Below are 55731 nucleotides of genomic sequence, written 5' to 3'. Positions count from 1 at the left end.
GCATCAATTCTCGGAAACAAAACTCCCAGTTGCTGTTGCGGATTCCGCGCCAGTCGGTATTGTCCGAAATCGCACACCCACTGTGGGTACTGCGTAACAACAAGGAGAACAACAATGGGTGGTTTGGAAACGCTGTTGCCGGGTTTGATCGGTGGCGTTCTCGGCGGTAACGCTGCGGGCCCGAAGGTCGGCAACCTCGGCCAGGCTGGCAACAGTGTTGCCGGCGGCCTCGGCGGCCTGCTCACCGGTGGCGGAATCGGCGCCCTGCTGCACGGCAGTGACCCGAGCGCTCTGGTGAACATCCTCAGCTCGGGCGTGGGCGGCGGCGTCGGCGGTGGCATCATCGCTGCGATCGCCGGCCTGCTTCTGAAGAAGAAGTAAACCGACTACGACGCATCGCGCCCGCACCCCACCGAGGGTGCGGGCGCGACTCGTTTCTCAGGCCGACCAGCGCCACGCCCAGACGGTGCCCTCGTCGGGATCCTCGACGTCGCCGACGTGCCGGAACCCGAGGGACGTCAGTACCCCCGTCGACGGATTCGGGCCGGGGAGCGTGTGCGCGACGACGTGGTCGACCTGCCCGCTTTCGACGGCTCGATCGACGAGGGCCCGTGCCGCGCCGACGCCGAAGCCGAGTCCACGGAACTCGGGCGCGATCTCGTAGCCGATCTCGACCGTCCGCTGCGCCGGCGGCGCGGCGTAGCCCCCAGAGCCCAGCAGGCGCCCGCTGTGATCGTCGACGAAGAACTGCATCGACCACGGGCGCTGCGCCGCTGACGCGGTCGCCAGGAACTCCAGCGCCCCGCCGACCGCCTCGGGGAACTCCGGCCACCCGTCGGGGACGGGCGACCCGATCGATTCCGCGAAGCGCGTGCGGTCGTCGGTCAGTGCGGTCAACAGCGACTCGGTTGCCGCGACGAGGCGGACCGGTGGATGTGCTGACATGGGTATCTCCAATCGTCGGTGCTGCGGGACTGGAGATGTCGCGACCAACGAACGCAGAGCGCAGCAGAAACAACCCGCCGAGGCGGATGCCCCGGGGTGACCGGAAGGTGGTCGGCGCTCCTGAAAGTGTTGGTCGGTGGCCCGACGGTGGGCCGCGTTCGACGTTACGCCCGGCCGAACACGGACGCGAGCGAATTCTCGACCGGCCGGAACGAGACCCCGAGCTCCTCGGCGGCATCGTTGACCGGCACGGGCGGGTGCAGGAGGTAGCGGACGGCGCTGTCGCTGATCTGCTCGAGGCCGTCGGGAACCCGGTCGCGGTACCGGTCGGCCAGCTTGCCGACGCCGATCATGACCGAGTTGGGGATCGGCCAGTAGCGCACCCGTTGTCCCGACGCCTCGGTGAGCGCGGTTGCCAGCCGTGGCCCGGTGATCCGATGCCCGCCGGCGATGACGCGGCGCGGTGCGACCCCGGGCTCGACCAGCCGGGCGTGGAGATCGGCCAGATCACGGACGTCGACGAGGGTCAGCCCGGCTGTGCGCCCGACGACCCCGGCGCGCAGCAGCGTGTGCATGCCCTCGCCCGCCTCGCCGACGTACCCGTCGATCCCCGGTCCGATCACGCCCACCGGGTACGTGATGGAGATCGGCGCGCCACCGTCCTGGAGGCCGCGCACGTAGCGCTCGACCGCCGTCTTCGCGTGCCCGTACACACCGACCGATTCCTCCAGCGGCGCGCGCGGATCCCGCAGGACGGTCGACCCCGGCGGCCACAGCACGACGCAGCTCGAGACGTGCACGATCGAGGCGGCGCCGGCCGTTGTCGCGCCGCCGATGACGTTGCGCGCACCTTCCAGGTTTCGCTCGACGAGGGCCCTCTCGGCAGCCTCGTCGGCGCCCTGCAGCGCCACCTCGGCCGCCGTGTGAACCACCGCCTCGCACCCGTCCAGGGCCCGCCGCACCGTCGCCGCGTCGGTGATGTCGCCGACCACGACGTCACCGTCGATGCCGAGCGCCGTCGTGGCGCGGTGCAGTTTGTCCGGGTTGCGGACCAGGAAGCGAAGGTCGTGCCCGCGCTCGGCGAGGGCTCGCGCGGTCCAGCCGCCGACGAAACCGGTCGCCCCGGTGATCATGACGCGGATGACAGGACCTCCGGGGTCGCCTCGGCGAGGAGCTCGTCGCGGTCCTCGGGCAGCACGAAGCCCGCCGCGATCGCGGCGTCGGCCGCCTCGGCATAGGCGGCCAGATACGCCGCCGGCGAGGTGTAGCGCGCCGCCAGCACGTCGTCGGGGAGGGGTGTGGTGGTGCCGAAGAGCGCGCAGATCCGCGAGACCGGGTCGGTCACGACGCCGCTGAGCACCCGGGTCGGCACGTCGACGCACGGCGTGCGGACCCCACCGCGGACGTTGCCGACCTCGTCGAGCGCGAAGACGGGGTCCTCGTCGGGCCCCACGACCGTCAGCGGTGGTGCGGTCGGCGGCGCCGCCCCTCCGCGTGCCCACGCGTCCAGATGCCGCAGCGCCGCCCGCAGGACGCACCGTTGCTGTCCGCGGTTCACCGGGTCGGGACAGCCCAGGATCTCCTCGAAGGGGCCGATCTGGGCGAGGTCGGCGTGCGAGCAGCCGGCGACCTCCCAGGTGCGCACAGTGTCGGTGTCGGGTTGCCGTGCCAGATGGGAGCGGAAGTCGGTCAGCACGTCGGTCTCGGTCTGTACGACGAAGACCGGCTTGCCGATGTCGGGGAAGGTCGTCGGCGGGCCGTCGAAGGCGGCGGCGAGGTCGGCCGGTCCGCCCACGGGCCCGAGCGGCAGGCCCGCGATCGAGCGGCTGTGGATCAGGAAGCCGTCGAAGACGTCGTGGACGGCCGCGAAGGACACCGCGTAGGTCGTCAGCGCCATCGCCGACTGGGATTCGCCGACGGCCAGCAGCGTGCGGACGGGCAGGTCGGTGAGCGGACCATCGCGCAGCCCGCGCGCGACGGCGGCGAAGAGGTCGTAGCAGTAGGCGTCGCCGGGGTGGTGCATCCCCGCATACCGCGCGGGGTCCTTGGCCGCGAGCCCACCGGCCGCGTCGGCGATCCCGACCGCCGCTTCACCGCCCTGCACGCCGGTGTACTGCGCCGACACCCCCGCCCACGCGTGACCCGCGCGCACGACTTCCTCGGCCAGGTAGGTGTACTCCGGCGCCGCATCCGCGCCGCTGCTGACGTTGAGCCATTCGACGACGAGCGTGCCGCTGAAGGCGGCGGGGTCGGTCGGGCGCCGCACGAGTACGCGGGTGGTGAACCCGGCGCGCGGTGCCGGCCCGGCGGCGGTGAGCCCGTCGACCTCGCCGCGCGCGGAGTACTCGGTCTCGACGTAGCCGCGCGCGGCCAGGTCGGGGCCGGGCGTCGCACTCATCAGCGAGTGCCCGGCGCCTGCGGTGAGCGCGGCGAACTCCACCCTCAGTCCTTCTGCGACTTGCGCCAATTCTTGATCGCGGTGCCGAAGACGGTGTTCATCTTCGTGCCGACCGGCCATCCGGCGTAGTAGCAGAGGAAGACGGCGATCTCCTCGAGCTGCTCGGGCGTGAGCTCGCCGTTGCCGAGGGCGGCGCCCGCCTGGATCTCGGCGACGTCGGTGTGCCCGTTGCCGGCCAGCAAACCCAGCAGCAGCAGGCGACGGTCGCGGTTGGTGAGGTCGGGGAGGGTCCACACCTCGCCGAACAGCTGGTCGGCGGTGTGCGCGAAGTGCAGTCCGGGCCCGTCGGCCATCTCCCAGCCGTACACCTCGGACATCTTCTCGACGGCCTTCTTGCGGTGCGGGGTCCCCTCACCGCCGGCCGGGTTGCCTGCACTCATGCTGATGCTCCTTTGTCGTCGATGCCGAAACCCTTCGCCAGGTCGGCGCGGGCGATCGTGCCGAGCGGCAGGTCGACGCCGAGCTGCTCGCCGAGCGCGAGCGCCAGGTCGAGGTCCTTGTTGCCCAAGTTGACCACGTGGGTGAACACGCCGTACCAGAAGTCGTCGGGGTCGATCGGCGCGGTCGTGTCCCGCAGCATGATCGATCCGGCGCCGCCGGTGATGGCGTCGGTGTGCCGCACGACCTTCCCCAGCTTGGCGATGTCGATGCCGGCCGCCTCGGCCAAGCGCTGCGCCTCCGACGCTGCGTTGAACGAGATGAAGTGCAGCAGGTTGCGCGCCAGCTTCATCTTGGTGCCCGCACCGACCTCGTCGCCGGCGTGGACCAGCATGTCCCCGGCCAGCTTGAACGCCGGCTTCACCTGCTCGTAGGCCTCGCGCGGACCGCCGAACATGATCGCCAGGCGACCCTGCTCGGCGCCCGGCGCACCGCCGGAGATCGGGGCGTCCAGCAGGTGGACGCCCTTCTCGGCGCACGCCTTCGCCAGGTCGACGGCCGTCTCCGGTGCGATGGTCGAGTGCACGGTGATGACCGTGCCGGGCTTGGCGGTCGTGAGCAGATCGCCGACGACCGACCGCACCTGCTCGTCGCTGAGGACGCAGATGCCGATGACGTCGGCCTGCGCGCCGAGCGCGGCGACCGAGTCGGCCGTGGCCGCACCCTTGTCCACCAGCTTGGCGACGGCCTCGTCGGAGAGGTCGAAGACGGTCAGGCCGCCCGGCCAGGCGGCGAGCCGCCCGGCCATCGGGCCGCCGATGTTGCCCAGGCCGACGTAGCCCAGGCGCACGTCGTCGCTCATGGCCGGTAGACCTGCCCGCCGTCGACGTTGAAGATCTGGCCGGTGATCCAGTTGGCCTCGTCCGAGAGCAGGAACTTGCACATGCCGACGTGGTCCTCGGGGGTGCCGAAGCGCTTGAGCGGCAGCTGCTTGACCATGTCCTTGACCATCTCGATCGGGGTGGTCTCACGGGTGGCCTCGGTGTCGGTGGGGCCGGGGGCGATCGCGTTGACGCGGATGTTGTTGCCGCCCAGCTCGGTGGCCAGCTGGAAGGTCAGGTTGTTGATGCCCGCCTTGGCCAGGCCGTAGAAGCCGCTGTAGAGGTAGGCGGCGGTCGACGACTGGTTGACGATCGAGCCGCCCTCCTTCATGTGCGGGTACACCGCGCGGGTCACCGCGAGGGCGCCGTCGAGGTTCACCGACATGAACTTCTTGTAGTAGTCCCACGGGACGGTGATCAGGAAGTCGAGCTTCATGCCGCCGTAGATCGCGGCGTTGTTCACCAGGCCGTGGATGTTGCCGTACTTCTCGACGGTCTTGGCCGCGAGGTTCTCGGCCGACTCCGGATCGGAGACGTCGCAGTGCACGTACAGGCCGCCGATGTCCTTGGCGACCTTCTCGCCGGCCTCGTCGTTGAGGTCGGCGACGACGACGTTGGCGCCCTCGTCGGCCAAGCCGCGGGCATAGCCCTCGCCGATGCCGCCGGCGGCGCCGGTGACGATGATGGTCTTGCCGTCAAAACGCTTCGAGCTCATGGGGTGGGATTCCTATCTGTGTGGGTCGTGGTGGGCACGATCGGTGAAAATCTGGGCACGCTCGGCGAGATTCTGGGCACGCTCGGCGACTAGGCCGGCCGGGCGACGGCCTTGGACTCGAGGTACTCCTCGAAGCCCGCGACGCCCATCTCCCGGCCGATGCCGGACTGCTTGTAGCCGCCGAAGGGCACGTCGGCGGCATACCAGATGCCGCCGTTGACGCCCATCGTTCCGGTGCGCACACCGTTGACGACCTTGTTGATGCGCTCCTCGTCGGTGCCGTAGACCATGCCCGACAGGCCGTACGGGGAGTCGTTGGCGATGCGGATCGCATCCTCGTCGCCGTCGTGCGGGATGATCACGAGCACCGGCCCGAAGATCTCCTCCTGCGCCACGCGCGCGGAGTTGTCCAGGCCGGAGATCAGGGTCGGTTCGACGAAGAAGCCCTTGTCCTTGCCCTCGGGGCGGCCGCCGCCGATCTCGACCTTCCCGCCCTCTTCCCGGGCGAGCTTGATGTAGCCCTCGACGCGGTCGCGCTGGACGGCCGAGATGAGCGGCCCGCAGATGGTGCCCGGCTTGCTCGGGTCGTCGGCCTTCAACCCTGCCATCGCATCGCGGGTGGCCGTGATCGCCTCGTCGTACTTCTCGCGCGGGACCAGCAGGCGCGTGGTGATGGCGCAGCCCTGACCTGCGTGGGTGACGACGTTGAACGCGGCCATCGAGCAGGCGCCGGCCAGATCGGCGTCGTCGAGGACGATGAACGCCGACTTGCCGCCGAGCTCGAGGAAGACCTTGGTGAGCGTTCCTGCGGCCGACTCCATGACCTTCTTGCCGGTGGCGGTCGAGCCGGTGAACGAGACGATGTCCACGCGCGGGTCGGTCACCATCTTGGCGCCGATCTCGTGGTCGGAGGAGGTGATGACGTTGACGACGCCGGCCGGGAAGTCGGTCTCCTCGGCGATGACCTTGCCGACCAGTGCCGCCGCCCACGGGGTGTCGGGAGCGGGCTTGAGGACGACGGTGCACCCGGCTGCAAGCGCGGGGCCGATCTTGGCGAAGTTGATCTGGTGCGGGAAGTTCCACGGGGTGATCGCCCCGACGACCCCGGCGCCCTCGAAGCGGACCTCGCGGACGTTCGGCAGGCCCATCGGCTCGGCCTTGCCCAGGTCGCGGGTCCACTCGTAGTTCTCGGCGAGGTCGGCGAAGTAGCCGAGGTCCTTCACCGGGCCCTCGAACTGCGGGCCGGAGGTCAGGAACGCCGGGGCGCCCACCTCCTCGGTGGTCAGCGCGCGGAACTCCTCGGCGTGGCCGAGCAGGGCGTCGCGGAGCTGACGCAGGCACTTCGCGCGGAAGGCGTGGTCGCGCGACCAGTCCGTCTCGTCGAAGGCGCGCCGTGCGGCGCCGATCGCGGCGTCGAGGTCGTCGGCGCCGGCGTCGGCCGCCTGGCCGATGACCTCCTCGGTCGCGGGGTTGACGACGTCGAACGTGCCGCGCGAGCCGGGGACGAGCTTGCCGTCGATCAGCAGCTCGGAGCTGGTTTCCGGGCGCAATGCCATGGCGGGGTTCTCCCTCTGTCTGTCTTCTTGTCTGGCTGGATGTCTGGACATGTGTCTAGACGCGAGTTCAAACATAGTGTAGCGTCGCTCACATGTCCACACCACTGGCGCCGGGAGCGCAAGCGAGCGGGCCGAATCTGGCGTCGCGTACTTCGGTTTCCCAAGAGTCCACGCGGCGTCGCCTGTCGGCGCAGCAGGCGGAGACGGTCGCCAAGCTGACCGACGCGGCCGTCGAGGTGCTGCGCACAGACGGCTTCGACGGCCTCACCGTCCGGTCGGTCGCCAAGCTCGCGGGCGTGGCGCCGGCCACCGCGTACACCTACTTCAGCTCCAAGAGCCACCTGGTCGCCGAGGTGTTCTGGCGCCGCCTGGCCGAGGGCGTGCCCGAGCCCGACATGACCAAGCCGCCCGTCGAGCGCGTCACCGACCTGCTGAGATCGGTCGCGCTCATCGTCACCGGCGACGGCGACCTGGGCGGCGCGGTCACCGTCGCCCTGCTGGGCACCGACCCCGACGTCGAGCACCTGCGCCTGCGCATCGGCGGGTTCATCCGCCGTCGCCTGGCCGACGCCCTCGAGGTCGACCCGGAGAACCCGGGGCCCACGGTCGAGGCCCTGGAAATGCTCTACGCCGGCGGCCTCGTCCACGCCGGCATGGGCCACATGTCCTACGAGGACACCGCCGAACGCCTCACCGAAGCCGCGCTTCTGGTGATGAACGGCGACTCCTAGACCGCCCAGCCACAGTCCCACCACATGATTCAGCCCAAGGAGTAGCAGTGAGCACGACGATCGCGGGAATGGAACAGCGCGTTCCCTTCGACCCGTACGCCTACGACTTCCACGAAGATCCGTACCCGACGTACGCGCGGCTGCGCGCCGAGGCGCCGGTCTACTACAACGCGGCGCAGGACTTCTGGGCGCTGGCCAAGCACGAGGACGTGCGCAACGGATTCCGCAACAACGTGCAGTTGTCGAACGCCTGGGGCGTGTCGATGGACCCGGGTGCCTACAGCCCCGACGCGTCGAAGTCGATGTCCTTCCTGGCGATGGACGACCCGAAGCACATGCGCATCCGCAAGCTCGTCTCCAAGGGCTTCACCCCCCGCCGCGTGAACGAGCTGGCCGACAACATCCGCAAGCTCACCAAGGAGCACTGGGACAAGTGCCTGGAGATGGGCGAGTTCGACTACGTCACCGACTTCGCCGGCAAGCTGCCGATGGACGTCGTGTCCGAACTGCTCGACGTCCCGGTCGCCGACCGCGCCTACCTGCGCGAGCAGTCCGACCTGCTCATCCACCGCGAAGAGGGTGTGCTGGATATCCCCGAGGCGGCGGTCCACGCCTTCCTCGGGCTGCACGGCTACTACACGAACCTGCTGGCCGAGCGCCGCAAGAACCCGGGCGAGGACCTGGTGTCGGCGCTGCTCGACGCCGAGATCGTCGACGAGGAGTCCGGCGAGAACGTGAAGCTGTCCGACGAGGACATCGTCGGCTTCATGTTCCTGATGGTCGTCGCCGGTAACGAGACCACGACCAAGCTGCTCGCCAACGCCGTCTACTGGGCGCACGAGAACCGCCCGCAGCTCGACCGCGTGCTGGCCGATCCGGACATCGTGCCGCTGTGGACCGAGGAGACCCTGCGATTCGACAACTCGACGCAGATGGTGCTGCGCCGCGTGATCGAGGACGTCGAGTTCGGCGGCATCGTCATCCCCGCGCAGCAGCGCGTGCTGCTGCTCGTCGGCTCGGCCAACCGCGACACCGAGGTCTTCGGCGACGACGCCGACCAGTACATCCTCGGCCGCGACGTCGGCCAGACGCTGATGAGCTTCGGCGTCGGCACCCACTTCTGCCTCGGCGCCCACCTGGCGCGCCTGGAGTCCAACATCGGCCTCGACGAGGTCATCCGGAGTGTGAAGGACTACCAGCTCGACCTGGACAAGGCGGTCCGCGTGCACTCGGTCAACGTCCGCGGCTTCGCGAACCTCCCGATGAAGGTGCAGGCCCGCTGATGCCGAAGTTCCAACCGCACCCCGATCGTCGACCCGTCTTCGTCGCCGGCGCCTCGTCGGGCATCGGCGAGGCGACCGCCCGGTGGCTCGGCAAGGCCGGCTACCCGGTGGCCCTCGGTGCCCGGCGCGTGGAGAAGTGCAAGGAGATCGCCGAGGCGATCATCGCCGACGGCGGCGAGGCCATGGCGGTCGCGCTCGACGTCACCGACAACGACTCGGTCCTCGAGGCGGTGCGCGAGATCGAGAAGGCCTGGGGCCCGATCGAGGTCGCGATCGCCGGCGCCGGCGACCTGGGCATCGGCCGGGCGCACGAGGTGTCGGTCGACAAGTGGGCCGAGCAGATCAACATCCACCTCGTCGGCGCCTTCCGGTTGTACCGGGCCATCGTGCCGGGGATGATCGAGCGCCGCCGCGGTGACTTCGTCTTCATCGGCTCCGACGTCGCGGTCCACCCGCGGCCCTGGTCGTCGGCCTACGTCGCCGCCAAGACCGGCGTCGACGGGCTCGTCGCGACCGTGCAGATGGAGCTGGAGGGCACCGGGGTGCGCGCCAGCATCATCCGCCCCGGTCAGACCATCACCGGCATGGGCATGAACCTCGACGCCGAGGACACCACCGCGATGCTCGAGGACTGGATCTCCTTCGGCCTCGCGCGCCACGGCAACTTCCTGGCGCCGGAGAACCTCGCGCAGGCCATCGAGGCCATCGTCGCGATGCCGCCGGGGGCGCACATGCGCGTCGTCGAGGTCGAAGCCGAAGGCAAGCTGACCAATCCCGAGAAGTCTCAGCCCGAGAAGAAGTGAAAGGCACAACCATGACTACGCAGACACTGCCCCAGCGGGTCTCCGGCGGAGAAGGCGAGCACGGCCACCTCGACGACCTGACCAACGACCCGATCGGGTTGTTCTGGCGCGTGCGCAACGAATGCGGCGACGTCGGCATGTTCGAGCTGGCCGGTCGCGAGGTCGTCCTGGTGTCCGGCGCGACCGCGAACGAGGAGTTCTTCCGCGCCCCCGACGAGCTGCTCGACCAGGCCGCCGCCTACCCGTTCATGACCCCTGTCTTCGGTGAGGGCGTCGTCTTCGACACCTCGCCCGAGGAGCGCTCCAAGGCGCTGCACAACCAGGCGCTCAAGGGTGCCCACATGAAGCAGCACGCCGTCACCATCCCCAACGAGGTGGAGCGGATGATCGCCGACTGGGGCGACGAGGGCGAGATCGACCTGCTCGAGTGGTTCGGTGAACTGACGCTCTACACGTCGTCGTCGTGCCTGATCGGCAAGAAGTTCCGCGAGAGCCTGAGCAAGCGGATCTCGGAGATCTACCACGACCTCGAGCGGGGCACCGACCCGTACGCCTACGTCGACTACAACGCCGACATCGAGAGCTTCCGCCGCCGCGACGCCGCGCGCGCCGAACTCGTCGAGTTCATGGCCGAGATCCTCAAGGAGCGTGAGGCCAACCCGGAGACCGACAAGGACAACCGCGACCTGCTCGACGTGCTCGTCTCGCTGAAGAACGAGGACGGCTCGCCGATGTTCAGCGCCGACACCGTCACCGGCATGTTCATCTCGATGATGTTCGCCGGGCACCACACCACCCAGGGCACGTCGGCGTGGACGCTGCTCGAGCTGCTGCGGCACCCCGACTTCATGGCCGAGGTCGTCGCCGAGCTCGACGACATCTACGAGGACAAGGGCGAGGGCCGACCGGAGTACTCCTTCGCGGCGATGCGCCAGATCCCGCTGCTGGAGGCCGGCATCAAGGAGACGCTGCGCCTGCACCCGCCGCTGATCATCCTCATGCGCCTGGTCCGCGAGGACTTCGAGGTGGAGGGCAACCTGGTCAAGGCCGGGCAGCTGATCGCCGTCTCACCGGCGGTCAACAACCGGCTGCCCGAGGACTTCCCCGAGGCCGAGTCCTTCGACCCGTTCCGCTACATCGACCCGCGCCAGGACGACATCATCAACCGCTGGACGTGGATCCCGTTCGGTGCCGGCCGGCACCGCTGCGTGGGCGCCCAGTTCGCGATGATGCAGATCAAGGCCATCTTCTCGGTGCTGCTGCAGAACTACGAGTTCGAGCTGGCCCAGGATCCCGAGTCGTACCACAACGACCACTCGAAGATGGTCGTCCAGCTCGCCCAGCCGTGCAAGGTGCGCTACAAGCGCCGCCAGCGGGACTGATTCGTCGTCAGAGGAGGAGAGCAGATGCGAGTAGAAGTCGACCTGGATCTGTGCCAGGGGCACGGCATGTGCGAGATGGAGGCCCCCGAGGTCTTCGAGGCACACCGCGACTACGTCGAAATCCTCGACAAGGAGCCCGACGAATCGCTGCGCCCCGCCATCGAAGCGGCCGTCCGGTACTGCCCGACGCAGGCCCTGCGGATCGTCGAAGACTGACCACCTCGGTGGTTGAGTGCCGTCGAGCCGATAGGCGAGGCGGTGTATCGAAACCACGCGAGATTTCATGCCACACCCGAACCCGATAAGGAACCCCATGACCGAAGTCACCGCCGCCACCAGCTTTGGACCGTTCGACCGGGCCGAGCTCGAAGAGATGAAGACCCGCTGGCTCAAGGCCAACGTCGAGGCCGAGGAGGCCGGCGACTGGAAGCCGCTGGCCGACTACTACACCGAGGACGCCACCTACGGCTGGAACTACGGCCCTACCAAGGACTTCATGGCCGTGGGCCGCGACGAGATCCGCGACCTGGCCCTGGGGCAGGAGATGGAGGGCCTCAAGGGCTGGATCTACCCGTACCAGACCTGGGTGATCGACGATCAGACCGGCGACATGATCGGCCTGTGGAAGCAGATCTACGAGGGCAAGCGCGAGGACGGCACCAACTACGCGTTGGAGGGCATCCAGGGCAGCTGGTTCAAGTACGGCGGCAACTTCCAATTCGCCTGGCAGCGCGACTTCTTCGACTACGGCAACGTGTCGGCGCTGTTCATCGAGATGATGACCAAGAAGGCGATGAGCGACGAGATGCTCGCGCGCGTGGAGAAGTCGGCCCCGGGCAACCTGCCGGGCTGGTACGACTTCGGCACCGCGCCCGTCAAGTTCTGGTGACGCGATGACCGATACAGCCCTTATCGGTTCCTCGCCCTACGCCGACTTCTCGTCGGAGCAGCTGGCGACCCTGCTGCCCGAACTGTTGCTGTCGGGACAGTTGATCGACCGCAGCGGCATGGCGCACCTCATCTCGGCCTTCGGGCGCGACGGGATGACGCAGGTCGCCATCGAGGAGTGGATGGCCGCCAGCCCGGTCTACACCGGTCGCATGCGCGACGCGCTCGGCATCGACGGCGACGGCGTCGTCGACATGTTCAAGTGCCTGCAGCTCGACATCGGTGCGCCGCCGCAGTTCATGGACTTCCGCTACGTGGTGCACGACGAGTACCACGGCGGATTCGTCCTCAACCACTGCGGCGCGCTGATGGACGTCGAGCCGATGGGCGAGGGGTACGTCACCGCGATGTGCCACGACATCGAGGACCCGACCTTCGACGCGACGGCGATCGCGACGAACCGTCGCGCCCGGATCCGCCCGGTGCACCGTCCGCCGCGCACGCCCGCCGACCGGCACCCGCACTGCGAGTGGACGGTCACGATCGAACCCGATCGGGAAGAGCTGCCGCTGCCCGAGTTCACCATCCCGGTCCTGGAGACCGCGGCGGCGACCGTCGCGCTCAGCGAGATCGACCACTCCGCCACCGACGGCCAGGTCGACTACCGCGGCGACCTGGTCGAGGACCTGGTGTTCGGCGACTTCGCGCACACCGCGCTGGTCCGCATGGCCGAGGAGGTCGCGCTGCAGCACCATCTGCTGGCCATCGGCTTCCGACTGTCGGTCCTGCGCAAGGCGGGCGACGAGCAGGCCCGCGAGATCACCGGTAAACAGCTCATCGGCATCGCCGGCATGACCTCGGAGCGGTTGCGCGACGCCCTCGGCGTCGGAGACTCCGCCGCCGACCTGGTGACCGTCCTGAACGCCCACCCCATCCTCGGCCCGCGCCAGTACACCGGCGTCGTCGTGGCCGCACACGGCGACGGCGTGCGCATCAGCATCCCGCAGGACTCGCCGGCCATCGGCGACGAGGGCTGGATGGACCTGCTCACCCCGGAGTTCACCGCGCCACTGGACGCGATGGTCAACGGCGTCGACTCGCGGTGGACCGTGGACTCGGCGTCGGTCGTCGACGGCGAGCTCGTCGTCGACGTCGTGAAGGGCGAGTCGCGCAAGGAGCCGGGGGAGGTCGCGATCGTGCGCTTCTCGTCGGGGTCGACCTTCGAGTTCGCCGACCGCGGCAAGGCCAAGTCCATCCCGATCACGGTCCTGTAGATCATGAGCACCGGACTCGGGGGCCTGGGCGGGCGCGTCGCCATCGTCGGCGGCGCGACGCGAGGGATCGGGCTGTCGGTGGCGCACGCGCTGGCCGGAGCCGGGGCGTCGGTGGTCGTCAACGGTCGTGACCCGCACGCCGTCGAGGCAGCGGTCGACGAGATCGTCGGCGGCGGGGGAGCCGCCGTCGGTGCCGTCGGATCGGTCGCCGCCGACGGTGTCGCCGAGGCCATGGTGCAAACGGCGCTGGACCGTTTCGGTGCGCTGGACATCGCGGTCAACTGCGCGGGGATCGCCGAGCCCGCGGGGTCGACGATCCTGACGATCACGCGCGAGGAGTTCGCCCGGCAGGTCGACGCGCACCTGATGAGCGCGTTCGCGGTGACACAGGCGGCCGGGCGGGTGATGGCCGAGCAGGGGAGCGGGGCCATCGTGCTGACCGGGTCGGCGGCGTCGCACGGAATGTTCGGCGGCAGCGGGTATCCGGCCGGCAAGGGCGGGGTCAACGCCCTGACGCTGGCCGCCGCCGCCGATCTGAAGGAGGCCGGGGTGCGCGTCAACGCGGTGCTGCCCGGCGCGCGGTCGAGGCTGTCGACCGGGGATGATTACGTCCGCCACATCGAGGGGTTGCATGAGCGGGGCATCCTGGACGACGGCCTGCGCGACGCCGCGCTCGATCCCGCGCCGCCGGAGTACGTCGCGCCGCTGTACGTCTTCCTGGCGAGTGAGCGCGGGAAGGGCATCACCGGCCAGATCTTCAGCGCGGCCGGCGGGTTCATCGGTCGGTACGAGCCGGCCCAGCCGTCGTTCATCGCCTATCGCGACCACAGCGACTCGGCGCCCTACAGCCTGGACGAGTTGGCCGACCTATTGGCCGGATGACCAATTTCGTCCGATATGGCTACCACCGAGGGAACATTGCCGCCCGCGGGTGTCCATGCGGCCGAAGTTGGCGCATATCCTGGGGCGCATGACTAACGAATCCGTTGCCCGGGCACTCCTGGACGCGCAGGTCGCGTGGGCGGTCAACCGCCTGACCGGCGACGAGCTGCCCGAGTTGGCCGAGAAGGCCGTCGACGATGTGCTGGCCGTCGCAGAGAACGCCACGACCGGTGCGCTCGTCGACCCCGAAGAGGTCAAATCGATCGCGCGCATGATCGCCAAGAAGGTGCCGGCGAGCACCGCCGCGTCGACCCTGGTCGAGCAGGGGGCCGAGGTGGTGATGTCGAACCCGGCCGGCACGTACACCCTGCGGGAGGTCGTGGACAAGGAGAACGTCGAGCGCATCACCGACGAGGTCCTCGGCCTGACGCCCTTCGTCGAGAAGGCCCTCGACGACCTCACCCACAGCCCGATGGTGGCCGCGCTCGCGTCGCGGTTCGTCGGGCGCATCGTCAACGACGTCCTCGCCGGCAACCGCGCGATGGCCGAGAAGATCCCCGGCGTCGGGTCGCTGGTGTCGATGGGCACCAAGGCCGCCGGCAAGGCGATCGGCAAGACCGGCGAGCAGTTCGGCGAGCTCTTCGGCGACGCCACCGCCAAGGGGGCCGAGTTCGCGATGGGGCGACTCAACAAGATCATCGTCGCGACGCTCAAGGACCCGTCGACCAAGTCGGCCGTCCTCGAGGTCTTCGACATGTACGCCGACAAGCCGATCGGTCGGCTCGACAAGGTCATGACGCTCGACGACGCCAAGCGCATCGGCGGGCTGGGGCAGGACGTCGTCATCGCCGGTGCCGTGTCCGAGCCGGTGCTCAAGCTCGTCGACGCGCTGATCGACGGCTTCTTCACCGTCTACGGCGAGTACCCGGCCGCGCAGCTGCTCGAGGAGCTCGACATCACCCGCGACGACCTCGTCACGTACGCGGTCGCCGGTGCACCGCGCCTGTTCGACGCGGTGAAGGCCTCCGGCGAGCTCGAGCGGATCGTCCGCGAGCAGCTCGAGCCGTTCTACGCCTCGCCCGAGGTCGCAGCCATCCTCGACGGGAAGGCTTCGTGACCTACTCGCCGAAGAACGCCTTCGACGCGTTTGCGATCCGCATCGTGCCCGACGCCGATCCGATCGCGATGACCCAGCCGTTGGGCACCCGCATCGCCGATCACCGCGGGCTCGTCGACCTGCCCGCGCTGATGGTCCTGTTCGACGACCTCGGCGGCCTGCCGTTCGCGATCGCCGACCGCTCCACCTCGTCGATCCAGGCGCGCCTCACCGTGTCGATGGGCGCCCGCCCGCAACTGGGGGAGGTCGTGCGCAGCGAGGGCGAACTGATGATGTCCGACGACGCGATGGGCTCGACGGCGGTGCGCGTCACCCGCGGTGACGAACTCTTGATGCAGGGTCAGGCGCGCAACGTGCGCGTCGGTCGGGCGGTGGTGGGGGAGTCGGAGGTCGTGGCCGGGGAGCCGCTGCCCGCGCCCGACGACGCCGAGCTGCCCGAACCGATCGACCCGGCGCTGTCGGGGGCCGAGGTCGTGGCGGCCATCGCCGATGGTCGGCGCCGGATCGGACCGCTGGGCGAGCTGCTGGGCGCGACGATCGTCGACCCGGATCCGGCGGCGCTGCGCATCGAGGTGCCCGCGGTCGAGTGGATGGGCAACTTCTTCGGCAGCATGCACGGCGGGATGATCGGCACGATCGTCGCCCAGGCGGCGTCGCTGGGCGTCGCCGCCAACATGCGACCGGGCACGGGCTACCAGCTGGCCGAGTTCACGGTCGCGTTCCTGCGGTCGCCGGCCGTCGACGGGCAGCGCCTCGTCGCGACCGTGACACCGGTGAAGCTCGGGCGGCGGCTGTCCACCGTCGACGTCGAGCTGCACGCCGCCGACGGGACCCTGCTGGCCCGCGGAACCGCCGACGCGCGCTGCGACCGCTGATCCGCCGAGTGGGCGGTCCAACTACGCCGAGTGGGCGGGCAAACCACGCCGAGTGGGCGGGCAGACTGGCCTACGGCTGTTTGCAGAGCACCTGGGCGATGTTCTCGAGTAGTCCGCGGGTTCCCTCTTCGCGGCCGGCGGCCGCCTCGGGTCCGGGTCCGTGCACCCCGTCCAGGTGGACCCCTTGCTCGGTGAAGGTGAGGCGCGTGCCGCCGTCGACCTCCTCGAACACGACGGTCGTGACCGAGGTCGAAGCGTGGGCGTCGTCGAGCCACATGTCGTAGGTGTAGACGATCCGCTCGTTGGGCACGATGTCGGTGTAGGTCGCACGGAAACGGGATAGGGGGCCGTCGGGCCCCGTCGACCGTCGTCGACGGAGACGCCGCCGATGCGGAAGTCGTCGGTCCGCTCGACCTCGATGAAGTCGTCGCTGCCGAACCACTTGGCCTTGATGGTGGGATCTGCGAAGGCCTGCCATACGGCGGAGACCGCTACCGGGTAGTCGCGCTCCAGGACGAAGGTGGCGTGGGTTTGGGTGAGGGTGGACATCGTCAATCTCCTTCATTGTCGGTCAAGTAGTCCCCGAGGCGGTCAAGCCGTTGTTCCTGGGGCCGTCGCTGCGCGACGATCCAGCGATTGGCGGGCACCAACGCATCTGGCACAAGTTGATAGGTGCGGACTCGTCCGACCTTCTCGGACGAGACCACTCCGGCGCGCTCGAGTACCCGTAGGTGCTCGACGATCGTCGGCAATGCCGCATCGAACGGTTCGGCGAGTTCGCTGACCGAGGCCGGCGACTGCACCAGCCGCTCGACCAAGGACCGCCGAGTCGCGTCGGACAGCGCGCGGAACACCGCGTCCAAGCCCGACTGATACTTAGTCATATAACTAAGTATGATGGCAATCGTCGGAGAACGCAAGGGGACGGCGACGGTCGTAGGCTGGGCGCCGTGAGCAGCTTCGTCCTTGTGCCGGGCGCCGGCGGGCAAGCGTGGTACTTCCATCGACTCGTGCCGCGGATGATCGAGCGGGGTCATCGGGCTGTCGCCGTAGACCTACCCGCCGCCGACGACACAGCCGGGTTGGCCGCATATGCCGATGCGATCGTGGCAGCTGCGCCGGCGGAGCCGGTGGTGCTCGTCGCGCAATCCATGGCCGGGCTCAGCGCGCCCCTGACCTGCGACCGACTCGACGTCGCCGGGATCGTCATGCTCAACGCGATGTCGCCGCGGCCGGGCGAGACCGGCGGTGACTGGTGGACCAACACCGGGCAGGAGGAGGCGGCGCGCGAGAAGGCGATCGCCGACGGTCGTGATCCGGACGCGCCGTTCGACCCGTGGGAAGTCTTCTTCCACGACGCGGATCCTGATCTGCTCGCGGAGGCGCAGGCGGCGTCGCAACCTGTTCAGTCGGACCGTCCGTTTGAGGATCCGTGGCCGTTGCCGGCGTGGCCCGACGTCGCGACGCGCTTCCTCGCCGCTCAGGACGACCGACTGTTTCCGCTCGAGTTCCAGCGCCGCATCGTCGGCGAGCGGTTGGGGATCGACGTTGAACCGATTCCGGGTGGGCACCTCGCTGCGCTCACCCGGCCAGAGGTCGTCGCCGAGTGGCTGACCGACGCCCACTCGGCGTAGATGACCGCCCACTCGGCGTAGATGACCGCCCACTCGACGAAATTTGGCGCCCACTCGGCGAAATAGGAAAACAATCATGCGTGCTTGCTTTTTTCATCGACGCGTGTGACGCTGTTCAGCATGTCAGCCGTAGCCGACGTCGTGGCCGATCTGACGGCCGAGAGTGATGCCCTCGACGACCTCGTCGCCGACCTCGCGCCGGAACAATGGGCAACTCCCACACCGGCGGAGGGGTGGACGATCGCCCACCAGATCGGGCACCTCCTCTGGACCGACCGCGTCTCCCACGTCGCGATCACCGACGCCGAAGGTTTCACGACGCTCTTCGGCGAGGCCATGAAGGACCCGCTCGGCTTCGTCGACAAGGCGGCCGACGAAGAAGCCGCCCGACCGCCCGCCGACCTCCTCGCCGACTGGCGGCAAACCCGCGCCAAACTGGCCGGCGCGCTCTGCGCGGTGCCCGAGGGCACCAAGCTGCCGTGGTTCGGCCCGCCCATGTCGGCGGCGTCGATGGCGACCGCCCGCGTGATGGAGACCTGGGCGCACGGCCTGGACATCGCCGACGCGCTCGGCGTGACCGTCGAGCCGACCGACCGCATCCGCAACGTCGCCCACATCGGTGTGCGCACCCGCGACTTCGCCTACGTCGTCAACAACAAGCCGGTCCCCGTCGAGCCGTTCCGCTACGAGCTCAAGTCGCCGTCGGGCGATGACGAGTGGACCTGGGGACCGGAGGACGCGTCGAACGTCGTGCGCGGTTCGGCGTATGACTTCTGCGAGCTCGTCACCCAGCGCCGGCACCCGGCCGACCTCGACATCACCACCGTCGGCGACGACGCCGCCGAGTGGGTGACCATCGCCCAGTGCTTCGCCGGCCCGCCCGGCGGCGGCCGCGAACCGTCGACCAACAAGTGAGGACGAGAAATGACTGACACCGTCCGCATCGGCAACATGTCGGGCTTCTACGGCGATCGCTTCGCGGCGATGCGCGAGATGCTCGAGGGCGGCGAACTGGACTACCTGACCGGTGACTACCTCGCCGAGCTCACCATGCTGATCCTCGGCCGCGACCGGCTCAAGGACCCGCAGTTGGGCTATGCCAAGACCTTCCTGCGTCAACTCGAGGACGGCCTCGGCCTCGCCCTCGAGAAGGGCGTCAAGATCGTGTCGAACGCCGGTGGCCTCAACCCGCACGGGCTGGCCGTCGCGATCCGCGGGCTCGCCGACAAGCTCGGCCTCGACGCCCAGGTCGCCTTCATCAGCGGCGACGACCTGGTGGCCGACGCCGAGAAACTCGGCCTGGGCAACCCGCTGACCGCCAACGCCTACCTCGGCGCCTTCGGCATCAAGTGCGCGCTCGACCGCGGCGCCGACATCGTCGTCACCGGCCGCGTCACCGACGCCTCGCTGACCGTCGGACCGGCCGCCTCGGCCTTCGACTGGGGCTACCAGGACCTCGACGCACTCGCCGGCGCCGTCGTCGCCGGGCACATCATCGAGTGCGGCGCGCAGGCCACCGGCGGCAACTACTCCTTCTTCCGGGAGATCCCGATGGGGCACCTGGGCTTCCCGATCGCCGAGGTCTCCGCCGACGGGTCGTCGGTCATCACCAAGCACGAGGGGACCGGCGGCGCGGTCACCGTCGGCACCGTCACCGCCCAGTTGCTGTACGAGGTCGGCGGGCCGCGCTACCTCAACCCCGACGTCACCACGCGGCTGGACACCATCGAGCTCGAGCAGGTCGCCGACGACCGGGTCGCCGTGCGCGGCGTGCAGGGCGAGAACCCGCCCACCGACGTGAAGGTCTCCCTCAACTTCCTCGCCGGACTGCGCAACGAGGTCGACGTGATCCTCACCGGCCTGGACATCGAGGAGAAGGCCAAGCTCTTCCAGGAGCAGTTCACCGCGGCGCTGCCGGCCACGCCCGCCGACCTCACCTTCGACCTCTCGCGCACCGACCGCGCCGACGGCGCCACCGAGGAGCAGGCCAGCGCGACGTTGCGCGTCGTCGCCAAGGACACCGACCCCGACAAGGTCGGCCGTCCGTTCTCGTCGGCCGTCGTCGAGCTCGCCCTCGCCAGCTACCCGGGCTTCACGCTCACCGCGCCCCCCGGGAACGGCGCACCCTACGGCGTCTTCGAGCCCGGCTACGTCGACGCCGCCAAGGTGCCGCACCGCGTCGTCCAGCCCGACGGAGTGACCGTGACCATCGACCCGTCGCCCCTGCGCGGGCCGGTGCCCGTCGACGAGGACGCGGTGCCCGCCACCGGCAGCGACTTCGGGCCGGTGCAGGTCAAGCCGCTCGGCACCATCGCCGGTGCGCGCTCGGGCGACAAGGGCGGCAGCGCCAACGTCGGCGTCTGGGTCCGGTCCGACGACGAGTACGCGTGGCTCGACCAGACGCTCACGACCGACCTGTTGCGCGAGCTGCTGCCCGAGGTCGCCGAGCTGACCATCCACCGCTACGCGCTGCCGAACCTGCGCGCGGTGAACTTCGTCATCGAAGGGGTGCTCGGCCGCGGCGTCGCCGACCAGGTCCGCTTCGACCCGCAGGCCAAGGGTCTGGGCGAGTGGCTGCGGTCGCGCCCGGTCCCCATCCCCACGAAATTCCTGTAGCCCCCACGAGCCCGCAACCCACGAGGAGAACCATGCCGTTCCCGTCCCCGATCTGGGATTCCCCCGAGCGCCAACAGTTGCGCGCCACCGTGCGCGACTTCGCGCAGCGCCACATCCTGCCCCATCAGGAGCAGTGGGAGCGCGACGGGCTGATCCCGCGCGAGCTGCACCGTGAGGCCGCCAAGCTCGGCCTGCTCGGCATCGGCTTCCCCGAGGAGGTCGGCGGCTCGGGCGGCGACGCGGCCGACACCGTGGTCGTCGAGGAGGAGCTGCTCTACAACGGCGTCTCCGGCGGCGTCTGGGCCTCGCTGTTCACCCACGGCATCGCACTGCCGCACATGATCGCGGCGGGCGACCCCGACCAGATCGAGAAGTACGTCCGCCCGACGCTGGCCGGCGAGAAGATCGGGTCGCTGGCCATCACCGAGCCCAGCGGCGGCAGCGACGTCGGGCACCTGCGGACGAAGGCAACCCGCGACGGCGACGACTACGTCGTCAACGGTTCGAAGACGTTCATCACGTCGGCGGTGCGCGCCGACTTCGTCGTCAGCGCGGTCCGCACCGGCGGCGACGGCGCCGCGGGTGTCTCGCTGCTGGTCGTCGACAAGGACACTCCGGGCTTCACCGTGGCGCGCAAGCTCGACAAGATGGGCTGGCTCGCCTCCGACACCGCCGAACTGTCCTACGAGGACGTGCGCGTCCCGGTCGGCAACCTGGTCGGCGCGGAGAACTCCGGATTCGTGCAGATCGCCGGGGCCTTCGTCTCCGAGCGCGTCGGACTGGCCGTGCAGGCCTACGCGCACGCGCAGCGCTGCCTGGACCTGACCCTCGACTGGGTCCGCAACCGCGAGACCTTCGGTCGCCCGCTCATCTCCCGCCAGTCGGTGCAGGACACCGTCACCGAGATGGCGCGCAAGATCGACGTCGCCCGCACCTACACCCGCGCGGTCGTCGAGACCCAGCTGAACGCCCAGGACAACCAGCTCGGCGGCGCCGGCGACATGATCGCCGAGGTGTGCTTCGCCAAGAACACCGCCGTCGAGACCGGCGAATGGGTCGCCGACAAGGCCGTCCAGCTGTTCGGCGGCATGGGCTACATGCGCGAGACCGAGGTCGAGCGGCAGTACCGCGACATGCGGATCATCGGCATCGGCGGCGGCACCACCGAGATCCTCACCGGCCTGGCCGCGAAGCGATTGGGGTACCAGTCATGACCGTCCTGCAGTCCCGCCTGGATCCGGCCGGCGAGGAGTATGCCGCCGCGGCGGCGGCGATGAACGAGAAACTCGCCGAACTCCAGACCGAACTGGACAAGGCCCTTGCCGGTGGCGGCGAGAAGTACGTCGAGCGTCATCGCAAGCGCGGCAAGATGACCGCGCGCGAGCGCATCGAGATGCTCATCGACCCGGACAGCCCGTTCCTGGAGCTGTGCCCGCTCGCCGCGTGGGGCTCGCAGTTCCAGGTCGGCGCCTCCGTCGTCGTCGGCATCGGCGTCGTCGAGGGTGTCGAGTGCATGATCGTCGCCAACGATCCGACGGTGAAGGGCGGCACGTCCAACCCGTGGACGCTGCGCAAGAGCCTGCGCGCCAATGCGATCGCCATGGAGAACCGGCTGCCGTGCATCGCGCTGGTCGAGTCCGGCGGTGCCGACCTCCCGACGCAGAAGGAGGTGTTCGTCCCGGGCGGCCAGATGTTCCGCGACATCACGCGCCTGTCCGCGGCGGGCATCCCGACGATCGCGCTGGTCTTCGGCAACTCGACCGCCGGCGGTGCCTACATCCCCGGCATGAGCGATCACACCGTGATGATCGACGGCGCCTCCAAGGTCTTCCTGGCGGGCCCGCCGCTGGTCAAGATGGCCACCGGCGAGGAGAGCGACGACGAGACCCTCGGCGGCGCCGGCATGCACGCCCGCGAGTCCGGCCTCGCCGACTACCTGGCCGTCGACGAGCAGGACGCGCTGCGGATCGGCCGCCGCATCGTCTCCCGGTTGAACTGGAAGAAGAAGGGGCCCGGCCCGGTGGCCGCCTCCATCGAGCCGCGCTACGACGCCGAGGAGCTCCTGGGCATCGTGCCGTCGGATCTGAAGATCCCGTTCAACCCGCGCGACGTGATCGCCCGCATCGTCGACGACAGCGACTTCGACGAGTTCAAGCCCGAGTACGGCGGGTCTCTGTGCACCGGGTGGGCCCGCATCCACGGCTACCCGGTCGGGATTCTGGCCAACGCGCAGGGCGTGCTGTTCTCGGCCGAGGCGCAGAAGGCCACCCAGTTCATCCAGCTGGCCAACCAGGCGAACACGCCGCTGCTGTTCCTGCACAACACGACCGGCTACATGGTCGGCGCCGAGTACGAGCGCGGCGGCATCATCAAGCACGGCTCGATGATGATCAACGCGGTCTCCAACTCGACCGTCCCGCACATCTCGCTGCTGATGGGCGCCAGCTACGGCGCCGGCCACTACGGCATGTGTGGGCGCGCCTACGACCCGAGGTTCCTGTTCGCCTGGCCCAGCGCCAAGTCCGCGGTCATGGGCGGCGCCCAACTCGCCGGCGTCGTGTCCATCGTGTCGCGTGCTGCCGCCGAGGCCCGCGGTCAGACCGTCGACGAGGAGGCCGACGCCGGGATGCGAGCCATGATCGAGGCGCAGATCGAGAAGGAGTCGTTGCCGGCCTTCCTGTCCGGGATGCTTTACGACGACGGGGTGATCGACCCGCGCGACACCCGGTCGGTGCTCGGCATGTGTCTGTCCGCGATCGACAACGGCGAGGTGGCCGGTGCCGACGGCTACGGCGTCTTCCGGATGTGAGGCAGTGATGGCCACCAAGAAAACGAAGAAGCCCGCGAACCGCGCGATCACCTCGGTGCTCGTCGCCAACCGCGGCGAGATCGCCTGCCGGGTGTTCCGGACCTGCCGCGACATGGGCATCGCCACCGTCGCGGTCTACTCCGACCCCGACGCCGATGCGCCGCACGTGCGCCAGGCCGACGCGGCGGTGCACCTGCCCGGCTCGACCTCGGCGGAGACCTACCTGCGCGGCGAGCTGATCATCGAGGCGGCCAAAGCGGCCGGCGCCGACGCCGTCCACCCCGGCTACGGCTTCCTCTCGGAGAACGCGGAGTTCGCCAAGGCCGTGCAGGACGCGGGGCTGGTGTGGATCGGCCCGCCGCCCGCGGCGATCACCGCGATGGGCTCCAAGGTCAACGCCAAGGCATTGATGGACAAGGCCGGGGTGCCGGTTCTGGGCGACCTGGACCCGACGACGGTCACCGCGGCCGACCTCCCGCTGCTCATCAAGGCCTCGGCCGGCGGCGGTGGGCGCGGCATGCGCATCGTGCGCGAGCTCGCCGAACTCGACGAGAACGTGGCGGCCGCCAAGCGCGAGGCACAGTCCGCCTTTGGTGATGCGACGGTGTTCTGCGAGCCCTACGTCGAGCGCGGCCACCACATCGAGGTCCAGGTGATGGCCGACGACCACGGGAACGTGTGGGCCGTCGGCGAGCGCGAGTGCTCTATCCAACGGCGCCACCAGAAGGTCGTCGAGGAAGCACCCGCGCCGCTGGTCGAAACGCTCGGCGGCGACCTGCGCGAGCGGCTCTACGATGCGGCCCGCAAAGCCGTCCAGGCCATCGGGTACTCGGGGGCCGGCACCGTGGAGTTCTTGGCGGACGCCGGGAGCGAAGCGAGCGGGTCCGATCACGACAGCGCCAAGGGCCGCTTCTTCTTCTTGGAGACCAACACACGGTTGCAGGTCGAGCACCCGGTCACCGAGGAGACGACCGGCCTCGACCTGGTCGAATGGCAGCTGCGCGTCGCGATGGGCGAGCCTCTTGAGGGAGAGGAGCCGACCGCGGTCGGGCACTCCATCGAGGCGCGCCTCTACGCGGAGAACCCGGCGGCCGACTGGGCCCCGCAATCGGGCCTGGTGCACCGGTTCGCGATCGACGAGCACGAGTCGTCGGCGTCGCGGATCCGCGTGGACACCGGGATCGCCGACGGCAGCGAGATCTCCACGTTCTACGACCCGATGATCGCCAAGGTGATCAGCTGGGCCCCCACGCGCAGCCGCAGTGCCGCCGCACTGGCCGCGGCGCTGGCGGGGGCCACCCTGCACGGACCGGTCACCAACCGCGACATGCTGGTCAACACCCTGCGCTCGGAGCAGTTCTTGTCCGGCGACACCGACACCGGCTTCATCGACGAGGTCGGGCTCGACGTCCTGTCGGCCCCCCTGGCCGACCCGGCCGACGTCCGTCTCGCCGCGATCGCGGCGGCCCTGGCCGACGCCGAGTCGAACCGGGCGCACGCGCGCGAGCTGGCGACGATCCCGTCGGGCTTCCGCAACATCGCCTCGGTGTACCAGGAGAAGACGTACGCGCTCGGTGACGACGAACTGGCCGTCCGGTACCGCTTCACCCGCGCGGCCGGCGCGACGGTCAGCGCCAGCGCCCCCGGGTTCGGCGTCGACCTGCCCGACGACGAGGGGGTGGAGGTCGTCCGGTGCGCGGGCTCCCGGGTTGCACTCGCGCTGAAGGGGGTGCGCCGGGAGTACACGGTCAGCCGCTACGGCGACACGGTCTTCGTCGACAGCGCGGGCACGTCGGTGACGCTCGAGGCGGTGCCGCGATACGTCGACCCGTCGACGATTCAGCGACCCGGCTCGCTGCTCGCGCCGATGCCCGGCTCGGTCATCCGCGTGGCCGTCGCCGAGGGCGACCGGGTCACCGAGGGACAGCCGTTGCTGTGGCTCGAGGCCATGAAGATGGAGCACACCATCTCCGCGCCGAGCGACGGCGTCGTCGCGACGCTGGCCGTCGACGTGGGCCGCCAGCTCGCCGTCGGCGACGTGCTGGCCGTGATCGAAGCAGAAGACGAAGCGTCGGCCGACGCCTGAGACCAACCAGAAGACGAGGAAACAAATGAGCTACATCGAATCCGACGAGCGCAAGGCGCTGCGGGCCGCGGTCGCAGCCCTGGCCGGCAAATACGGGCAGGAGTACTTCCGCAAGTGCGCGAAGGAAGACCTCAAGACCACCGAGCTGTGGAAGGAGGCCGGCGAACTGGGCTTCGTCGGCGTCAACCTGCCCGAGGAGTACGGCGGCGGCGGTGCGGGCATGTACGAGCTGTCCATCGTGATGGAGGAGCTGGCTGCCGGCGGGGTCGGACTGCTGATGCTGGTGGTCTCCCCGGCGATCTGCGGCAACATCATCGCCCGCTTCGGCACCGAGGACCAGAAGAAGAAGTGGCTGCCGGGGCTGGCCAGCGGTGAGATCACCATGGCCTTCGGCATCACCGAGCCCGACGCCGGGTCGAACTCGCACCAGATCACCACGACCGCCCGCCGCGACGGCGACGACTGGATCCTCGCCGGCCAGAAGGTCTTCATCTCCGGCGTCGACCAGGCCGACGCGGTCCTGATCGTCGGCCGCACCGAGGAGGCCAAGACCGGCAAACTCGCACCGGCGCTGTTCATCGTGCCGACCGACACCAAGGGCTTCACCGCCACGCAGATCCCGATGGAGCTGGAGAACCCGGAAAAGCAGTTCCAACTGTTCTTCGACGACATGCGGCTGCCCGGCGATGCCCTCGTCGGCGAGCCCGAGGCGGCGTTCAGCCAGCTGTTCGCCGGCCTCAACCCCGAGCGCATCATGGGTGCGGCGTCGGCGATCGGCATGGGCCGCTACGCCCTGGAGAAGGCCGTCGCCTACGCCAAGGACCGCACCGTGTGGAAGCAGCCGATCGGCTCGCACCAGGCCATCGCCCATCCGCTGGCCGAGGCGAAGGTCGAGTTGGAGATGGCCAAGCTGATGATGCACAAGGCCGCGACCCTCTACGACGCGGGCGACGACTGGGGTGCCGCCGAACCGGCGAACATGGCCAAGTACGCGGCGGCGGAGGCGGCGACCAAGGCCGTCGACCGGGCCGTGCACACCCTGGGCGGCAACGGGCTCACCAGCGAATACGGCCTCGCACCGATGCTGGCCCTGGTCCGCATCGTCAAGGTTGCGCCGGTCAGCCGCGAGATGATCCTGAACTTCGTGGCGCAGACCAGCCTGGGTCTGCCCAAGTCGTACTGACGGGAGCCGGACATGGCAGAGGTGGATGCCGACGACGGCGTCGTCGAGGTCGCGACCGAGCGCGCGGTCACCACGATCACGCTGAACTCCCCGGCGAACCGCAATGCGCTCTCCTCGGTGCTCGTGGGGCGGTTGTCGCAGGCGCTGGCCGATGCCGCGGCCGACCAGGAGGTGCGGGCCGTCGTGCTCACCCACGCCGGCGGCACCTTCTGCGCGGGCGCCGACCTGGGTGAGGCGCTGCGCCGCGGGCTCAGCCCGGAGGAGGCCACCGCCGAGGGGGCCAAGGGGATGGTCGGGCTCATGCGGGCCATGCTCGCCATGCCCAAGCCGGTCATCGTCGTCGCCGACGGACATGTGCGCGCCGGCGGCTTCGGCCTCGTCGGTGCGGCCGACATCGCACTCGTCGGACCCAACGCGACCTTCGCGCTCACCGAGGCGCGCCTGGGCCTGGCGCCGTCGATCATCTCGATCGCCCTGCTGCCGAAGATGAGTGCCCGGTCGGTGGGGCGCTACTTCCTCACCGGCGAGAAGTTTGATCCGGCGACCGCCGAGCGCATCGGGCTGGTCACCCAGGCGGTGGCCGATTCCGGCGAGCTGGACGGGGCCCTGCACCAGGTGCTGGAGGGGATCCGCAAGGCGTCGCCGCAGGGCCTGGCGGCGTCGAAGGCACTGACCACCGCGGCGATCCTCGCCGACTTCGACGCGAACGCCGGTGCCCGTGCGGCGGAGTCGGCCGCACTCTTCTCCTCCGACGAGGCGCGCGAGGGGATGACCGCGTTCCTGTCGAAGGGCAAGCCCGGATGGGACACGAGCCAGGCATGACCGCCGTCCGCGAGCCGCAACAGGACCGGTCCCGGGCCACCCGGGAGCGGTTGCTGGACGCGACCGTGGAGATGCTCGCCTCACAGGGGTGGGCGGCGACCACCGTGGCCGCCGTCGCCGAGTCGGCGGGCGTCTCGCGCGGCGCCGCCCAACACCACTTTCCGACGCGCGAAGCGCTGATCATCGCCGTCATGGAGCAGATGTTCGAGGCGATGACCCGCGATGCGTCGGCGACGATCACCGAGCTGCCCGACGAGCTGGAGCCCCGCGTCGCGCTGGTCGTGGACAAGGCCGTCGCGATCTACACCGGCACCGAGTTCAAGGCGGCGCTGCAGGTGTGGGCGGCGGCCGCGTCGGATCCGGTGCTGCGCGAGGCGATCCTGCCGCTGGAGGCCAAGCTCGCGCGGGCGGCGCACCGGTTCACCGTGACGGCCCTCGACCCGTCGGGGAAGAACCCGGACGCGCACCGGCTGGCCCAGATCACCCTGGACCTGGCGCGCGGGTTGGGGCTCGCCGACACGCTCTCGGACGACTCGCGCCGGCGCAAGCAGGTCGTCGCGGCGTGGAGCCAGCAGCTCGTCGCGGCCCTCTCGCGCTAGGTTGGAGTCATGAACGACTTCAACGCGCAGGTGGTCGACGAGTTCCGGGCCAACAACGGGAAGGTCGGGGGCCCGTTCGAGGGCGCGCCGATGGTGCTGCTGCACCACGTCGGGCGCAAGTCCGGGACGCCGCGCGTCACGCCGTTGATGTACATGGCCGACGACGCGGACCCCGACGTCGTCTACCTGTTCGCGTCGATGGCCGGTGCGCCGACGAATCCGGCCTGGTACCACAATCTGCTCGCCGCCGGCACGGCCGAGATCGAGCGCGGCGATGAGCGGTACGCGGTGGACGTCGACGAGGTGACCGGTGCCGACCGCGACCGGATCTACGCCGAGCAGGCGAGCCGGTACCCGGGCTTCGCCGAGTACGAGCAGAAGACGCGGGGCGTGCGAACTATCCCGGTGCTGGCGCTGCGCCGCTCGACCGGCGACGGCGGCCGGTCGTGATCACCCGTCCGGCGGCGGTGATCGCCGCGACCGCCGTGGCCCTCGGTGCGGTCGTCGCCACCGCCGCTCCCGCGGAAGCGAAAGAGTTCCGACAGGTCGCGAAGACGGTGTGCCGGGGGATCAGCCCGAACGTCTTCGACCGTCCGTACGCCGGGCGGATCACCACCACGCAGTGGCTGCCCGACGAGCGCGGCCACGTGACGATCTACATCTCCCAGTCGGCGTCGCTGTTCGGCTACCAGACGCGGCCGCAGTTGGCCTGGCACAACCTGACCACCAACCGACGCGGCCACGCGAGCACGATCTCGTACAACAACCCGCAGGGCGAGGGTGCGTCGTTCAACAACATCAGGACCGGGTCGGGGCGCGTGCGCCTCACGATGTACGCCAAGAGCAGCAACTGGTTCGTCAAGGTTCGCTCGAACCACTGCTCGACCGTCGTCCGCGTCTACTGACCAGCCGCTGCAATTCGCCGAGCGTGCCCAGAATCTCGGCGACCGTGCCCAGAATCTCGGCGACCGTGCCCGGCTTTCCGTCGACCGTGCCCTGGCGGTTCCTCTAGTTTCCTGGTAGGAAAGAAGAGAACCTTCTGTTTCCGACTGGGAAAGTGAGGCCCATGATGGGAGACATCACCGCCGATCAGGCTCGCGCCGCACTCGATGCGGCTGATCGTGCGCAGCGCCGCGTCGACGACGAGGTCGGCTTGCCGCGCTGGTACTGGTGGATGATGGCCGCCGCCTGGATCGTGCTCGGCGTCCTCGGCGACGTCGGACCACAGATCCTGGCGACCATCGGATCGGTCGTGTTCGCGTTCGGACACATCGTCTTCGCGACGCGTCTGCTCGACGGCCGCCAGGCCTCGGATCAACTGCGGGTCAGTGCCGCCACCGCGGGCCGACGGATCCCGTTGCTGGTCACCGTGATCCTCGTCGGACTCGTCCTGCTGACCATCGGTGCGGGCTTCGCGCTGCACGCCGACGGTGCCCGTCACGCGGGGATCGAGGCGTCGGTGCTCGCAGCCGCGATCGTCGGCTTCGGTGGTCCGCAGATCCTGACGACCCTTCGACGCTGGTTGGGCGCATGAGCGTCGAACCGCGGTTCGACGAGCTGATCCACCCCAGCACCCGACTGTCCCTGGTCGCGACGCTGGCCGCGGCGGACTGGGCCGACTTCGGTTTCCTCAAGGACCGCCTGAGCCTGTCCGATTCCGCCCTGTCCAAGCAGCTCGCGACCCTCGAGGAAGCCGGCTACGTCAGCACCGAACGCCGGTTGGACGGCAGCCGACACCGGCTGCGCGCCCGATTGACCGCCATCGGCCGCAACGCTTTCGACGGGCACATCGCCGCGCTGAACGAGATCGTGTCGGGGGCGCCGATTGCCAGCCCGTCAGAGCGCTGAACCGCGTCGCGCCAACTGCACGGTCGCCGCGGCGCCCGGGATCAGCGGGATGAGTGCGAGCAGTCCCCATACCGGCGGATAAAGGACCGAACCGTACTCGGCGACGGTAAACAAGCCCAGTGCGGAGGCGATCGTGACGACGGTCGCCGTCGTGAGGGCGACGATTCCGAGGCCGCGCCGCCGCGCGGCGAGGGCGGCCGTCGTCCACACCGTCAGTGACACGGCCGCGACCGCGTAGAGGATCCCGTACACGATCGCCGGGGCTGCCGTCTTGCCGTTCGGCGCGTATATCGCCGACGCATGGTCGATGAGCTGATGCGTCGACGCCTGGTCGACGCCGGCGGCGGCCGCGAGCAGCGCGGCGCACGGCACCGCGATGAGCGCGGTCGCGCGGGCGGTTCGGGCAGTGGTCATGATTGGTCTCCTCCTGTGGTTGTGGCGAGGGTTCGGGCAGTAGCCCTGTCGGCCCGGGGGAGCGCGAGCGCGACGACTGCGCCGACGAGCAGCACTCCGGCGTTGACGAGGAAGGCGAGGCGGTAGCCGTGCACCGCGGATTCGGCACTGGCGGGGCTGCTCAGCGCCTCGGCTGCGACGGTAGCCAGAACGGCCAGGCCGACGCCGCCGCCGAGTTGTCGGGCGCTGTTGAGCAGGCCGGATGCTGCGCCGGAGACCTCGGCGTCGACGTCGGTCGTGACGGCCAGGGTCACCGCGAGCAGCATCGTCGACAGACCCAACGCGGTGACGACCATCGGCACGAGAAGATGCGTCACGAACGCCGAGGGGTGCGCCGGAAGACGGCCCAGTGCAGCTAGGCCGGCCGTGCTGACGAGCGCTCCGCCGATCGCCATCCGCCGCACGCCGACGGGTGCGACCAGGCGGCGGGCCGTCAACCCGCCGAGCACGAGGACGACGGTCATCGGGACGAGTGCGAGTCCGGCGCGCAGCGCGCTGTAGCCCAGGACGTGCTGCAGGTAGATCGACATCAGGTAGATCGAGGACGTCATCATGGCGCCCATCAGCACCATGAGGGTGTTGCCGATCCGCGCGGCCCGGGGGCGCAGGAGACCGCGGGGGATCAGTGGGTCGGGCGCGGCGGACTCGATCAGGATGAATGCCGCGATCAGGACCGCCGAGGCCATCAGGCCGAAAGCGACCGTAGACGAGCCCCATCCGTGTACGCCGACCTCCGACAGGGCAAAGGTCAAGGTGCCGAAGCCGAGCGTGGCGGTCAGCGAGCCGGGCAGGTCCAGGCTCGGGCGTCGGGCGAGCGCCCGGTCGCCGCGCATCGTCGCGTAGGTTGCGGCGACGAGCGCCGCGCCGATCGGAACGTTGACGAAGAGCACCGCGCGCCACCCGAACGCGGCGGTGAGCAGCCCACCGGCGACTACCCCAACGGTGCCCGCGGCGCCGCCCATCACGCTCCACAGCGTCAGACCGCGCTGTCGGATCGAACCCTCGGGGTGGGTCGCCATGATCAGGCTGAGGCTGGCGGGGGCGAGGGCGGCGGCGCCGACTCCCTGCGCGACGCGCGCACCGAGCAGTACGGCCTCGGTCTCGGCGAGTCCGCCGGCCAGGCTGGCGAGGGTGAACACCACCGCGCCGACGACGAAGACCCTTCGCCGGCCGTAGAGATCGGCGGCACGGGCGGCCAGGAGCAGAAGCCCGCCGAGCGGGATCAGGTAGGCGCTGACGACCCATTGCTGTCCGGCCGCGCCCAGACCCAGGTCCGTGCGCATCGCCGGAAGCGCCACCGTGACGATCGTGCCGTCGAGCACGACCATGAACTGAGCCAGGCAGGCGATTGCCAGGATCGCCGTCAACGAGTTGGCGTGGCGCAGCACGCCGCCCGCGGCCTCGTGGCGGGGAGTCGTCGGTCTCATGTCATCTCCTAGTAGCAAGAACGCCGTGAACGACGTTCACCGTGAACGATGTTCGCGTTAGGGTGATTGGGATATCGTGTCAACCGAGGAGTGAGGATGCTGCGAAAATCGAATGTCGTCGACGGGGCGCTGGCCTTTCTCGACACCGAGGGGCTCGACGCCCTGACGATGCGGAAGCTGGGGGCGTCGCTCAATGTCCAGGGTGGCGCGCTCTACCGCCATTACCCCAGCAAGGAGGCACTCCTCGACGCGGTGGCCGACCGGATCCTGGCGGGGTACGGCGACGCGGCCGAGGAACTTGCCGACCTCGACTGGCAAGAGCAGATCCGCCGGCTGTGTGACCGGCTGCGGGCGGCGCTACTCGCCCACCGCGACGGGGCCCGCGTGGTGTCGGCGACGTTCGCGCCCGGCACGAACACCATCGTCGGCACCGAATTGGCGGTGTCGGTGCTCTGCCGCGCAGGCCTGCCGCCGGCGCGGGCGGGCTGGTTGGTCTTCACGCTGTTCTACTACGTGTTGGGCTATGTGATCGAGGAGCAGGGGCAGGCCGCGCTGGCGGCCGGAGACGACCTGCGGGCGCGCAACGCGCGCGCCGACGTCGAACTGTCGGCCGAATATTCCGAGGCAGTCGCCGCGCTCGACTCGGGCGACCCTGACGAACGGTTCCGCTACGGGGTGGACACCTTCATCGCGGGGATCGAGGCGCAGGTCGAGCGATAGCGGTCAGCGAACGCCGACGATCGTCGAGCAGACGTTGGTGCGCACCGTCCATGCGAAGTTGCTGCTGTCGGTGAAGTTCTGGATCTCGACCCGACCGGGACCGGTCCGCAGGTCGTTGAAGGTCGCGCCGCCGCCGTCGAGCCCGCTGTGGGCGAGGGTGCTCTCCTGGCCGCGCTGACCGGTCGACAGATTCCGCCAGGCCAGGGTTGGCCGGGTCTGGTAGCCGAAGAACGAGACCGATTGCGAGATGAACACGGTGATGCGGCCGCGCTGATTGGGCAGCCACTGGGTCGTCGTGATACGACCCGTGTAGGGGTTGTCGACGACGTTGGGGCTGATGCTGTTGCAGGTCGCGATCGACTCGTGGCGGATCTGCTCGGCGTGGGCAGGGGCGGCGACGGCCAGTGCCGCGCCGGCCGTCGTGGCGGCGACGATGGCGATCGTCCGGATGGCGGTGGGTTTCATTTCAGACTCCTTTCCCGACGGTGACGGTCCACCTCCGACGATCCTCCTGATCGCCTCGCGGCGAAACCCTCATCAGGAAGGTATGACTATTAGTATACTGAAAGTATGACCACGACGATCAAGGTCGAGAACGCCATTCGCGACCGCCTCAAGGCGCAGGCGGCGCGGTCGGGCAGAACGCTGGGCGCACAGGTGGAGTACCTGGTCGACCTGGGTGATCGTGCGGTCAGGTACGAGGAGTTGCGTGCGGCGATAGCGGCGACGCCGCCCGCGGAGATCGACAGCTATCGGGCCGAAGTCGACGACTGGAGCGGCGTTGACCGGTGATCTCGTGCCGGGAAGCGTCGTCTGGGTGACGCTCGACCCGACCGTCGGCCGGGAACAGAGCGGCCGTCGCCCGGCAGTCGTCGTGTCCTCCCGGGACTACCTCGACGTCGTCGATCAACTGGCGGTCGTCGTGCCGGTCACCCGCGTGAACCGGGGCTGGCCGAACCACATCAGGCTCGACGGCAGCGACCTCCCCGCCGAGTCGTGGGCGATGACCGAGCAGCTTCGCACCGTTGCGCGAGACCGGATCGCGGGATCGGCCGGCCAGGTGAGCGCATCGACGTTGGCCGAGATCAGGCTGTGGATCGCCGACTTCCTCGACCTGGCGCCGGCGTAGGCGGATTCAGGCCCGTCGGACGTGGACGACGGTGTCGGTGCGCGAGGAGGGGTTGCCATCGGGATCGCTCATCGCGACCTCCCGTTCGCCCGTGCTCACGACCGTCCACTCTGCTGAACCGCCCACGCCGAGATCGGCGAGCACCTCGTCGGCGCTGGGGAACAGCGGCGGATCGTCGGGGGAGCGCCAGTCGGGCATCGCCCAGTGCCCGACGACCACCAACGAGCCACCCGGCTTCACCGCGGCGACGGCCTTGCGCAGGATCTGCGTGCGCTCCAGCGCGACCTTGGAGTGCAGGTAGCTGACGGAGATCAGATCCCAACTCCCGGCGGGGAAGTCGGTACTCAGGTCACAGCGGCGCCAGTCGATCGCGCCGTCGGGCACGCCCGCCTCACGCGCGTGCTCACGACCGACCGCCAGTGCGGCGCCGGCGATGTCGACGGCCGTCACCGCCCAGCCCTGCTGGGCCAACCAGATCGCGTCGGCCCCCGACCCACAGCCCAGGTCTAGCGCAGACCTGCCACTCGCGTCCACGCCCGACGCCTCGTCGACGAGGATCGCGTTGGGCTTGCCGCTCCACGGCCGCTTGCCGCCGCCGTAGAACTCTTCCCAGAACTCGCGCGGATTGGTCGCCGGATCGATGGACTCGGGCTGGTCGCCGTGGTGGTGTGTGCTCACACCACCACGGTAACCAGGGTTCAGCCGTGCAGGTCGAACCGATCGTTGTCCATGACCTTCACCCAGGCGTCGACGAAGTCGTCGACGAACTTCTTCTGGGCGTCGTCGGCACCGTAGACCTCCGACAGGGCGCGCAGCTCGGCATTCGATCCGAAGGCCAGGTCGACGCGGCTGCCGGTCCACTTCTTCTTGCCGTTGACGGTCCCGACGAACGTCTCCTCCTCGTCGGCCTTGGGGGCCCAGGAGATGTTCATGTCGGTGATGTTGACGAAGAAGTCGTTCGTCAGCACGCCGGGCTTGTCGGTCAGCACGCCGAGCTTGGAGCCGTCGTGGTTCGTGCCCAGGACGCGCATGCCGCCGACCAACACCGCCATCTGCGGAGCCGACAGGCCCAGCAGGTTGGCCTTGTCGACGAGCATGTACTCGCCCTTCTGCGTCGCCCCCTTGCCCAGGTAGTTGCGGAACCCGTCCGCCTTGGGCTCGAGGTACTCGAAGGACTCGACGTCGGTCTGCTCCTGGGTCGCGTCGTTGCGGCCCGGGTGGAACGGCACGGTGATCTTGTGCCCGGCGGCCTTGGCCGCCTGCTCGATCCCGACGCCGCCGGCCAGCACGATCAGGTCGGCCAGCGAGATGCGCACGCCGCCCTTCTGCTTGTCGTTGAAGTCCGACGCGATCTTCTCGAGCTTCTTGAGGACCTTGGCCAACTGGTCGGGGTTGTTGACCTCCCAGTCGCGCTGCGGCTCCAGGCGGATCCGTGCGCCGTTGGCGCCGCCGCGCTTGTCGCTGTTGCGGAAGGTCGACGCCGACGCCCATGCGGTCGACACGAGCTGTTCGACGCTCAGCTTGGCGTCGAGGATCCGCTTGCGCAGGTCGTCGACCTCCTTGGCGCCGACCAGCTTGTAGTCGATCTCGGGGATCGGGTCCTGCCAGATGAACACCTCGTCGGGCACCTCTTTGCCCTTGTACCGGGTGAGCGGCCCCATGTCGCGGTGGGTCAGCTTGAACCAGGCCTTGGCGTACTCCTTGGCGAACTCCTGCGGGTTCTCCAGGAAGTGGCGCGAGATCTTCTCGTAGGCCGGGTCGGTGCGCAGCGCCAGGTCGGTGGTCAGCATCATCGGCGCGTGCCGCTTCTTCGGGTCGGCCGCGTCCGGGACGCTGGTCGAGCCGGCCCCGTCCTTCGGTCGCCACTGCTTGGCCCCGGCCGGGCTCTCGGTCAGCTCCCACTCGTAGCCGAACAACGTCCAGAAGAAGTTGTTGTCCCACGTGGTGGGCGTGCTGTTCCAGGCACCCTCCAGACCCGAGTTGATGGTGTCGGCGCCCTTGCCGGACTTGAAGCTGCTCTTCCAGCCCAGGCCCATCTGCTCGATCGGCGCGGCCTCGGGCTCGGGGCCGACGTGGTCGGCCGGTGCGGCGCCGTGCGTCTTGCCGAAGGTGTGTCCACCGGCGATCAGCGCGACCGTCTCCACGTCGTTCATGGCCATGCGCTTGAACGTCTCGCGGATGTCGGCGGCCGCGGCCATCGGATCCGGGTTGCCGTTGGGGCCCTCCGGGTTCACGTAGATCAGGCCCATCTGAACGGCGGCCAGCGGATTCTCCAGGTTGCGGTTGCCGCTGTAGCGCTTGTCGTCGAGCCAGGTCTTCTCCGGGCCCCAGTAGGTCTCGTCGTCGCCCTCGTACTGGTCGGGGCGGCCGCCGGCGAAGCCGAGGGTCTCGAAACCGCAGTTCTCCATGGCGACGTTGCCGGCCAGGACGATCAGGTCGGCCCAGCTCAGCTTGCGCCCATACTTCTTCTTCACCGGCCAGAGCAGGCGACGCGGCTTGTCGAGGCCGACGTTGTCCGGCCAGCTGTTGAGTGGCGCGAAGCGCTGCTGCCCGTGTCCGGCGCCGCCACGACCGTCCATGACGCGGTAGGTGCCCGCGGCGTGCCAGGCCATGCGGACCATGGCGCCGACGTAGTTGCCGTAGTCGGCCGGCCACCAGTCCTTGGAGTCGGTCATGACCTTCTTCAGGTCCTCCTTGACCGCGTCCAGGTCGAGGGACTCGAACTCCTTGGCGTAGTCGAAGTCGTCACCGGCCATCGGGTTGGACACCGGGGTGTGCGCGGCCAGGATGCGCAGGTTCAGGCGCGTGGGCCACCACTCCTGGTTCGCCGACCCCTCGGTGGGGCGGCTGAGGGTGTGCATGACCGGACAGCTGGCATCCGATTCGTTGAGATCGTCAAGTTCTGCGGCGTCGGGCATGTGCTAGATCCTTTCGGGTTGGGCTGGAGCTGGGTCTTCTCGTGGAAGCTGGGTGGCGCACCGTGCGCAGGTGCCCCAATAGATGACCTCGGCCTCGTCGACGGTGAACCCGTCGGGGTCGGGGCCGTCGAGGCAGGGGGTCTGCCCGGTCGCGCAGTCGATGTCGGTGATCGACCCGCAGACGCGGCAGACGGCGTGGTGGTGGTTGTCGCCGACGCGGGCCTCGTAGCGCGCAAAGGTGCCGGCGGGCTGGATGCGCCGGATCAAACCGGCGGTCGTGAAGGCGGCGAGGATGTCGTAGACGGCCTGCCGGGAGACCGACGGCAGCTCGGTGCGGACCTGGGTCAGGACCCGGTCGGTGTCCGCGTGCGGGTTCTGGTGGACGGCCTCGAGGACCGCCACGCGAGGCCGCGTGACGCGGAGGTCGGCGGAGCGGAGCGCCGAGGTGAGCTCATCGGTTGATGGCACCCCTCCAGTGTGCACCTATTTTCTTGACTGGGTCCAGATTTACCGAAATTGCCCTGCGGAGATCTGCACGGATGGCGGGTGCCGGCGTGATTATCACGCCGATCGGCGCTCCTGGTGCGGATCTCCGCAGGCGCTACACGTCGCGGATGACGACCGGCAGTGGTCGGCAGGCGACGGCGGCACCCGCGGTGAGTGCGACGATCGCCGCGAGCAGGAAGGCGGCCGGGGCCGTCCAGCCGTGCGTCGCCTCGTGCAGGACGCCGACCAGCAGCGGCCCGGTGCAGGCGAGCAGGTAGCCGGCGCCCTGCGCGAAGCCGGACAGGGCGGCGGACTCGGCGTCGCTGCGGGTGCGCAGGTTGATCAGCGTGAGGGCCATCGGGAACGTGGTCGGCCCGATGCCGAGCAGGAGGACCCACGCCCAGGTGCCGTGCATGGGCGCCCACACGATGCCGGCCAGTCCGGCGATCAGACACGTCATGAAGAACAGGACGAAGCCGAACGGATTGGCCAGGCGCGCGCAGATCGTCGGTGCGACGAGGGTGCCGAAGAAGCCGAGTGCGGAGAAGACGGCGACGACGGTCCCGCCGAGGCTCTCGCTGCCGCCGGCGTCGGTGATGATGGTCGGGAGCCAGGTGAACAGCGCGTACGTCACCAGCGAGGTCATCCCGAACATGAAGGTCATGCCCCAGGCCCGACCGGTCCGCCACAGGCCGGTCACCCGCGGCGTCGACGGTGTGCCGTGCTCGGCGCGGTCGCGGCGGCGGGCCAGGGCGATCGCGATCCACGGTGGCAGTGCGACTGCCGGGACGAGGGCCCACACGGCCAGCGAGACCCGCCAGCCGTGGGCATCGGCGACCGGCACGGCCAGCGCCGCCGGAACGGCGGTGCCGAGCTGGACGAACGTGATGTAGGCCGTCGACATCAGGGCGATGCGATCGCCGAAGTACCGCTTGACCAGCGGCGGGATGACGATGTTGCCGATGCCCATGCCGAGCAGGGCCGCACCCGACCAGAGCAGGAGTCCCGCCGTCGACGACGAGTACGCGCGGACCGCGATGCCGACACCGGTGACGAGCACGGCGGCCAGCGTGAGGCGTTCGAGGCCGAGGCGGCGGCTCAGCGCCGGGGTGAGGAAGCCCGCGGTCGCGAACATGGCGGTCGGCATCATGCCGAAGACGCCGATCGTCGTCGCGCCGAAGCCGACCTCGTCGGCGATCCGGGTGAGCAGCGGCGCGATCGAGGTGACGGCCGTGCGCAGCGAGAAGGCGAAGACGAGGATCGCGACGACCACGAGGATCCGGCCGTGCCGCGCCGCGCGGTCCGCGTCGCGCTGCGGCGCTGCGGCGGCCGGCGGTGCCGGGGCGGATTCAGGGTCGTTGACGAGCATGACTACCGATTCATGGGATGAATTACTGACCACAAAATCATAGGATGAATCCATGGCAGTGCTCAACCGGATTTCCGCCGAGGGTGGCCAACCCGGCAAACGTGCGACGCGTATCGCGCAGGTCACACAGCAGTTGAGGGAGCAGATCTCCTCCGGCGCCTGGGCCGTCGGTGATCGGATCCCCACCGAACCCGAATTGGTCGAGCAGTTGGGCGCGTCCCGCAACACGCTGCGCGAGGCGGTCGGGGCGCTGGTCCACGCCGGGGTCCTCGAGCGCCGGCAGGGGTCGGGCACCTATGTCGTCGCCGTCGACGAGACCGAGGTCGCGATCGGCGACTACTTCGCGTCGGCCCGCCGCCGCGACCTCAGTGAGCTGCGCGAGGCGCTCGACGTCACCGCGGCCGATCTGGCCGCCCGTCGCCGCGACGACGGTGACATCGCGATGCTGCGCGAGGTCCTGGCGCGCCGCAACGAGCGCTGGGCGGCGCCCGAGCCGGCGTCGGCGCAGGAGCGCGACGAGACGGTCGACGTCGACGCCGAACTGCACCGGGCGATCGTGGTGGCGAGCCACAACGAGGTCTACCTGGAGTTCTACGACCTGCTGCTGCCCGCGCTGCGTCGCACGATCGGCGAGCACCCGGTCGGCCCGGCGTCCTCCTACGAGGCCGAGCACACCGCCCTCGTCGACGCGGTGATCGACGGTGATCCACGACGTGCGGCGCGGGCCGCGCGGGCCGTTCTGGACTGTGTGCGGGAGGTCGACTAGATCGACCGGCATTCGTCGCGCGCGCCGATAGGGTGGTCGTGTGACCGAGGGCAGCGCTGACGACGACCTGTTGGTCGGCAATCCGGAACGGGAGCGGGCGATCGCCCTGCTCACCGACGCCTTCGTCTCGGGCTACCTGCAGATGGCCGAGTTCGAGGACCGCTCCGGCGCGGTCTACGCCAGCCGTACCCGCGGCGAGCTGCGCGCCGCCCTGGACCAGCTGCCCACCGCCGGCAGCATGTTCGGCCACACCGCCCCGACGCTCGTCCCGTCGGGCGAACCCGTGGAATTCAACGCCGACTGGACGACGGTTCGTCGACGGGGCCGCTGGGAGGTGCCGCCGCGCATGCGTGCCACCGGTTCGCTGGGGACGGTCAACCTCGACTTCCGCGAAGCGGTCTTCGCGTCGCACCACGTCGAACTCGAACTCCACGTCTCGACGTCGACGGTCAAGCTGATGCTGGGGCCCGACCAATCGGTCCACCTGGACGGGCTCAAACGCTCCGGCGCGTCGACGATCAAGGACAAGGCCGGCGCCCCGCAACGACCGGGCGGTGCCGAGATCACGGTCACCGGCTCGGTGTCGGCGGCCTCCAGCGTGGTGATCAAGCGCAGGTGACGTCGGGCGCACCGGCTAGCGTTTGGGGCATGCGCGTCGCGACCTGGAATGTGAACTCGTTGGCCGCCCGGGTGCCGCGGGTGGTGCCCTGGCTCGAGCAACGGCGGCCCGACGTCGTGTGCCTGCAGGAGACCAAACTCGACGACGCCGGTTTCACCGCCGCGATCGGCACCGAACTCGAGTCGCTCGGCTACGAGTGGGCCCACCACGGGCAGGGCCAGTGGAACGGGGTCGCCCTGCTCTCGCGCGTCGGGCTCGACGACGTGGAGAAGGCCTTCGCCGATACGCCGGGCTTTCCCGATCCGGCTGACGCGCCCGAGGCCCGTGCGGTGTCGGCGGTGTGCGGCGGCGTCCGCGTCTACTCGCTGTACGTGCCCAACGGGCGCGAGGTCGGCTCCGACCACTACGAGTACAAGTTGACCTGGCTCGCCGCGTTGCGCGAATCGGTGCTCGCCGCCGGACCGTCGTCGACGATGGTCTGCGGCGACATCAACATCGCCCCGACCGACGACGACGTCTACAACCCCGAGGCCTTCGCCGGGCACACCCACGTCACCGACGCCGAGCGTGCGGCGTTGACCGCGCTCGTCGACACCGGCCTGGCCGACGTCGTGCGCGAGCGCTGGCCCGACGAGCGGGTCTTCAGCTACTGGGACTACCGCGCCGGCATGTTCCACAAGGACCTCGGCATGCGGATCGACCTCGTCCTCGCCGGCTCCGACGTCGCCTCGCGGGTGGCCGCCGCCTTCATCGACCGGCAGGCGCGCAAGGGGAGCAAACCCAGCGATCACGCGCCGGTGATCGTGGACCTCGACGACGCCCCCGACGGCGATATCGGCCCCATGGTCCCACCCCCGTCGAACCCGGCAAAGCGGTCGGGGGCGGGTAAGCCGCCGCAGTCGTCTGCGTAACGACGAGAGCCTCGGCGCTTTGGCATGTGATTGCCGTCACAAGATGTTTAGATGGGGTTGTTGCAGATCGCCTGCAGCCCAACAACATAGGGAGAACGCGATGAAGCGCTTAGCTTTGATTCTCGGGATGCTGGCCGCGGCTGTGGCGGCGTTGATGGTGGTGCAACCGGCGATGGCCGGTGCGCAGCCGCCGACCATCAGTGCAGGTCCCGTGCATGTTTCGCTCGTGAACAACGACACTGCGATCGCGATCAAGACTACTGACGGCACGATTAACCGTGTCGGCAACGAGCTACAGTTCATGAACTCCAAGGGCTCGGTCAAGGGTCGAGTACCGCTTGCGCAGAGAATCGAGGGCACGACTGTTCCCGTCGAGGTCAATCTCGCCTCGGACGCCAAGTCGGCGACGCTGACGCCGCATCAGGTCGCGCTTCCTCGACGCCCGCTACCGCGTCCTCGGAACAAGGGAGAGGCCTGGGGCCAGCTGAACTATCTCTGGGGCCAGAATGCGGGCTGTGTCGGTCCACCGGCACTCGTCGGTGCGATCATCGGCTTCTTTGTCGGTTTCATCATCTTCGGCTGGATCACGACCCCGATTGGGGCCGCTATTGGCGCGTACATCGGACTCGACAACTGTGGCCGCGGCCGCTGGGGCGACCGCTATCACGGTGAGACCATTCGGGCCTTCTGGCGCTGGTGGAACATGCCGTAGTCGCCGTCCAACCAACTCGGGCCGGATCCATACGGATCCGGCCCGAGTTGTTGGTTGTGCTGCACGGGTGGGCACTCGACCGCCAACGATCGACCGCCGGCTACCGGAACAGCGCCGCGAGCACCAGATCCACTTGACCGCGCAGGAGCGCTTCGGGGTGCCCGAAGGAATCGGGGCCGTACTGCCCGAACACCTCCAGGCTGATGCCGCCGACGATCGACGCCCACAGCAGGGTCGCCGCCTGGATGGCGGCCGGCGGCAGGGCCAGGTCGAACTCGGTGGCGACGGCGTCGAGCTCGGGCACCAGGGGATCGTCCGGGTGGGGGAGGTCGGGGCGCAGCAGCCCGTCGCGCTGGGCGTCGTCGAGCGCCCGCAGCAGTGAACCGATGACCCGCGTGCCCGGCCCGACCGTCTGCTCGGCCGGCGCCGAATACCCGGGGACCGGGCTGCCGTAGAGCAGCGCCCAGCGTGCCGGGTCGTCGACTGCCCAGCGGCGCATCGTGAGTGCTGCCTGTTGTAGCCGTTCGCGCGGGGCGTCGGCGGTCATCGCGCGGTCGACGGCGTCGGCCAGGTCGGTGTACGCCTCGACGAGCAGGAGGGTGAGCAGGTCGTCGCGGCTGGGGACATAGCGGTACACCGCCGACGACACGACACCCATGTCTCGCGCGATCGCCCGCAGCGATAGTCCGGCGGCGCCCTCGGTACTCAGGTGTCGGCGGCCCAACTCGAGGATCCGCGCCGTCATCGCCGCCCGGTTCTCGGCCCGCTTCGTGGTCGCCATGGATCGATCATGCCACAAATAGAGAGCACCGCTCTTGATTTCCCGGGCCAGCAGGTGCACACTCAAGAACGAGAGCACCGCTCTCGATATGAACAGCCGAAAGGAATCACCATGAATGACCTGCACGCCGACTACGTCGCACCGAGCCGGATGGACCGCGCCTTCAACAACGCCGTCGCCTGGCTCACCGGCAAGGGCGTGAGCCTGGCCGGCACCCGCGTCCTGACCGTGATCGGCCGCAAGAGCGGGAAGCCGTACAGCATCCCGGTGAACCCGCTCGAGATCGACGGTGTGGAGTACCTCGTGTCGGTGCGCGGCGTGACCGACTGGGTGCGCAACGTGCGCGCGTCGGGGACCGCCACGCTGAGCCTGGGTCGTCGCTCTACCGCGGTGACCCTGACCGAGGTGCCGGTGGAGCGGCGGGCGCCGATTCTGGCCGTCTATCTGAAGAAGTGGGGCTGGGAGGTCGGGCGCTTCATCCCCGACGGGATCGACGTGCACGCCGACGTCGACGAACTCGCCCGTCACGCGGGCAAGATCCCGGTGTTCGCCGTCGGGTGAGCTGGCCGAATCTCGTTTTGACCCTTCCCAGCGCGGTCGGTAGAGTACTTGGGCGGTGCCCGGCGAGAGCTGGGCCAGTCCGCATGCTTGTCAACGGATCGAGTCGCCCGGGGTCAAACCCGGAGCTCAGCGGTGACGGTAGCGGGCTGACTAGGCGAGACCGTGGTCGAGCGTAAGACACGCCCGACCGCGGGGTAGCGATCAATGTACTGACCAGCGCAAACGTGCTGGTGGGGCGAGTTGTGGAGGTGAATCACGGTCGCCGGTGGCGACAGTGATCACTTGCCCGGAGCACCAACCGCAGCAGACACCGCGGATCGGCGAGAGCCGGCTCCAACGTGCGATAAACCGAATGAAGGAATTCAGTGCCAACTATTAACCAGCTGGTCCGCAAGGGCCGCAAGGACAAGGCTTCGATCAAGAAGACCGCGGCCTTGAAGGGCAGCCCGCAGCGGCGCGGCGTGTGCACGCGTGTGTACACGACCACCCCCAAGAAGCCGAACTCGGCGCTTCGCAAGGTCGCGCGTGTGCGCCTGACCTCCGGCGTCGAAGTCACCGCCTACATCCCCGGTGAGGGCCACAACCTGCAGGAGCACTCGATGGTGCTCGTGCGCGGTGGTCGTGTGAAGGACCTCCCGGGTGTGCGTTACCGAATCATCCGCGGCTCGCTCGACACCCAGGGTGTCAAGGACCGCAAGCAGGCTCGCAGCCGTTACGGCGCGAAGAAGGGCGGCTAGTCATGCCACGTAAAGGACCCGCGCCCAAGCGCCCCCTCGTCAACGACCCGGTCTACGGCTCGCCGCTGGTCACCCAGCTGGTGAACAAGATCCTCCTCGACGGCAAGAAGTCGACCGCCGAGCGCATCGTCTACGGCGCGCTCGAGCAGGCCCGCGAGAAGACCGGCACCGATCCGGTCATCACCCTCAAGCGCGCGCTCGACAACGTCAAGCCGACCCTCGAGGTCAAGAGCCGCCGCGTCGGTGGCGCGACCTACCAGGTCCCGATCGAGGTCAAGCCCAACCGCGCCAACACCCTCGCGCTGCGCTGGCTGGTGACTTTCAGCCGGCAGCGTCGCGAGAAGACCATGGTCGAGCGCCTCGCCAACGAGCTGCTCGACGCTTCCAACGGTCTGGGCGCTTCGGTGAAGCGTCGCGAGGACACCCACAAGATGGCCGAGGCCAACCGGGCGTTCGCGCACTACCGCTGGTAATCGCAGCCACCCCCAGTCCAACAATCGATTCCCGGAGGGAATACACGTGGCACAAGAAGTGCTCAACGACCTGACCAAGGTCCGCAACATCGGCATCATGGCGCACATCGATGCCGGTAAGACGACGACGACCGAGCGGATCCTGTACTACACCGGTGTCAACTACAAGATCGGTGAGACCCACGACGGTGCGTCGACGACGGACTGGATGGAGCAGGAGAAGGAGCGGGGCATCACCATCACCTCCGCTGCGGTCACCTGTTTCTGGGACGGCAACCAGATCAACGTCATCGACACCCCCGGCCACGTCGACTTCACCGTCGAGGTCGAGCGCGCCCTGCGCGTGCTCGACGGCGCCGTCGCCGTCTTCGACGGCAAGGAGGGCGTCGAGCCCCAGTCCGAGCAGGTCTGGCGCCAGGCGACCAAGTACGACGTTCCCCGCATCTGCTTCGTCAACAAGATGGACAAGATGGGCGCGGACTTCTACTTCACCGTGCAGACGATCATCGACCGCCTCGGCGCGAAGCCGCTGGTCCTGCAGCTCCCGATCGGTGCCGAGGATGCCTTCGACGGCGTCGTCGACCTGGTGGAGATGAAGGCCAAGCTCTGGCGCGGCGAGACCCAGATGGGTGCGGAGTACCAGACCGAGGAGATCCCCGCGGATCTGGCCGACAAGGCCGCCGAGTACCGCGAGAAGCTGCTCGAGACGGTCGCCGAGTCCGACGAAGAGCTCATGGAGAAGTACTTCGCCGGCGAGGAGCTCTCGATCGACGAGATCAAGGGCGCCATCCGCAAGATGACGATCTCCTCCGAGCTCTACCCGGTGCTGTGCGGCTCGGCGTTCAAGAACAAGGGCGTGCAGCCCATGCTCGACGCCGTCGTCGACTACCTCCCGAACCCGCTGGACATCGGCGAGATCGAGGGCCACGCCCCGGGCAACGAGGAAGAGATCATCACGCGCAAGCCGGATGCCTCCGAGCCGTTCTCGGCGCTGGCGTTCAAGATCGCCGCGCACCCCTTCTTCGGCAAGCTGACCTTCGTCCGCGTCTACTCGGGCAAGGTCGAGCCGGGCACCCAGGTCCTCAACGCGACCAAGGGCAAGAAGGAGCGCATCGGCAAGCTCTTCCAGATGCACGCCAACAAGGAGAACCCGGTCGACGACGCGGTGGCCGGCCACATCTACGCGATGATCGGCCTGAAGGACACCACGACCGGTGACACCCTGTGCGACCCGTCGAACCCGATCGTCCTGGAGTCCATGACCTTCCCGGACCCGGTCATCAACGTCTCGATCGAGCCGAAGACCAAGGCCGACCAGGAGAAGCTGGGCACCGCGATCCAGAAGCTCGCCGAAGAGGACCCGACGTTCACCGTCAACCTCGACGACGAGACCGGCCAGACCGTCATCGGCGGCATGGGCGAGCTCCACCTGGACATCCTCGTCGATCGTATGAAGCGCGAGTTCAAGGTCGAGGCGAACGTGGGCAAGCCCCAGGTCGCCTACCGCGAGACCATTCGCAAGACCGTGGACAAGCACGAGTACACCCACAAGAAGCAGACCGGTGGCTCGGGTCAGTTCGCCAAGGTCATCATCAAGCTCGAGCCCCTCACCGAGGCTGAGGATGGTGCGACCTACGAATTCGACAACGCCGTCACCGGTGGTCGTGTCCCGCGCGAGTACATCCCGTCGGTGGATGCCGGTGCGCAGGATGCGATGCAGTACGGCGTTCTCGCCGGCTACCCGCTGGTCAACTTGAAGGTCACCCTGCTCGACGGTCAGTACCACGACGTCGACTCGTCGGAAATGGCCTTCAAGATCGCCGGTTCGCAGGCCCTCAAGGAGGCTGCGCGCGCGGCGAACCCGGTCATCCTGGAGCCGATCATGGCCGTCGAGGTCACGACTCCGGAGGATTACATGGGTGATGTGATCGGCGACTTGAACTCCCGCCGTGGCCAGATTCAGGCCATGGAGGAGCGCAGTGGTGCCCGTGTCGTCAAGGCGCAGGTTCCGCTGTCGGAGATGTTCGGCTACATCGGAGACCTTCGGTCGAAGACCCAGGGCCGGGCAAACTACTCCATGGTCTTCGATTCGTACGCCGAAGTTCCGGCGAACGTTTCGAAGGAGATCATCGCAAAGGCGACCGGCGAGTAACCCTCACCGGTTGTCTGCGGGCCGCGCCTCGGCGCGAAACAACCAAAGTAACCAACCACTGTCGAGGACCACTCGACAGCGATAACAGTCCAGGAGGACACAAGTGGGCAAGGCTAAGTTCGAGCGGACCAAGCCGCACGTGAACATCGGCACCATCGGTCACGTCGACCACGGCAAGACCACCACCACGGCCGCCATCACCAAGGTGCTGGCCGACAAGTACCCGGACCTGAACGAGAGCTTCGCTTTCGATCAGATCGACAAGGCTCCGGAGGAGAAGGCTCGTGGTATCACGATCAACATCTCCCACGTCGAGTACCAGACCGACAAGCGCCACTACGCGCACGTCGACGCCCCGGGTCACGCCGACTACATCAAGAACATGATCACCGGTGCCGCCCAGATGGACGGCGCGATCCTGGTCGTGGCCGCCACCGACGGCCCGATGCCGCAGACCCGTGAGCACGTGCTGCTCGCGCGCCAGGTCGGCGTTCCCTACATCCTCGTCGCCCTGAACAAGGCCGACATGGTCGACGACGAGGAGATCATGGAGCTCGTCGAGATGGAGGTCCGCGAACTGCTGGCCGCCCAGGAGTTCGACGAGGACGCCCCGGTCATCCCGATCTCGGCGCTGAAGGCCCTCGAGGGCGACCCCAAGTGGGTCAAGTCCATCGAGGACCTCATGCAGGCCGTCGACGACTCGATCCCGGACCCGGTCCGCGAGACCGACAAGCCGTTCCTGATGCCCGTCGAGGACGTCTTCACCATCACCGGCCGCGGCACCGTGGTCACCGGTCGTGTGGAGCGCGGCGAGATCAAGGTCAACGAGGAGGTCGAGATCGTCGGTATCCGCGACGAGTCGCAGAAGACCACCGTCACCGGCATCGAGATGTTCCACAAGCTGCTCGACGAGGCCCAGGCCGGCGACAACGCCGGTCTGCTGCTCCGCGGCCTCAAGCGTGAGGACGTCGAGCGCGGTCAGGTCATCGTCAAGCCGGGCACCACGACTCCCCACACGGAGTTCGAGGGCCAGGCTTACATCCTGAGCAAGGACGAGGGCGGCCGTCACACGCCGTTCTTCAACAACTACCGTCCGCAGTTCTACTTCCGCACCACGGACGTGACCGGCGTCGTCACCCTCCCCGAGGGCACCGAGATGGTCATGCCGGGCGACAACACCGAGATGAGCGTCAAGCTCATCCAGCCGGTCGCCATGGACGAGGGCCTGCGCTTCGCGATCCGCGAGGGTGGCCGCACCGTCGGTGCCGGCCGCGTCACCAAGATCATCAAGTGATCTAGGTAGTCACAGCGCTGAAACGGCGCCCATCCCCTCGGGGGTGGGCGCCGTTTCGCTTGAGGGCGATAGGCTGACTGCATGAGCAACAAGAACGAGCACGAGCAGAAGATCGAAGAGGCCGAGAAGGCCCGCCAGGAGGAGCGCGACCGTCTCGAGCGCGAGGAGCAGGAGCGCCTCAAGTAGCACCCGGCGGGTGAGAACACCAAACCTCACCTGTCACATTGTTAACACCCGGTCTCGATGCCGTTCGTATTGGGACACAGCCCTTGTCAGTCCTGCACGCCGGAAAATACGCTTCCGACGTGCAGAAACATTCCACCTGGGCGAATCGGGCTCGACGAGGGGTGCCCGCCATCGCCGTCACGGTTGGTGCGTTGCTGGCGACGGGGATCGCCGCCTCGCCCGCCGACGCCGTGGCGCGCTCGCGCTTCTACGTCTCCGGGTGCGGCATGCCGTCGTCGCCGGTCGACGTCTACAAGCGCGTCAACAACTACAAGACCGTCATCGCGCTCGACGGGCTGCGCGCCACCAACGACATGAGCGGTTGGCGGCACGAGACGAACATCGCCAAGATCGCCGATCGGGGGGTGAACCTCGTCGAGCCGGTCGGTGGACTGGCCAGCTTCTACACCGACTGGGCGCGCAAGCCCGGCAACAAGCAGTCCTACAAGTACAGTTGGACGTGTCGGCTCAACAAGCTCATCTCCGAGCTCGACTCGCGCGGATACGCGGCCGGCAAGTGGGGCAAGTACGCGATCATGGGCATCTCGATGGGCGGCAACTCGGCGCTGACCTATGCGGCCAACCACCGGAGGCGCATCTCGCACGCGTTCTCGATGTCCGGCTACCTGAACCTCTCCGCGCCGACGATGCGCGAGAACATCAAGATCGCCCTCTTCGACGCGGGGCGCGAAGCCGGGCGCGGTCCGTACAACGCCGACGACATGTGGGGCCCGCCGTGGGACAAGCGGTGGGTCGAGAACGACCCGTACTACCTGGCGTCGAAGATGCGCGGGATGAAGGTCCGGATCGCTGCGGCCACCGGCGCGCCGGGCAAGTACGACGTGCGGGCCGACAACTCCGCCAAGGGCGCGCCGCTCGAGACTGCGGCGATCGCGCAGACCAAGGCCTTTGAGACGCAGGCCGCGCCAAACGGGGTCGACCTGAGCACCGACTACCAACTGCAGGGCACCCACTCCTGGGGCTACTGGCAGGAAGCGGTGTGGCGGGCCTACCGGGCGGGTTGGTTCCGCGACCGCCGATGAGCCGGTGAGCCGACGCGACCGTGAAGGAGAGCCGTGATGAAGACCGCGCTCTGGGTCGTCGCGCTGGTCGCGGCGGGCCTGTTGGTCGCCGGCTGTGGCGGTGAGACCCGTACGGATCCCTCGACGGTCACGGTGACCTCGACCCTGAACGCGCCGCCGTCGGGAGCCGGTCGTCCCGGTCCGCCGCCCGGCTCCGCACTGACGAATGCCGATCCCGACGACTACCGCGCGGGCGGCAGCCTCGACGGGGACGTCGCCTTCGTCTCGCCGACCGGGAATGTGTGGTGCCGCTTGGGCCGTGAGCGGTACACGGCCGGGTGTCAGGCGGTGAAGGCGCCCGTTCCGGCCGGCGCGCGGTGCGTGGGGACTCGCGACTACCCGGTCGACCAGTTGACTCGCGGCTTCTTCCTCGACGGCGAGACCGTGACCCCGGCCTGCTTCAACCAGGGGGTGTTCTCCTCGCCCGAGCACAAGCGACTTCCATACGGCTACACGATCACCGGCAACGGCTACACGTGCACGTCACGCACGACGGGGATCACCTGCAACACCCCGTCGGGCGAGCATGGATTCGTGCTGTCCATGCAGGAGGCTCGGGCGTTCTGACGCTAGGCCCGACGCTGGGCGGGTTTGTTGTGGATCTTGCGGGGGTCGATGCCCTCGCGCTCCCAGCCCTCGTAGGCCCACTCGACGAAGAGCCACTTGGCCGGCAGCCGGTTGAAGACCGGGTTGAGTGCGCGCATGAACCGGGTGAAGCGGTCGAACCGTCGCTGCATCCGCGGGTTCCATTCGAGTCGGCAGACGTCGCGCATCTGCTGCGGCAACGTTCCGATGATCACCGTCCGCACGAAGGCGTTGAGCGGTGCCGAGGCCACCTTCCACACCGGCTTGGGGATCCACCGCGGACCGGGGATGCCCTGGCGCAGGTAGCCGGTGGCGTAGACGATCGTCTTCGTGGGGACGAAGCGGTCGCACATGGAGTTCCAGTACTCGAGGAACTCGGCGTAGGTCTGCGGCTGGCTGCGGGCGCTGACGCCGTAGAGCTGGTACCAGACCTTCGACTCCTCGAAGATCTGTTCCTTCTCGGCGTCGGAGAGTCGTCGGATGAAGGTGTCGGTGATGTAGATGACCTGGTCGACGAAGGTCGCGTGCGCCCAGTAGAAGAGCTCGGGGTTCAGCGCGTGGTAGCGCGATCCGTCGCTGATCGTGCCCTTGATGTCGCGGTGGAAGTCGCGGACCTTGTGACCCCAGCCGTACGGATCGTCGGAGTACACGGTCCGCATGATCGGCGGTCCGGTGCGTCGTGCGCGGCCGATGAAGTCGCTGAAGATCACCGAGTGGTCCTCGACGCCCTTGGCGAGCTGCTCGATGCAGTTCTCGGTCCCCGCGAGGCGTTGGAAGCCGAACAGGCCGCGGATGTCGCCGTAGAACTTCCAGACGAGCGAGTCGGCCCCGAGGCGCAGCTCGAGTGCGTCGATGTCGTCGTCGAACGTCGGGGCGGAGAGGATCGACGGCTCCGCCTCGCGCACGCCGGCGTCGAAGTCTTGGACTGTCATGGGTGTCAGAATACCCTTGCTTGGAACAAGTTCCAATATTTGTTTCATCGCCGTGGATCCAACACGGCGCGACAGATCCACCACCGCCACGTGTTGGATCCTGTGCCGCGGTGTTGGATCGTGTCAGTCGTCGCCGTACTTCGCGATGAGTCGGCGTCGCCCGGGCTCGCCGGGCTTGAGGCACGCAGGGCATGCGCACGGTCGCACCCCGTGTGCCGTGGGCCAATAGCGCCAGCCCAGAACCTGGGAGACGGACCGGATGCGGTGGATCTCGCTGCGGTGAACCGGTCGGTGCAGGATGGCCTCGTAGCCGCGCGGGTCGTCAAGGCTCATCATCATGCCGACGGCCTCGGCCGCGGTGACCGGAAGGTGTGCGTGCGCGTAGTGACCGATCACCAGCGGCTCGTCGTCCGGGAGACGGACGTCGACGGCGATCAGGCGCCGCCCGCGGGAACCGCGTTTCAGTTCGCGCAGCCACTGGTGGCTGATGAAGTAGTTCGACGTGCGGGGAGTCAGGTAGACGCCGTCGTGCCCTTTGGGAACCCGGATGCCCGTGCGACGTATCCCGGCGGCGGCGTCGGCCGGGGCAAGGTGCACGAACATCGCCATTCGGCCACGCTACCGTGCGCGCTAGCCTGAACCGATGATCCCGCCGCTCGACGACCTGCTCGCCACCGCGACGGTCGTGTCCCTGCCGATGCGGGTGCGCTTTCGGGGGATCACGGTGCGCGAGGCGCTGCTGTTCCGCGGCCCGGCGGGGTGGGGGGAGTTCTCACCGTTCACCGAGTACGACGACGCCGAGGCGTCGAACTGGCTCGCCGCGGGCATCGAGGCGGCGTGGTTGGGTCCGCCGCCGGCCGTGCGCGGGTCGGTCGAGGTCAACGCGACTGTCCCGGCCGTCGCGGCCTCGGAGGTGGCGCAGGTCCTCGCGCGCTTCCCGGGCGCGCGCACCGCCAAGGTGAAGGTCGCCGAACGCGGACAGTCCCTGCGCGAGGACCTCGAGCGCGTCGCCGCAGTCCGCGACCTGGTGCCCACGGTGCGCGTGGACGCCAACGGCGGGTGGACGGCCCAGGAGGCGGTCACCGCGATCACCCAGCTGGGGGAGTTGGAGTACGTCGAGCAGCCCTGCGCCACCGTCGAGGAGCTCGCGCAGGTCCGCCGAAGGGTGAACACCCCCATTGCGGCCGACGAATCGATCCGCAAGGCCGACGACCCGCTGCGCGTCGTGGCCGCCGACGCCGCCGACATCGCCGTCGTGAAGGTCGCACCGCTGGGCGGGATGCGCCGCGTGCTCGAGCTCGCCGACCAGATCCGGCTGCCGATCGTCGTGTCGAGTGCCCTGGACACCGCCATCGGAATCAATGCCGGCATCGCGACGGCGGCTGCCCTGCCGACGCTCGAGCATGCCTGCGGACTGGGCACCGGCGCCCTCTTCGTCGACGATGTGACACCCGATCTGCCGCCCGTGGACAACGCCACGATGCGGCCCACGACCGTCACCGTCGACGACCCTCCGCTCGCCGCGCCGGACCGTCGGCGGTGGTGGCTCGACCGCCTCGCCCGCTGCCACGGGTTGCTCGCCGACACCCACTCTTGAAACAAAGCTCGACATTTGTTCCAATGGGGGTATCGTGAGATGTAGGCCACACCGCGCCTTTGCCCACGCGCGAGCAAGGAGACCCTCGAATGACTGCCGTATTCGCCCAGGCGCCCGCCGATAGCGACCTCAAGAGCATTCCCAAGAACCCCCGCAACGGCGTCGCGGAGATCCTGCGCATGCGGCGCGACCCCTTCGGTTTCTCCGATGCGCGCAAGGCCGAGTTCGGCGACGTCTCGGCGATGAACGCCTTCGGGATCAACCTGGTGACCTGCTCGGGTCCCGGTGCGGCCGAACAGATCCTGATGAACAAGGACAAGGCCTTCGCCAACGGCCCCGCGTGGAGCTACTTCATCGGCCCGTTCTTCAACCGCGGCGTCATGCTCCTCGACTTCGACGAGCACCGTCACCACCGCGTCATCCTCCAGCAGGCGTTCACGCCCAAGGTCCTCAAGGGCTACTTCGACGAGATGCAGCCGTTCATCGCCGAGAAGATGGCCGACTTCCCGACCGGCCGCGTCAAGATGCTCAACCAGTTCAAGGAGCTGACCCTCGACGTCGCGCTCGAGGTCTTCCTGGGCGTCGAACTGCCCAAGGACGAGGCCGACAAGCTCAACAAGGCCTTCATCGAGACCGTCCGCGCCGGTGTGGCCTTCGTGCGCAAGCCGATCCCGCCGGGACGCTGGTGGAAGGGCGTGCGCTCGCGCAAGGTCCTCGAGGAGTTCTTCTACGCCAACATCGACGCCAAGCGCGCCAAACAGACGCCCGACCTGTTCTCGGTGCTGTGCCACGCCGAGAGCGACGAGGGGCACACCTTCACCGACGAGGACGTGGTCAACCACATGATCTTCGTGCTCATGGCCGCCCACGACACGTCGACCATCACGATGACCCAGATGGCGTACCACATGGCCAAGAACCCGCAGTGGCAGGAGAAGGCGCGGGCGCAGGCCTTCGAGTTTGGCGAGAACCTCGAATACGACGACCTGGGCAAGCTCGACGTCCTGGACAAGATCATGAAGGAATCGCTGCGCATGTGCCCGCCGGTGCCGGCGCAGCCGCGCATGGCGATCAAGGACACCGAGGTGAACGGTTACTTCATCCCGAAGGACACCCTCGTCACCGTCCCGCAGCTGACCAACCACCGCGACGACGAGTACTTCACCCACCCGAACACCTTCGACCCCGAGCGCTTCGACCGCGGCGAGGACAAGAGCCACCGCTTCGCGTGGATGCCCTTCGGCGGCGGGGTGCACAAGTGCATCGGCCTCTACTTCGGCCAGATGGAGATCAAGACGATCATGCACCACCTGCTCCGCGGCTACGAGTGGTCGGTGCCCGACGACTACATCATGCCGATGGACTACAGCGCCCTGCCGGTGCCCAAGGACAAACTCCCGGTCGACCTGCAGCGACGGGCATGAGCGGGCGCAAAGCGCGCAGCACCGCGACGGCCGAAGACCAGGAGACCGCGATCCTCAATGCGGCGGCGAGCGAGTTCGCCGCCGTCGGGGCGCGCCGCGCCAACATGGACGAGGTCGCAGCGGCGGCCGGGGTCAGCCGCTCGACCCTGTATCGGCGTTTCCCCAACAAGGAGAAGCTGCTGCTCGCGGTGGCGGTCGACGCCTACGAGAAGGGGATGCTGCGCCTGGAGGCGTCGGTCGCCGGGCTCGGCCCCCGGGAAGCCGTCGTCGAGGCCTTTGCCACCGGTGCCGACATGGTCGGCACCGATCCGCTGCTGAGTCGGATGGTGTTGGAGGACTACGAGGTCCGCGGCGTCACCGCCTCGATCAACACGCTGTTCATCGAGATGGTCACCGACCGGGTCGCGGCGACCCTGCGCGAGGCCGGCGCGACCATGCCCGACGACCTTCTGCACCAAGCGGTTGAACTGCACGTGCGGTTGGTGATCTCCTACTTGGAGAACCCGGCCACCGATCCCGAACGCGCCACGCCCGACGCCGCCCGCGATCTGGCCCAAACGTTCCTCGCCCCGATGATCTACTGACGCCCAGGAGTGCCTTCGTGAAACCCGGATCCAACGATGAGCTCCGCGACAAAGTCGTCGCGGTGACCGGCGGTGCGCGCGGCATCGGCTTCGAGACCGCCACCCAGCTCTTCGACGCCAAGGCGCGCGTCGTCATCGGCGACATCGACGGCGACGCCGTGGGCAAGGCCGCCGCCGATCTGGGCATCGAGGGCCTCGAACTCGACGTGACCAAACCCGAGTCCATCGAGGCCTTCCTGGACGAGACCGAGAAGCGCGTCGGCCCCGTCGACGTCCTGGTGAACAACGCCGGCATCATGCCGGTCGGTCCGTTCCTCAACTACGACGCCGCGCTGATCCGGCGCACCATCGACATCGACCTGCTCGGCGTGATCTGGGGGTCGCAGGCCGCGGCGCGCCGGATGGTGCCGCGCGGACACGGGCACATCGTCAACGTCGCGTCGGTCGCCGGACGGCTGCCGATGCCCGGCCTGACGATCTACAACGCCGCCAAGGCGGGCGTCATCGAATTCTCCGACGCCCTCAACGCCGAACTGTCCGAGTCGGGCGTCAACGTCTCGACGATCATGCCGTCGTTCACCAACACCGGGCTGATCAGCGGGTTGGAGACGAACAGGTACATCCGCGTCGTCGAGCCGGAGGTCGTCGCCGCGCAGGTCGTCGCGACGATCATCAAGCCGCAGGCCCGCGTGGCCGCGCCCCGCTCGATGGGGTGGGTGAACTCGAACTCGATCATGCCGCAGGGCCTCAAGCGCCGGACCCGCAAGATGACCGGTCTGGACCACATTTTCCTGCAGTACGACGACTCCTCCCGTGCGGAGTACAACAAGCGCATCGGGCAATAGCGTGCCCGGCGACGACCGCGACCGCGAGCTCCTCGCGGCCGAGCGAGAGGCGCGGGCCCGACTGGTCCAACTGCGCGACCCGACACCCCGCTGGGCGACGATCCTGCTCGGGCTCGCCGCCGCCGCGGCGATCAGCGGTGCGATCGCCGTGGTGTGGCACGGGCGCGCGCCCTCCGACGAGGACTATCAGCGGGCCGCCGCCGAGCGGGTCAACACCTTGCTCAGCGTCAGTGCCGACCAACCCGAGCGCGCCAAGCGGATCCTCGCCGGCGCGACCGGCGACTTCCACGACGAGTTCGCCCAGTCCGCCGATGCGTACACCGCCTTCGTGCGGCGCGCCGGCACCGTGTCGCAGGGGCGGGTGCAGGGCACCGGCCTGACCGGTCGCCAGGGCGACCAGGCCGAGGTACTGGTCATGGCGACCGTCGACCTGCCCGCCTCGGCGGCGGCGCCCGCGCGCAGCACCGACTTCCGGCTGCGGGTCGTCGTGGCCGACGAGGGCGGCTCACTCAAGCTCGCGAAGGTGCAGTACCTGCCGTGACCGACCGCAACCCCGCGCACGGTGCGGCCGCCGACCGCGCCGCCGCCGTGCTCGACCGTCGACGACTCGCCCTCCTGGCGGTCGGTACCGTTCTCGCCCTGATCCTGCTCGTCATCGCCGGGCGGGAGGTCGGCACCTATCGCGACGCCGCCCACGACCGCACCCAGCGCGACGATGCGCGAACCGCGGCACCGGCGATCCTGGCCGATGTCTTCTCCTACAGCCCGACCACCGTCGCCGCCGACACCCGCAAGGCGCGCGAGCGGGTCACCGAGCAGTTCGCCGCGGCCAACGCCGCGGCGCTGAGCGACCAGCGCACCGGCGCGGTGTCCTGGAAGACGCGGACGGTCGGAGTCGAGGACTCCGGCGCCGACTGGGCCGAGGTCCTGGCCGTCGTCGAGGTCACCGACCCGCGACACGCGACGCTGTCCGAGGATCGGATCGTGTCGGCCCGCCTGGTCCACCACGACGGCGGTTGGCTGCTGGACTCGGTGGAGTTGATCCGATGAGCGTCGACATCGAACCCGGCGAGCTCGCGCGGGCCACGCGGCGCTGGCGCACGGCGCGCGTGGCCCGCGCGAGCTCGCCGGGTTCGATGTCGACGCTCATCGGATCAACTCCACCGAGTCCAGCAGCCAACCGC

General features: G+C 68.8%; 63 protein-coding genes. 44 read left to right on the top strand and 19 right to left on the bottom strand.

All coding sequences use genetic code 11. The features are described from left to right. The first annotated feature begins 114 nt into the window (after nt 1-114). Nucleotides 115-381, top strand: a complete 267-nt coding sequence (locus tag QM634_RS09960) for a hypothetical protein (RefSeq protein ID WP_415042625.1) — start codon at nt 115-117, stop codon at nt 379-381. A gap of 57 nt (nt 382-438) precedes the next feature. Here QM634_RS09960 and QM634_RS09955 read toward each other — a convergent pair whose 3' ends face one another. From QM634_RS09955 to QM634_RS09925, 7 genes are all read right to left on the bottom strand, one after another. Beyond that, the gene (locus tag QM634_RS09955; protein WP_415042624.1) at nt 439-945 is read right to left on the bottom strand and encodes a GNAT family N-acetyltransferase; all 507 of its coding nucleotides are present in this window, start codon (nt 943-945) and stop codon (nt 439-441) included. Nucleotides 946-1109: 164 nt separating this feature from the next. Beyond that, on the bottom strand, nt 1110-2078 hold the full coding sequence (locus QM634_RS09950) for an NAD-dependent epimerase/dehydratase family protein (RefSeq protein WP_415042623.1): 969 nt from the start codon (nt 2076-2078) through the stop codon (nt 1110-1112). Then, nucleotides 2075-3385, bottom strand: a complete 1311-nt coding sequence (locus QM634_RS09945; RefSeq protein WP_415042622.1) for an alpha/beta hydrolase domain-containing protein — start codon at nt 3383-3385, stop codon at nt 2075-2077. The genes QM634_RS09950 and QM634_RS09945 overlap by 4 nt, the downstream gene beginning before the upstream one ends. Nucleotides 3386-3387: 2 nt before the next feature. After that, nucleotides 3388-3783: a carboxymuconolactone decarboxylase family protein gene (locus QM634_RS09940; protein WP_415042621.1), complete on the bottom strand. Its 396-nt coding sequence runs from the start codon at nt 3781-3783 to the stop codon at nt 3388-3390. Next, nucleotides 3780-4643, bottom strand: coding sequence for an NAD(P)-dependent oxidoreductase (locus QM634_RS09935; protein WP_415042620.1), 864 nt, complete (start codon nt 4641-4643; stop codon nt 3780-3782). The genes QM634_RS09940 and QM634_RS09935 overlap by 4 nt, the downstream gene beginning before the upstream one ends. Beyond that, a complete protein-coding gene (locus QM634_RS09930; protein ID WP_415042619.1) occupies nt 4640-5377 on the bottom strand; it encodes an SDR family oxidoreductase in 738 nt (245 codons plus the stop codon). The genes QM634_RS09935 and QM634_RS09930 overlap by 4 nt, the downstream gene beginning before the upstream one ends. A gap of 89 nt (nt 5378-5466) precedes the next feature. Next, nucleotides 5467-6933 carry an aldehyde dehydrogenase gene (locus QM634_RS09925; RefSeq protein ID WP_415042618.1) on the bottom strand — a complete coding sequence of 489 codons (1467 nt, stop codon included), beginning with the start codon at nt 6931-6933 and terminating at the stop codon, nt 5467-5469. A 92-nt stretch (nt 6934-7025) separates the two neighbouring features. Between QM634_RS09925 and QM634_RS09920 the strand changes: the two genes are divergently transcribed. The 10 genes from QM634_RS09920 (at nt 7026) to QM634_RS09875 (ending at nt 16168) form a co-directional block, all read left to right on the top strand. After that, nucleotides 7026-7664, top strand: a complete 639-nt coding sequence (locus tag QM634_RS09920) for a TetR/AcrR family transcriptional regulator (protein WP_415042617.1) — start codon at nt 7026-7028, stop codon at nt 7662-7664. Between the two features lie 68 nt (nt 7665-7732). Next, the gene (locus tag QM634_RS09915; RefSeq protein ID WP_415042671.1) at nt 7733-8947 is read left to right on the top strand and encodes a cytochrome P450; all 1215 of its coding nucleotides are present in this window, start codon (nt 7733-7735) and stop codon (nt 8945-8947) included. After that, nucleotides 8947-9750 carry an SDR family oxidoreductase gene (locus tag QM634_RS09910; protein WP_415042616.1) on the top strand — a complete coding sequence of 268 codons (804 nt, stop codon included), beginning with the start codon at nt 8947-8949 and terminating at the stop codon, nt 9748-9750. Before QM634_RS09915 ends, QM634_RS09910 begins: the two co-directional genes overlap by 1 nt. Nucleotides 9751-9761: 11 nt before the next feature. Continuing rightward, a complete protein-coding gene (locus QM634_RS09905) occupies nt 9762-11132 on the top strand; it encodes a cytochrome P450 (RefSeq protein ID WP_415042615.1) in 1371 nt (456 codons plus the stop codon). Nucleotides 11133-11156: 24 nt separating this feature from the next. Beyond that, nucleotides 11157-11348 (top strand): ferredoxin, encoded by a 192-nt coding sequence (locus QM634_RS09900; RefSeq protein WP_415042614.1) that lies wholly within the window; start codon nt 11157-11159, stop codon nt 11346-11348. Nucleotides 11349-11445: 97 nt separating this feature from the next. Beyond that, nucleotides 11446-12021, top strand: coding sequence for a nuclear transport factor 2 family protein (locus QM634_RS09895; protein WP_415042613.1), 576 nt, complete (start codon nt 11446-11448; stop codon nt 12019-12021). A 4-nt stretch (nt 12022-12025) separates the two neighbouring features. Further along, nucleotides 12026-13294: a hypothetical protein gene (locus QM634_RS09890; protein ID WP_415042612.1), complete on the top strand. Its 1269-nt coding sequence runs from the start codon at nt 12026-12028 to the stop codon at nt 13292-13294. Between the two features lie 3 nt (nt 13295-13297). Continuing rightward, a complete protein-coding gene (locus tag QM634_RS09885) occupies nt 13298-14176 on the top strand; it encodes an SDR family NAD(P)-dependent oxidoreductase (protein WP_415042611.1) in 879 nt (292 codons plus the stop codon). 88 nt (nt 14177-14264) lie between these two features. Continuing rightward, nucleotides 14265-15293, top strand: coding sequence for a hypothetical protein (locus QM634_RS09880; protein WP_415042610.1), 1029 nt, complete (start codon nt 14265-14267; stop codon nt 15291-15293). Then, entirely contained in the window at nt 15290-16168 is an 879-nt protein-coding gene (locus QM634_RS09875; protein WP_415042609.1) for a PaaI family thioesterase, read from the top strand. The genes QM634_RS09880 and QM634_RS09875 overlap by 4 nt, the downstream gene beginning before the upstream one ends. A 70-nt stretch (nt 16169-16238) precedes the next feature. Here QM634_RS09875 and QM634_RS09870 read toward each other — a convergent pair whose 3' ends face one another. Together QM634_RS09870 and QM634_RS09865 are read right to left on the bottom strand one after the other, a co-directional pair. After that, on the bottom strand, nt 16239-16478 hold the full coding sequence (locus QM634_RS09870; protein ID WP_415042608.1) for an SRPBCC domain-containing protein: 240 nt from the start codon (nt 16476-16478) through the stop codon (nt 16239-16241). A 241-nt stretch (nt 16479-16719) separates the two neighbouring features. Continuing rightward, on the bottom strand, nt 16720-17052 hold the full coding sequence (locus tag QM634_RS09865; protein WP_415042607.1) for an ArsR/SmtB family transcription factor: 333 nt from the start codon (nt 17050-17052) through the stop codon (nt 16720-16722). A 66-nt stretch (nt 17053-17118) separates the two neighbouring features. Here QM634_RS09865 and QM634_RS09860 point away from each other — a divergent pair, with 66 nt between their 5' ends. From QM634_RS09860 to QM634_RS09800, 13 genes are all read left to right on the top strand, one after another. Further along, nucleotides 17119-17802, top strand: a complete 684-nt coding sequence (locus QM634_RS09860) for an alpha/beta hydrolase (protein ID WP_415042606.1) — start codon at nt 17119-17121, stop codon at nt 17800-17802. Nucleotides 17803-17922: 120 nt separating this feature from the next. Beyond that, nucleotides 17923-18717, top strand: a complete 795-nt coding sequence (locus QM634_RS09855) for a TIGR03084 family metal-binding protein (protein WP_415042605.1) — start codon at nt 17923-17925, stop codon at nt 18715-18717. Between the two features lie 9 nt (nt 18718-18726). Continuing rightward, a complete protein-coding gene (locus tag QM634_RS09850) occupies nt 18727-20418 on the top strand; it encodes an acyclic terpene utilization AtuA family protein (protein ID WP_415042604.1) in 1692 nt (563 codons plus the stop codon). Between the two features lie 32 nt (nt 20419-20450). Further along, a complete protein-coding gene (locus tag QM634_RS09845; RefSeq protein WP_415042603.1) occupies nt 20451-21632 on the top strand; it encodes an acyl-CoA dehydrogenase family protein in 1182 nt (393 codons plus the stop codon). Continuing rightward, nucleotides 21629-23227 (top strand): acyl-CoA carboxylase subunit beta, encoded by a 1599-nt coding sequence (locus QM634_RS09840; protein WP_415042602.1) that lies wholly within the window; start codon nt 21629-21631, stop codon nt 23225-23227. Before QM634_RS09845 ends, QM634_RS09840 begins: the two co-directional genes overlap by 4 nt. Nucleotides 23228-23234: 7 nt before the next feature. Next, nucleotides 23235-25313: an acetyl/propionyl/methylcrotonyl-CoA carboxylase subunit alpha gene (locus QM634_RS09835; RefSeq protein WP_415042601.1), complete on the top strand. Its 2079-nt coding sequence runs from the start codon at nt 23235-23237 to the stop codon at nt 25311-25313. A gap of 25 nt (nt 25314-25338) precedes the next feature. Further along, nucleotides 25339-26496 carry an acyl-CoA dehydrogenase family protein gene (locus QM634_RS09830; protein WP_415042600.1) on the top strand — a complete coding sequence of 386 codons (1158 nt, stop codon included), beginning with the start codon at nt 25339-25341 and terminating at the stop codon, nt 26494-26496. Between the two features lie 12 nt (nt 26497-26508). Continuing rightward, the gene (locus tag QM634_RS09825; protein ID WP_415042599.1) at nt 26509-27318 is read left to right on the top strand and encodes an enoyl-CoA hydratase family protein; all 810 of its coding nucleotides are present in this window, start codon (nt 26509-26511) and stop codon (nt 27316-27318) included. Further along, nucleotides 27315-27917, top strand: a complete 603-nt coding sequence (locus QM634_RS09820) for a TetR family transcriptional regulator (protein ID WP_415042598.1) — start codon at nt 27315-27317, stop codon at nt 27915-27917. The genes QM634_RS09825 and QM634_RS09820 overlap by 4 nt, the downstream gene beginning before the upstream one ends. Before the next feature lie 9 nt (nt 27918-27926). Continuing rightward, the gene (locus QM634_RS09815) at nt 27927-28367 is read left to right on the top strand and encodes a nitroreductase/quinone reductase family protein (protein ID WP_415042597.1); all 441 of its coding nucleotides are present in this window, start codon (nt 27927-27929) and stop codon (nt 28365-28367) included. Further along, complete coding sequence (locus tag QM634_RS09810; protein ID WP_415042596.1) at nt 28364-28822, top strand: hypothetical protein; 459 nt, start codon at nt 28364-28366, stop codon at nt 28820-28822. The genes QM634_RS09815 and QM634_RS09810 overlap by 4 nt, the downstream gene beginning before the upstream one ends. A 161-nt stretch (nt 28823-28983) precedes the next feature. Next, entirely contained in the window at nt 28984-29451 is a 468-nt protein-coding gene (locus QM634_RS09805) for a hypothetical protein (protein ID WP_415042595.1), read from the top strand. Beyond that, complete coding sequence (locus QM634_RS09800) at nt 29448-29765, top strand: transcriptional regulator (RefSeq protein ID WP_415042594.1); 318 nt, start codon at nt 29448-29450, stop codon at nt 29763-29765. Before QM634_RS09805 ends, QM634_RS09800 begins: the two co-directional genes overlap by 4 nt. Here the strand turns inward: QM634_RS09800 and QM634_RS09795 are convergent. Together QM634_RS09795 and QM634_RS09790 are read right to left on the bottom strand one after the other, a co-directional pair. Next, complete coding sequence (locus tag QM634_RS09795) at nt 29754-30179, bottom strand: hypothetical protein (RefSeq protein WP_415042593.1); 426 nt, start codon at nt 30177-30179, stop codon at nt 29754-29756. The two genes, QM634_RS09800 and QM634_RS09795, sit on opposite strands and share 12 nt — an antisense overlap. After that, nucleotides 30176-31645: an MFS transporter gene (locus tag QM634_RS09790; RefSeq protein WP_415042592.1), complete on the bottom strand. Its 1470-nt coding sequence runs from the start codon at nt 31643-31645 to the stop codon at nt 30176-30178. Before QM634_RS09790 ends, QM634_RS09795 begins: the two co-directional genes overlap by 4 nt. 96 nt (nt 31646-31741) lie before the next feature. Here QM634_RS09790 and QM634_RS09785 point away from each other — a divergent pair, with 96 nt between their 5' ends. After that, the gene (locus QM634_RS09785; protein WP_415042670.1) at nt 31742-32365 is read left to right on the top strand and encodes a TetR/AcrR family transcriptional regulator C-terminal domain-containing protein; all 624 of its coding nucleotides are present in this window, start codon (nt 31742-31744) and stop codon (nt 32363-32365) included. A gap of 3 nt (nt 32366-32368) precedes the next feature. On the opposite strand, the gene QM634_RS09780 is transcribed toward QM634_RS09785, so the two are convergent. Beyond that, nucleotides 32369-32830: a hypothetical protein gene (locus tag QM634_RS09780; RefSeq protein WP_415042591.1), complete on the bottom strand. Its 462-nt coding sequence runs from the start codon at nt 32828-32830 to the stop codon at nt 32369-32371. A gap of 105 nt (nt 32831-32935) precedes the next feature. Between QM634_RS09780 and QM634_RS09775 the strand changes: the two genes are divergently transcribed. Next, complete coding sequence (locus QM634_RS09775) at nt 32936-33157, top strand: hypothetical protein (RefSeq protein WP_415042590.1); 222 nt, start codon at nt 32936-32938, stop codon at nt 33155-33157. A 4-nt stretch (nt 33158-33161) separates the two neighbouring features. Then, entirely contained in the window at nt 33162-33494 is a 333-nt protein-coding gene (locus tag QM634_RS09770) for a type II toxin-antitoxin system PemK/MazF family toxin (RefSeq protein ID WP_415042589.1), read from the top strand. Between the two features lie 6 nt (nt 33495-33500). Here the strand turns inward: QM634_RS09770 and QM634_RS09765 are convergent, their stop codons facing one another. From QM634_RS09765 to QM634_RS09750, 4 genes are all read right to left on the bottom strand, one after another. After that, complete coding sequence (locus tag QM634_RS09765; protein WP_415042588.1) at nt 33501-34172, bottom strand: class I SAM-dependent methyltransferase; 672 nt, start codon at nt 34170-34172, stop codon at nt 33501-33503. A gap of 20 nt (nt 34173-34192) precedes the next feature. Beyond that, complete coding sequence (gene katG / locus QM634_RS09760; RefSeq protein WP_415042587.1) at nt 34193-36412, bottom strand: catalase/peroxidase HPI; 2220 nt, start codon at nt 36410-36412, stop codon at nt 34193-34195. Between the two features lie 3 nt (nt 36413-36415). Continuing rightward, nucleotides 36416-36880, bottom strand: a complete 465-nt coding sequence (locus QM634_RS09755) for a Fur family transcriptional regulator (RefSeq protein ID WP_415042586.1) — start codon at nt 36878-36880, stop codon at nt 36416-36418. Nucleotides 36881-37013: 133 nt separating this feature from the next. After that, nucleotides 37014-38267 carry a CynX/NimT family MFS transporter gene (locus QM634_RS09750; RefSeq protein WP_415042585.1) on the bottom strand — a complete coding sequence of 418 codons (1254 nt, stop codon included), beginning with the start codon at nt 38265-38267 and terminating at the stop codon, nt 37014-37016. A 52-nt stretch (nt 38268-38319) separates the two neighbouring features. Between QM634_RS09750 and QM634_RS09745 the strand changes: the two genes are divergently transcribed. The 4 genes from QM634_RS09745 to QM634_RS09730 all read left to right on the top strand — a co-directional run bounded on the left by QM634_RS09745 (nt 38320) and on the right by QM634_RS09730 (nt 41275). Continuing rightward, nucleotides 38320-39033, top strand: a complete 714-nt coding sequence (locus QM634_RS09745) for a FadR/GntR family transcriptional regulator (RefSeq protein WP_415042584.1) — start codon at nt 38320-38322, stop codon at nt 39031-39033. Between the two features lie 40 nt (nt 39034-39073). Beyond that, on the top strand, nt 39074-39652 hold the full coding sequence (locus QM634_RS09740) for a DUF1707 SHOCT-like domain-containing protein (RefSeq protein ID WP_415042583.1): 579 nt from the start codon (nt 39074-39076) through the stop codon (nt 39650-39652). Between the two features lie 29 nt (nt 39653-39681). Continuing rightward, nucleotides 39682-40563: an exodeoxyribonuclease III gene (locus QM634_RS09735; RefSeq protein WP_415042582.1), complete on the top strand. Its 882-nt coding sequence runs from the start codon at nt 39682-39684 to the stop codon at nt 40561-40563. A 100-nt stretch (nt 40564-40663) separates the two neighbouring features. Continuing rightward, nucleotides 40664-41275: a hypothetical protein gene (locus tag QM634_RS09730; protein ID WP_415042581.1), complete on the top strand. Its 612-nt coding sequence runs from the start codon at nt 40664-40666 to the stop codon at nt 41273-41275. Between the two features lie 100 nt (nt 41276-41375). On the opposite strand, the gene QM634_RS09725 is transcribed toward QM634_RS09730, so the two are convergent. After that, nucleotides 41376-42056, bottom strand: a complete 681-nt coding sequence (locus QM634_RS09725) for a TetR/AcrR family transcriptional regulator (RefSeq protein ID WP_415042580.1) — start codon at nt 42054-42056, stop codon at nt 41376-41378. A gap of 111 nt (nt 42057-42167) precedes the next feature. Here QM634_RS09725 and QM634_RS09720 point away from each other — a divergent pair, with 111 nt between their 5' ends. From QM634_RS09720 to QM634_RS09690, 7 genes are all read left to right on the top strand, one after another. Further along, nucleotides 42168-42617, top strand: a complete 450-nt coding sequence (locus QM634_RS09720; RefSeq protein ID WP_415042579.1) for a nitroreductase/quinone reductase family protein — start codon at nt 42168-42170, stop codon at nt 42615-42617. Nucleotides 42618-42982: 365 nt separating this feature from the next. Beyond that, nucleotides 42983-43354: a 30S ribosomal protein S12 gene (rpsL, locus tag QM634_RS09715; protein ID WP_007321021.1), complete on the top strand. Its 372-nt coding sequence runs from the start codon at nt 42983-42985 to the stop codon at nt 43352-43354. Nucleotides 43355-43356: 2 nt separating this feature from the next. Beyond that, the gene (gene rpsG / locus QM634_RS09710; RefSeq protein ID WP_415042578.1) at nt 43357-43827 is read left to right on the top strand and encodes a 30S ribosomal protein S7; all 471 of its coding nucleotides are present in this window, start codon (nt 43357-43359) and stop codon (nt 43825-43827) included. 46 nt (nt 43828-43873) lie between these two features. After that, nucleotides 43874-45979 carry an elongation factor G gene (gene fusA, locus QM634_RS09705; protein WP_415042577.1) on the top strand — a complete coding sequence of 702 codons (2106 nt, stop codon included), beginning with the start codon at nt 43874-43876 and terminating at the stop codon, nt 45977-45979. Nucleotides 45980-46082: 103 nt separating this feature from the next. Continuing rightward, nucleotides 46083-47273: an elongation factor Tu gene (gene tuf, locus QM634_RS09700; RefSeq protein WP_415042576.1), complete on the top strand. Its 1191-nt coding sequence runs from the start codon at nt 46083-46085 to the stop codon at nt 47271-47273. A gap of 305 nt (nt 47274-47578) precedes the next feature. Continuing rightward, on the top strand, nt 47579-48541 hold the full coding sequence (locus QM634_RS09695; protein WP_415042575.1) for an alpha/beta hydrolase: 963 nt from the start codon (nt 47579-47581) through the stop codon (nt 48539-48541). Nucleotides 48542-48577: 36 nt separating this feature from the next. Beyond that, nucleotides 48578-49147 carry a DUF6636 domain-containing protein gene (locus tag QM634_RS09690; RefSeq protein WP_415042574.1) on the top strand — a complete coding sequence of 190 codons (570 nt, stop codon included), beginning with the start codon at nt 48578-48580 and terminating at the stop codon, nt 49145-49147. A 2-nt stretch (nt 49148-49149) separates the two neighbouring features. On the opposite strand, the gene QM634_RS09685 is transcribed toward QM634_RS09690, so the two are convergent. Further along, entirely contained in the window at nt 49150-50097 is a 948-nt protein-coding gene (locus tag QM634_RS09685; RefSeq protein ID WP_415042573.1) for an oxygenase MpaB family protein, read from the bottom strand. A 123-nt stretch (nt 50098-50220) separates the two neighbouring features. Continuing rightward, nucleotides 50221-50706, bottom strand: a complete 486-nt coding sequence (locus tag QM634_RS09680; protein WP_415042572.1) for a hypothetical protein — start codon at nt 50704-50706, stop codon at nt 50221-50223. Between the two features lie 34 nt (nt 50707-50740). On the opposite strand from QM634_RS09680, the gene QM634_RS09675 reads away from it, so the two are divergent. The 6 genes from QM634_RS09675 (at nt 50741) to QM634_RS09650 (ending at nt 55597) form a co-directional block, all read left to right on the top strand. Next, the gene (locus tag QM634_RS09675; RefSeq protein WP_415042571.1) at nt 50741-51694 is read left to right on the top strand and encodes an o-succinylbenzoate synthase; all 954 of its coding nucleotides are present in this window, start codon (nt 50741-50743) and stop codon (nt 51692-51694) included. A gap of 89 nt (nt 51695-51783) precedes the next feature. Further along, entirely contained in the window at nt 51784-53118 is a 1335-nt protein-coding gene (locus tag QM634_RS09670; protein ID WP_415042570.1) for a cytochrome P450, read from the top strand. Further along, complete coding sequence (locus QM634_RS09665; RefSeq protein ID WP_415042569.1) at nt 53115-53702, top strand: TetR/AcrR family transcriptional regulator; 588 nt, start codon at nt 53115-53117, stop codon at nt 53700-53702. Before QM634_RS09670 ends, QM634_RS09665 begins: the two co-directional genes overlap by 4 nt. Nucleotides 53703-53719: 17 nt before the next feature. Beyond that, nucleotides 53720-54547: an SDR family oxidoreductase gene (locus QM634_RS09660; RefSeq protein ID WP_415042568.1), complete on the top strand. Its 828-nt coding sequence runs from the start codon at nt 53720-53722 to the stop codon at nt 54545-54547. Between the two features lies 1 nt (nt 54548). Continuing rightward, the gene (locus QM634_RS09655) at nt 54549-55088 is read left to right on the top strand and encodes a hypothetical protein (RefSeq protein WP_415042567.1); all 540 of its coding nucleotides are present in this window, start codon (nt 54549-54551) and stop codon (nt 55086-55088) included. Next, complete coding sequence (locus QM634_RS09650) at nt 55085-55597, top strand: hypothetical protein (protein ID WP_415042566.1); 513 nt, start codon at nt 55085-55087, stop codon at nt 55595-55597. Before QM634_RS09655 ends, QM634_RS09650 begins: the two co-directional genes overlap by 4 nt. Nucleotides 55598-55731 lie beyond the last annotated feature (134 nt).

This window comes from Gordonia sp. (in: high G+C Gram-positive bacteria) (genome assembly GCF_047606305.1).
Taxonomy (GTDB): domain Bacteria; phylum Actinomycetota; class Actinomycetes; order Mycobacteriales; family Mycobacteriaceae; genus Gordonia.
This window is presented reverse-complemented; position numbering and strand designations above follow the sequence as displayed.

Coding starts and splice junctions, on each gene's coding strand:
- QM634_RS09960 (WP_415042625.1), top strand. CDS start 115: ATGGGTGGTTTGGAAACGCTGTTGCCGGGTTTGATCGGTGGCGTTCTC.
- QM634_RS09955 (WP_415042624.1), bottom strand. CDS start 945: ATGTCAGCACATCCACCGGTCCGCCTCGTCGCGGCAACCGAGTCGCTG.
- QM634_RS09950 (WP_415042623.1), bottom strand. CDS start 2,078: ATGATCACCGGGGCGACCGGTTTCGTCGGCGGCTGGACCGCGCGAGCC.
- QM634_RS09940 (WP_415042621.1), bottom strand. CDS start 3,783: ATGAGTGCAGGCAACCCGGCCGGCGGTGAGGGGACCCCGCACCGCAAG.
- QM634_RS09935 (WP_415042620.1), bottom strand. CDS start 4,643: ATGAGCGACGACGTGCGCCTGGGCTACGTCGGCCTGGGCAACATCGGC.
- QM634_RS09930 (WP_415042619.1), bottom strand. CDS start 5,377: ATGAGCTCGAAGCGTTTTGACGGCAAGACCATCATCGTCACCGGCGCC.
- QM634_RS09925 (WP_415042618.1), bottom strand. CDS start 6,933: ATGGCATTGCGCCCGGAAACCAGCTCCGAGCTGCTGATCGACGGCAAG.
- QM634_RS09920 (WP_415042617.1), top strand. CDS start 7,026: ATGTCCACACCACTGGCGCCGGGAGCGCAAGCGAGCGGGCCGAATCTG.
- QM634_RS09915 (WP_415042671.1), top strand. CDS start 7,733: ATGGAACAGCGCGTTCCCTTCGACCCGTACGCCTACGACTTCCACGAA.
- QM634_RS09910 (WP_415042616.1), top strand. CDS start 8,947: ATGCCGAAGTTCCAACCGCACCCCGATCGTCGACCCGTCTTCGTCGCC.
- QM634_RS09905 (WP_415042615.1), top strand. CDS start 9,762: ATGACTACGCAGACACTGCCCCAGCGGGTCTCCGGCGGAGAAGGCGAG.
- QM634_RS09900 (WP_415042614.1), top strand. CDS start 11,157: ATGCGAGTAGAAGTCGACCTGGATCTGTGCCAGGGGCACGGCATGTGC.
- QM634_RS09895 (WP_415042613.1), top strand. CDS start 11,446: ATGACCGAAGTCACCGCCGCCACCAGCTTTGGACCGTTCGACCGGGCC.
- QM634_RS09890 (WP_415042612.1), top strand. CDS start 12,026: ATGACCGATACAGCCCTTATCGGTTCCTCGCCCTACGCCGACTTCTCG.
- QM634_RS09885 (WP_415042611.1), top strand. CDS start 13,298: ATGAGCACCGGACTCGGGGGCCTGGGCGGGCGCGTCGCCATCGTCGGC.
- QM634_RS09880 (WP_415042610.1), top strand. CDS start 14,265: ATGACTAACGAATCCGTTGCCCGGGCACTCCTGGACGCGCAGGTCGCG.
- QM634_RS09865 (WP_415042607.1), bottom strand. CDS start 17,052: ATGACTAAGTATCAGTCGGGCTTGGACGCGGTGTTCCGCGCGCTGTCC.
- QM634_RS09855 (WP_415042605.1), top strand. CDS start 17,923: ATGTCAGCCGTAGCCGACGTCGTGGCCGATCTGACGGCCGAGAGTGAT.
- QM634_RS09850 (WP_415042604.1), top strand. CDS start 18,727: ATGACTGACACCGTCCGCATCGGCAACATGTCGGGCTTCTACGGCGAT.
- QM634_RS09845 (WP_415042603.1), top strand. CDS start 20,451: ATGCCGTTCCCGTCCCCGATCTGGGATTCCCCCGAGCGCCAACAGTTG.
- QM634_RS09840 (WP_415042602.1), top strand. CDS start 21,629: ATGACCGTCCTGCAGTCCCGCCTGGATCCGGCCGGCGAGGAGTATGCC.
- QM634_RS09835 (WP_415042601.1), top strand. CDS start 23,235: ATGGCCACCAAGAAAACGAAGAAGCCCGCGAACCGCGCGATCACCTCG.
- QM634_RS09830 (WP_415042600.1), top strand. CDS start 25,339: ATGAGCTACATCGAATCCGACGAGCGCAAGGCGCTGCGGGCCGCGGTC.
- QM634_RS09825 (WP_415042599.1), top strand. CDS start 26,509: ATGGCAGAGGTGGATGCCGACGACGGCGTCGTCGAGGTCGCGACCGAG.
- QM634_RS09820 (WP_415042598.1), top strand. CDS start 27,315: ATGACCGCCGTCCGCGAGCCGCAACAGGACCGGTCCCGGGCCACCCGG.
- QM634_RS09815 (WP_415042597.1), top strand. CDS start 27,927: ATGAACGACTTCAACGCGCAGGTGGTCGACGAGTTCCGGGCCAACAAC.
- QM634_RS09805 (WP_415042595.1), top strand. CDS start 28,984: ATGATGGGAGACATCACCGCCGATCAGGCTCGCGCCGCACTCGATGCG.
- QM634_RS09800 (WP_415042594.1), top strand. CDS start 29,448: ATGAGCGTCGAACCGCGGTTCGACGAGCTGATCCACCCCAGCACCCGA.
- QM634_RS09795 (WP_415042593.1), bottom strand. CDS start 30,179: ATGACCACTGCCCGAACCGCCCGCGCGACCGCGCTCATCGCGGTGCCG.
- QM634_RS09790 (WP_415042592.1), bottom strand. CDS start 31,645: ATGAGACCGACGACTCCCCGCCACGAGGCCGCGGGCGGCGTGCTGCGC.
- QM634_RS09785 (WP_415042670.1), top strand. CDS start 31,742: ATGCTGCGAAAATCGAATGTCGTCGACGGGGCGCTGGCCTTTCTCGAC.
- QM634_RS09780 (WP_415042591.1), bottom strand. CDS start 32,830: ATGAAACCCACCGCCATCCGGACGATCGCCATCGTCGCCGCCACGACG.
- QM634_RS09775 (WP_415042590.1), top strand. CDS start 32,936: ATGACCACGACGATCAAGGTCGAGAACGCCATTCGCGACCGCCTCAAG.
- katG (WP_415042587.1), bottom strand. CDS start 36,412: ATGCCCGACGCCGCAGAACTTGACGATCTCAACGAATCGGATGCCAGC.
- QM634_RS09750 (WP_415042585.1), bottom strand. CDS start 38,267: ATGCTCGTCAACGACCCTGAATCCGCCCCGGCACCGCCGGCCGCCGCA.
- QM634_RS09745 (WP_415042584.1), top strand. CDS start 38,320: ATGGCAGTGCTCAACCGGATTTCCGCCGAGGGTGGCCAACCCGGCAAA.
- QM634_RS09735 (WP_415042582.1), top strand. CDS start 39,682: ATGCGCGTCGCGACCTGGAATGTGAACTCGTTGGCCGCCCGGGTGCCG.
- QM634_RS09730 (WP_415042581.1), top strand. CDS start 40,664: ATGAAGCGCTTAGCTTTGATTCTCGGGATGCTGGCCGCGGCTGTGGCG.
- QM634_RS09725 (WP_415042580.1), bottom strand. CDS start 42,056: ATGGCGACCACGAAGCGGGCCGAGAACCGGGCGGCGATGACGGCGCGG.
- QM634_RS09720 (WP_415042579.1), top strand. CDS start 42,168: ATGAATGACCTGCACGCCGACTACGTCGCACCGAGCCGGATGGACCGC.
- rpsG (WP_415042578.1), top strand. CDS start 43,357: ATGCCACGTAAAGGACCCGCGCCCAAGCGCCCCCTCGTCAACGACCCG.
- QM634_RS09690 (WP_415042574.1), top strand. CDS start 48,578: ATGAAGACCGCGCTCTGGGTCGTCGCGCTGGTCGCGGCGGGCCTGTTG.
- QM634_RS09685 (WP_415042573.1), bottom strand. CDS start 50,097: ATGACAGTCCAAGACTTCGACGCCGGCGTGCGCGAGGCGGAGCCGTCG.
- QM634_RS09680 (WP_415042572.1), bottom strand. CDS start 50,706: ATGGCGATGTTCGTGCACCTTGCCCCGGCCGACGCCGCCGCCGGGATA.
- QM634_RS09675 (WP_415042571.1), top strand. CDS start 50,741: ATGATCCCGCCGCTCGACGACCTGCTCGCCACCGCGACGGTCGTGTCC.
- QM634_RS09670 (WP_415042570.1), top strand. CDS start 51,784: ATGACTGCCGTATTCGCCCAGGCGCCCGCCGATAGCGACCTCAAGAGC.
- QM634_RS09665 (WP_415042569.1), top strand. CDS start 53,115: ATGAGCGGGCGCAAAGCGCGCAGCACCGCGACGGCCGAAGACCAGGAG.